Source organism: Ruegeria sp. BG6 (assembly GCF_056538465.1).
On the sequence record NZ_JBQFTB010000013.1, the window covers coordinates 1 to 55857 of the forward strand.

The following is a 55857-nucleotide window of genomic DNA, read 5'->3' on the forward strand; positions in this document are numbered from 1 at the left end:
GCTTCGGCTTCGGCTTCGGCTTCGGCTTCGGCTTCGGCTTCGGCTTCGGCTTCGGCTTCGGCTTCGGCTTCGGCTTCGGCTTCGGCTTCGGAAACTACGTCGTTCGGCTGGTCAGCCGCGTCAAGGGGCTTACTATCCGGTTGATCCGTGGCTTCAGTTTCGACGTTGTCGGCAATATCTTCCGACTTAGGGTCTTTCTCCGGCTCCTGATCGGATTTCTTTTTACCAGCCACCGTCACATTCCCCTTATCGATTCCAAAAAATCCTGAACAACAGACCTGACCAAGTTAATCCGTGCTCTCTTTTCCCTCAACCCGCATCGCGTGTTTCACAAGCTTTTTCACGGCTTTCCGCATTTTCCCGGGCGTCGGTTGTTTCGCAACCTTCAGCCGGGCATAGTCCAATGCATAAAGCGGTTCAGCCGTCGCTTCGCTGATTGCCGCTAGCCATAAAGGGGCAGAACCGGACCAGATATCGGCAAATTGTCGCGCCGAGCGGGGGGAAAACAACGGCGCAATGACCGGATCATCGTTGTGCGCAATTTCCTCGGCCTCGGACGACAGCGGCAGCAGCTTTTGCTGATAGACCGGCTGCTCATGCACGGTCAGGCCGGATTCGGTCAGCCGCTCGGCGATATTGCCCCGGCTGTGTTCGCCCCGAATGTGCAGCAATGGGGTCTGCGGCCTGATTTGCAGCAGATTTCCCATCAATTCCTCTGCCGTCTGCCCCGCCATCCGGGCAGTCCATCCTGCGGACAGGGCCGCGGACGTTGTTGCGGGACCGACGCAAAAGGCGGGAAGGTTCCGCGTTACGCCCAGCGACGCCGCTGCATTGACCCCGTTTGCGGAGGTGAAGATCAACCCGCGCATTCCCTTTGTGTCAACCTGAACGGCAAGCGGCCTGATATCCAGAATCGGGGAGTAAATCACTTGAACCCGCGATCTGACGCGGTTTGGCAACTGCGCAACAAACCTTTCGGATGCGGCATGAGGGCGGGTCATCAACAAATACAACTATCGGCGCCTTCGGCCTTGGGATTGTTTGCGTCCGCGCAGGGTGATACCCCGCTTTGCAATCATGATGCAACGGATCAGGCCAATGGTGCAAACACTTACCGTTCTGGGGCTGGAAAGCAGCTGCGACGATACGGCCGCCGCCGTGGTGCGCCAGACCGAGGGTGCGCGGGCCGAAATCCTGTCCTCTGTCGTGCATGGCCAGACAGAGCTTCACAGCGCCTTTGGCGGCGTCGTGCCGGAAATCGCCGCGCGGGCCCATGCTGAAAAGCTGGATGTTTGCGTGGCGCAGGCCCTGAACGAATCCGGCCTGAACCTTCGCGATATGGACGCGATTGCGGTGACCGCCGGCCCGGGACTGATTGGCGGGGTAATCTCAGGTGTCATGTGCGCCAAGGGGTTGAGTGCTGCAACAGGCATACCCCTGATTGGGGTCAACCACCTTGCCGGGCATGCCCTGACACCGCGCCTGACGGACAGCATTGCATTTCCTTACCTGATGCTTCTGGTGTCGGGCGGGCATTGCCAATATTTGATCTCCCATGGCACGGAGCATTTCACCCGTCTGGGCGGCACGATCGATGACGCGCCAGGGGAAGCGTTCGACAAGACCGCCCGATTGCTGGGACTGCCGCAACCCGGCGGCCCCTCGGTCGAGGCTGAAGCCCGTATGGGCAACCCGGACCGGTTCCGCTTTCCCCGGCCCTTGCTGGATCGTCCGGGCTGTGATCTGTCATTCTCGGGCCTGAAAACCGCATTGATGCGCATGCGGGACCAGATCGTAAGTGAAAAAGGAGGCCTGACCCTTCAGGACCGCGCCGACCTGTGCGCGGGCTTCCAACAGGCCGTAGTCGATACTCTGGCGGAGAAGACCCGTCGGGCGATTACCCACTATCTCGGCGAAAAGCCATCTGAACCTGTCATTGCAGTGGCAGGGGGTGTCGCGGCCAACAGGGCAATTCGGGCAGCGTTAGAGACTGTTTCCGCGGAAACCGGCGCCCGGTTCACGGCACCCCCAATGAACCTGTGCACGGACAACGCGGCCATGATCGCCTATGCCGGGCTGGAACGGTTCCGCAGTGGCGCACTTGATGGAATGGACCTGACCGCCCGCCCGCGGTGGCCATTGGACCAAACCAGCCCGGCCATGCTGGGAAGTGGCAAGAAGGGCGCCAAAGCATGAGCGTTTCGGTCCTAGGCTCCGGCGCGTTTGGTACAGCGCTGGCCGTGTCACTTGCCGGGAATGGGCCTGTGACGCTGTGGTCGCACTCGCAGGATCAGGCGCGGGCCATGCAGGACGGGCGCGAGAACGCGAAACGCCTTCCCGGCATTCAGCTCGGCCCGAATATCGCCGTGACGTCGGATATCAAAGTCGCTGCCGGCAACGATGTTCTGTTGCTGGCCGTACCCATGCAGCAGCTTCGCGCAGTCATCACGGAACATGCACCTTTGTTGCGGCACAAGACGCTTGTAGCCTGCTGCAAGGGGATTGAACTGACAACCGGGCTTGGACCGGTTTCGGTCACCCGCCAGACCGCCCGCGATGCAAGACCCGCTTTGCTGACCGGTCCCAGCTTTGCCGACGACATCGCGCGCGGCTTGCCCACTGCGCTGACACTGGCCTGCGATGAGGATGAATCGGGCCAGCACCTGCAACACGCGCTTACAACGACCAACCTGCGCCTGTATCGGACAACTGATCTGATCGGCGCCGAATTGGGTGGGGCGCTAAAGAACGTGATGGCCATCGGTTGCGGGGCCTGTATCGGCGCCGGTCTTGGCGACAGTGCTCGCGCGGCGCTGATGACACGGGGGTTCGCGGAAATGCAGCGCTTCGCGGCCATGCGCGGCGCACGGCCCGAGACCTTGATGGGCCTGTCGGGATTGGGGGATCTGGTCCTGACATGTTCATCCGAGTTGTCGCGAAACTATCGTTTTGGCCTTAGTTTGGGTCGAAACGAAAGTTTCGACCCCGGAACAACAGTGGAAGGTGTGGCCACCGCAAAAGCCATGTCCGACATTGCCCGGGCCGAGGGGCTGGACATGCCCATCAGTACAACAGTGGCGGAACTCAGCCATGGTGAATACAGTGTAACCAAGGCGATTCAATCGCTGCTCAATCGCCCTTTGAAGGAGGAATAATATGCTGATCGCTCTGATCGCCCGCGACAAGGACGGGGCGCTGCAAACGCGGCTGGACAATCGTAGTGCGCACCTGGCCTATATCGAAGAAACCGGCGTTGTGGCACAGGCCGGTCCGCTTCTGAACGGCGACGCGATGATTGGTTCGCTGATCATTCTGGAAGTTGAAGATCTGGCGGCCGCGCAAAGCTGGGCCGACAACGACCCCTATGCCAAAGCCGGGTTGTTCAAATCGGTCGAACTGGTTCCCTGGAAGAAGGTCATTGGCTGATGGCGTATTGGCTGTTCAAATCCGAACCTTCCACCTGGAGCTGGGATCAACAGGTCGCCAAGGGCGAGACGGGCGAGGAATGGGACGGCGTGCGCAACTACCAGGCCCGCAATTTCATGCGTCAGATGGCCTTAGGCGATCGCGGCTTTTTCTATCATTCACAGAAGGACAAGGCCATTGTTGGCATCGTCGAAGTCTGTGCCGAGGCGCACCCCGATAGCACAACAGATGACGACCGGTGGGAATGTGTAGATATCAAAGCCGTTCGCCCTTTCGAGACTGCAGTCACACTGGATCAGATCAAGTCGGATGAGCGTCTGGCCGAAATGGTTTTGGTCAAAAACTCCCGACTTTCCGTGCAACCGGTCACGGAATCGGAATGGGACGCCATTTGCGCGTTGGGGCAAACCCGCCCTGATTGAAACGCTTCTTGGGCCTAAACCTTCTCAAGCGACCTCCAAAATGCTATAACCCAATGGAATTCGCCTGTTGGGGGCATCTCGGTTGTGGTTTTGGCGATACCTTAATTTCTGGTGTTGTTTGTTCATAGTTTGATCTTGTTCGAAAGTCTGAGCCCATGTCTGACGCCAGAGGCAGTACTGGGAAGTCCAAGCCGCGAAACCCAAAAAATTGGGAGGCGCGACTTGAAGAGGCGCGAAAGCAGCGGCGGAAGGCGCTGGCGCGTACGAATGGGTCAGCCCCCAGGAATGGCGTAGCCAAAATTCCAACTGTCGCACGATCAAAGGATATTGCGCAGGCAATCCCGGAACCTGCGCCCGATCCAGCGGTTTCGGAACCTGTCCATCCGGAAGTTCGACCAAATAAGAAACGCAATCGCGGCACGACAAGGCTCCTGCTTGTTGTGCTTATCGCAATGACATGCGGCGCGGCCCTGCAATGGGGCGGCGCCAAGGTCACCACCAAATGGTCTCAGGCTGCTGAAGATGAAGCCATTCTGGACGCGGCGCTGGGCGATCCCGATTTGCCCGCTGAGGTTGCTGCCCCCGAGAATGAGCCTCCGGTCAGGATTGCCGCACCGGACACTATTGCAACTGAACCGCCGGCCTCCCGAAAAAAGGTGTACCCGCGAAGCCAAGTGGCCAGCATCAACCTTCCCGGAGCGGAACTGATGCCCCTTCAACGAGGGAGCCCTGCCTTTTCCAACAATGTGGCGCGGCCGGACCCCAAGCTGACTGCCCTGTCTGAAGAAGCGCAAAGCGTGCCTGCGCCTCAGGAAGACCTGAGTCCCCCGGCCGATCAAGTCGAAGCAGTCGCGGTCGAAGCCCCGGTCGTCGAAGACGCCATTGTAGAAGCTGCTGTTATCCAAGACGCAGTTGTTGAAGACCCAGTGGTTCAAGACGCAGTTGCCGAAGATGCAGTAACCCCAGACGCAGTTATCGATGATGCTGAAATTGCAAAAGCAGAGGTTGAAAGCCTGCCCGATGAACCGCAGGTCAGCTTGGTGGCGTTAAACCCTGATCCGCCAGTCAGCACGATTGTCGAGCCTGCATTGCCCGATGAAGTACTGCCTGACTTAAAACCGGAACTGGATATCGAGGTCGCGCTGATTGTGCCGACCCGAGTGTCAGAGGATGCGCGAAACGTGGCGCTGAAAGTTCTGGCCGACGGTGAAGCCAATGTGGTGGCGTCAGCCCGGGTGGGATATTCGGTCAAGGAAACCCAGGTTCGGTTCTATCACCCGAACGATGCGGAAATGGCGGCACTGACTGCGAAAGCCCTGGGAGCAATTTCCCGAGACTTTACGGATTCCAACGTGAAAACCAGGCCCGGACGCATTGAGGTGTATCTGGCTGGACGTGGCGGCGGCAGCAGCAAAAGCGACGGCGACGAAAAACAAACCAGATTTGACCAGTTCATCGCCCGCCTGTTGGGCGGCGCAAACTAAAATATGCGGGAAGGTTCCGACGATGCAGAACCTTCCCTACCCCACGTGCTCCCAACTCACCACACGTGTATAGAATTCTTGGCTCTGACCGTCCTGGTCCTGAACTGAACCTACCCGGTTTCTTGCAGGTCGTTCAACAATCAAGTGTTTAGAATATAAGTAAAACTAAGCACACCCGCCGTAAGATCAGCGGGTGTCGATTCCCGTTCAGGCGCAATCAGATTCGGAATCCGGGATCAGCCGTAGACCGACTCTTTGCCGAAATGCTTGGTCAGCATGTAATAGACGACAGCACGGTATTTGTTGCGCTCGGACATGCCATAGGTTTCCATGGCCTTGTTGATCGCTTCCATCAGTTCCGGACCATCGGGCAGGCCAAGTTTCTTGATCAGGAAATTGTTTTTGACTGTTTCCAGCTCGCTTTCCTGGCTGGCAGCCACGGTCGCGGCGTCTGCGTCATAAATGGCGGGACCACATCCAATCGTAACCTTGGTCAGCAGGTCCATGTCCGGGTCCATGCCGCATTTGGATTTCAGGTCATCGGCATACTTGGCGATCAGGTCGTCGCGTTTTCCCATTTTCGTCTCCTGTTAGATGTTCATGTCCTGTCCATTCAGCACAGCACATACGGTAGCGGGCGCGGAGATTTGCACAAAGGGGAAAAAACCGCGCTTTCCCCCCTAAGGTAAACGCCATTGGATGAGCAGGGGTTGATCGAAACGCTGCTTTAATTTAACTTATCTGTTAAATAATGAAAGCGGAGGTAGCAATGACCGTATCCCTGCCAAACGAAAGTTCCGAATATCGCAATGCCAGGAATGCTTTGTTGACGGCTGAAACCGAGCTAAGAGCGCAGATCGAATCCGTCGCCGCCATGCGACGCGGCCTGCCAAAAGGCGGGCAAGTTCCAGACGACTATGCGTTCAGGTCGCTGGACGGTGAAACCGCGAAGATGTCTTCATTGTTTGGGGAACATGACACACTTGCCATCTATTCTCTGATGTACGGGCCGAATGCCACCAGCCCTTGCCCGATGTGTTCGGCATTTCTGGATGGGCTGAACGGGCAAGTCACCCATATCCGAAGGAAAATATCGATTCTGGTCGTAGCCGAGAATACGCCTCAGAAGCTGGCAGCGTTAAAGACGCAGATGGGCTGGAATGACCTGCCCTTGTTTTCAGCGCTTGGTACGGGATACCAGCGTGACTATCTGGCTGAAACGGAAGACGGTAATCAACTGCCGATCCTGAACGTGTTTCAACGGGATCAGGACGGTATTCATCATTTTTGGGGATCCGAGCTGTTCTTTGAGCCCAGCGACTGGCATCCGCGTCACATAGATGCGGCATGGCCGCTTTGGAACATCCTTGATTTCACACCGCAGGGTCGTGGAGATTTCATGCCGCCACTGCGCTGAAACAAAAAACGGCGGCCGGATCGACCGCCGTTTTCCTGAGTTTCACTGCAATCAGTAGCGGTAATGTTCGGGCTTGTAGGGGCCTTCCGGCTTTACGCCGATATACGCCGCCTGCTCGCTGTCCATCTGGGTCAGCTTCACACCGATCCGGTCCAGATGCAGGCGGGCAACCTTCTCATCCAGATGCTTGGGCAGGATGTAGACCTCGTTATTGTACTTATCACCCTTGGTGAACAGTTCGATCTGCGCCAGAACCTGGTTGGTGAACGACGCCGACATCACGAAGGAGGGGTGCCCGGTCGCGTTGCCGAGGTTCAGCAGACGGCCTTCGGACAGCAGGATGATGCGGTTGCCCGAAGGCATCTCGATCATGTCCACCTGTTCCTTGATGTTGGTCCATTTGTGGTTCTTCAGGCTGGCCACCTGAATTTCGTTGTCAAAGTGACCGATGTTACCAACGATGGCCATGTCTTTCATCTCGCGCATATGCTCGATGCGGATCACGTCCTTGTTGCCAGTGGTAGTGATGAAGATATCGGCGCTGGTGACTTCGTCTTCCAGGAGGGTGACTTCAAAGCCGTCCATAGCAGCCTGTAGGGCGCAGATCGGATCAACTTCGGTCACTTTCACACGAGCACCGGCACCACGCAGCGAGGCCGCCGAGCCTTTGCCCACGTCGCCATAACCGCAGACAACGGCAACCTTACCGGCCATCATGGTGTCAGTGGCGCGACGAATACCGTCGACCAGCGATTCCTTGCAGCCATATTTGTTGTCGAACTTCGACTTGGTGACCGAGTCGTTCACGTTGATCGCCGGGAACGGCAGATGGCCGTCTTTCACCAGCTGATACAGGCGGTTCACGCCAGTAGTGGTTTCTTCCGACACGCCCTGGATCTGGTCGCGCATCTTGGTGAACCAGCCCGGGCTTGCTGCCATGCGCTTGGCGATCTGCTTCTTGATCACCTCTTCCTCTTCGGAAGACGGCACAGGGATGATGTCCTCACCCGCTTCGGCACGGGCACCCAGCAGGATGTACAGCGTCGCATCGCCGCCATCGTCCAGGATCATGTTAGGGCCATCTTCGAACAGGAAGGATTTGTCCAGATAATCCCAGTGCTCTTCCAGTGTCTGCCCCTTGATGGCGAAGACGGGGATACCCGCCTCGGCAATCGCGGCGGCTGCGTGATCCTGGGTCGAGAAGATGTTGCACGATGCCCAGCGCACATCGGCGCCCAGCGCAACCAGCGTTTCGATAAGAACGCCGGTCTGAATGGTCATGTGCAGCGAACCGACAATGCGCGCACCGTTCAGCGGCTTGGCTTCGCCATATTCCGCACGCAGGGCCATCAGGCCCGGCATCTCGGTTTCGGCAATATCCAGCTCCTTGCGGCCAAACCCGGCCAATGAAATGTCTTTGACGATATAGTCCCCGGCCATAAGGTGCTCCACTCCGGTAAATCATGATCCGGAGTGCCCTAGCATTCCTTTATGCAGGTGGCAACTTGGATAGCCGGAAACAGGGAGTTATGCCGTCAAATTCAGCTTGGCGTACCCTCAGGCTTGATAATCGGGATCGCCTCGAAGAAATCTGTGCCAACGGCGACAATACAGGTAATGCCATTGGCCTGTGTCACCAGAACGGTATAGCTGCCTGTTTCCTTTGAGGTCCAGACCTCCATGACCGATTGCGCACCGCGCGATTTCTGCAGACCACCAAAGGCGAGTTCCTCGGCATATTTGTCCTGCAGATTGGAAATCACGTGTTCGCGCACTGCGCAGCTTTGGGCCAACACCGGCGGCGCTGTCGCGGCCATGCCGAATGTCAGGGCTATTGAGAACAATCGCTTGAACATGACAAGCTCCTTTCGTTACGGGTTTCGCTACGAGAGGGGCACACCGGGAGGAGCGCGTGCCCCCCTCAGTTCATTATGTCGGGATTGACCGTCATTCCTTCAAAGCACGAATGCTCAAGAAAACGTTGGCAGCCAGTGATCCAGACAGGTACATCATACCCTAAAAATGAGGCGCAATCGCGGCGGGTCGCGAGAGGTATGGTATAATGGCAACACAACCCCGGGCATGGCAGAGGATGCTGTCAGGTCGGCGTCTGGATCTGCTGGATCCGACGCCCGTGGACATCGAAATCGAAGATATTGCCCACGGACTTGCGTTTGTGGCCCGCTGGAACGGGCAGACGGACGGGGATTTCGCCTATTCCGTGGCCGAACATTCGCTTTTGGTCGAAGAGTTATTCGGCCGGATTGTCCCCAAGGCGCCGGCAAAATGGCGGCTGGCTGCTTTGTTACATGATGCGCCCGAATACGTGATCGGAGATATGATTTCCCCGGTAAAATCTGCCGTGGGTCCGGATTACGGCGCGCTGGATGATCGACTGGCTGCGGCCATCCACATCCGGTTCGGCCTGCCTGCCGAGGTGCCGAAAACAGTGAAGCGGCAGATCAAAAAGGCCGACAAGATCAGCGCCTGGATGGAGGCAACCCAGATCGCGGGGTTTTCCGAGGCTGAGGCGACGAAGTTCTTTGGGCGACCGGATAGGGCGGTCATAGAAGGTTTGGAAATCCGGTTGCGCCCGCCGGTTGAGGTTCGGCGGGCGTATTCTGCGCGTCACGAGGAACTTTTAAAGAAACTGTAGCCCAAATCCCCGTATTCCACCTGGAACTTCAAGGGAAAGTGTCAGGTTCTCCAAACTGGTTTAAACCACTCTCGCTTGGCTGAATGTAGAAGTAGATCAAAACCAAGGTTCCGATCAGCGGAATGAAGGCAATCAATAACCACCAAGCGGTTCGCCCGATGTCGTGCAAACGTCTGGCCCCGATCGCCACATTGGGAAGCAACAGCCCAAGTGACACCAAAACTGAAAGCGGCTGGCCCGCGCTCGGTTCAAACGCGCCAAATCCAAGCATCGGCGCGATCAATGCACCATCGACAATTCGCGTCACCAAAAGAACAAGAAATACGGCCAGGACCCACCACCAAAAGGTCGCGCGCGAAGCGCGACCGTGGAAGTTGGCGTAATTTGACAGTGCCCGCCGAAATGCCGTCGAAAGATTATTCATGCCGCCCTCCGCAATTGGGCGGTATTCACATATCACTTTTTCTTGTTATTTGATATGCAGCCGTCTGTGCGGCCGCCGACAAACCTATACGTACGCGCCCGCCGAATAAGTCAGTTCGTACGAGTGGCTATAAAGTTCAAATACGTTCCCAAACGGGTCTTCCATGTAGACCATTCGATAAGGCTTTTCGCCAGGATAGTATTTTCGGATCTGGCTCATGCGTTGTTTTCCGCCTAACTCTTCTATGATCTTAACCCGCTCTTCCAGATTGGCGTCTTGCACGCAGAAATGAAAAAGACCGCGACGCCAATACTCAAACGGCCGTTCCTCTTCGATCGTGTTCGGAAACTCAAAGAGTTCAATGCCGGTTCCATCCCCCATCGACAGGTGGGCAATGCGGAATGAACCCCAGCCTTCACCAAAAACATCGTCACACATCTGGCCTATGGCGCTGTCGTCATGCAGCACTTCGGTGGGTTCCATGAGGACATAAAGCCCAAAGGCCTTGGAGTAGAACTCGACCGCTTTTTCAAGGTCCGGAACGGTTATTCCGATGTGGGAAAATGTTAGTGCAGACATCTTTGGAAACTCCTCGTTCAACAGCAAACAAGAGGAAGGGTATCAGCAGCCCTTGCCAATACCTTCCTAAATAGTGCGCTTGTTTGAGTTTCCACATCCAGAGAAGGGAGAATGCCAGCTTAGGTTCGATCTTAACGCGGGCTGCGCTTCGCCAAAATCCGCTGCAATGTCCGGCGGTGCATGTTCAGCCGCCGTGCAGTCTCGGATACGTTCCGGTCGCACAGTTCATACACCCGCTGGATATGCTCCCAGCGGACGCGGTCCGCGCTCATGGGGTTTTCCGGCGGCGGGGGCAGTTCGTCGCCCTTGGCCAGCAATGCGTTGGTGATGTCGGTTGCATCGGCAGGTTTCGACAAATAGTCGGTCGCGCCGATCTTGACGGCTGCAACAGCCGTCGCAATCGCACCGTACCCAGTCAGAACAACAACCCGGCTGTCCGGGCGTTTTTCTCGCAGCACTTCGACCACATCCAACCCATTGCCATCTTCGAGCCGCAGATCGACAACCGCATAGGCGGGGGGCCGAGCGGTGGAAATGGCGCGGCCTGCGGCGACGGAACCTGCGGTTTCAACCTCGAATCCGCGTTTTTCCATGGCTTTGGCCAGACGTCTCAGGAACGGCTCGTCATCATCGACCAGAAGCAGTGATTTATCGGGCCCGATATCATACTGAGGACTGTCCGCCATATTCCGCTCTTTCCGCTGTTTCCTGCCTTCGGCCTAGCACTAAGTCATAGCAGCGCCATGACAAAGGTCAAACCGATCACGTCTGATCCAGAAAGCAGCCGACCTTGTCAGCAATCTGCTCCGCAGTGTCGTCACGTTTGAAAAACTCAAGGAACCCGTCCTCGGGCGTGACCAGATAGGTGAAGGTCGAGTGGTCGACTAGGTAATACTCGTCACTTTTGTCCTGCGCCTTGTAATAGGTCTTGTAGGCCTTGCTGGCGGCCTTGACCTGTTCGGGCGAGCCGGTCAGCGCGATCATCCGTTCATGCAGGTTAAAGGCATAATCCCCGACCACTTCGGGCGTGTCGCGGTCCGGGTCGATCGAGATGAACAGGGGTGTCACGGACTGCCCGCGCTCGGCCAGGATGTCGATCGCTTCGGCATTGCGTGACATGTCAAAGGGGCAGACATCGGGGCAGAACGTATAACCGAAATAGACCAGTGTCGGTTCGGTGATCACGTCCTTGTCGGTGACAGTAGCGCCATGCGCGTTCACCAGTTCAAACGGTCCGCCAATGGCTGCTGCGCCGCCGGCGATCTGGCTGGACCGGCATTGGGCAAACTTGTCGCCCGACCCTGAACCCTGCACCAGCAGCCAGACGGTGCCCAATCCAACGGCAAGAATGACGGTAGCGAGAATGGCGTAAAGGCGGATCATGACGTTATCCTGATACCAGAGGGGTTATTGATCGTTTCGGTCGGGACACCTATCAACATGAGGAACCGGTGCAATAGGACATAATTGACCCATGGCAGATTCCAACATCACATTTTGGCATGGTCAGGAACGCAGCAGCTGGATCCGGTTGCGCACCCTGATACTGTTGCGCTGGGTCGCCATCGTCGGACAGATCACGGCGATCACCGTGGCGCAGCAAACCTATCATGTGCAGCTCGAGGCCGGTTTGTGCTACCTGGCCATAGGCGTTTCGGTCATGGGCAACCTGACCGCCATTCTTCTGTTTCCCCGCAGCAAACGCCTGTCGGAGTTTGAGAACTTTCTGATGGTGCTGTTCGATCTGCTGCAGCTGGCCTTCCTGTTGTACCTGACCGGCGGGCTGAACAATCCGTTCGCCTTGCTGCTGGTCGGCCCGGTGACGATCTCGGCCAGTGTCATGAGCACCCGTTCCACCCTGATTGTCGGGGCCGTGGCAATCGTCCTGACCACACTGCTGGCCGAGTTTCATCTACCCTTGCGCACCAATCTGGGGCTCGAATTGCGAATCCCCGATATCCTGCTGTTCGGCAACTGGGCGGCGATCGTGATCGCAATCGTTTTTCTTGGCGCGTATTCGCACCGGGTCAGTTCCGAAGTGCAGTCCATGTCCGAGGCGCTTTCGGCCACGCATATGGCCCTGGCGCGTGAACAAAAACTAACGGATCTGGGGGGTGTCGTGGCTGCCGCGGCGCATGAGCTGGGTACGCCGCTTGCCACGATCAAACTGACCAGTTCCGAGCTTTTTGAAGAGCTCGACGACAGGCCGGATCTCAAAGAAGACGCCGCCCTGATCCGCGAACAGGCCAACCGGTGCCGCGATATTCTGCGCAATATGGGTCGGGCAGGCAAAGACGACCTGCATCTGCGCCAAGCGCCGCTTTCGACCGTCACTTTTGAAGCGGCCGAGCCACATATCAACCGGGGCAAACAAGTGCATTTTGCCGAAGGTCCGGCGCAGGGTGGCGATGTCCAGCAGCCCTCGATCCTGCGAAAACCCGAGATCATCCACGGATTGCGCAACCTGATTCAGAACGCCGTGGATTTCGCCCGCGCCAATGTCTGGGTCGAGGCCGAGTGGACCGAAGACAGGATTTCCGTCAACATCATGGATGACGGGCGCGGATACCCCTCGCAGATGATCGGACGCATCGGTGATCCGTTCATGCGGCGGCGCAGGACCGAAACCGATCAGCGGGCCCGACCGGAATACGAAGGGATGGGCCTGGGTCTGTTCATCGCGAAAACCCTGCTGGAACGGAGCGGGGCGGAGCTGGAATTTGCCAACGGTTCCGACCCCTACCAGTCGCTGACCGACAATCCCGAACGGCGGGGTGCCATCGTCAAAGTATCGTGGCCGCGCAACCTGATTGACGCGCAGACCGGGGATACGCCGGTACCGTCCGGGCTCAACCAGCCGATCGAGGTGTGAGTTAAGAAACCGTTAACCAATCAAGACCATAGTACGGCCCAACTTTACTGGTGTCGGAGATCAAATGGCCGACTGGATCATTCTTGTCGCAATCAGCCTGGTTTCATCCTGTTTCGCGGTGCAGTGGCTGTTGCCCCGCAAAGCGCAATACGATGCCAGTTTCGGGCTGGCTTCGCCTTCGTCTTTGTTCGACACCGTCTTCCTGTTTGACGAAAGTCGCCTGATCAGCCACTCGGACATCGCTTTGACAGGGTTCGACAAAGTCGCCGAGTGGGGCGATCTGCGCCGGTTGCTGCATCGGGATTTCCCAAGCTTTCCCGAAACGCCGGATTGCGTCCGAAGCGCCGGGACGCTGGTGGTCCCGGCGATCGATTGCACGGTCGGGCGCGAGGTGGTGTGTGAATGGATCGACGGCGTTGTGCGGGTTCAGTTGCGGGAACAGTGCAATGCCGCCACCCATGTAAGACGCGACGCCAATGACCCGATCCGACTTGCCATGGACCAGGCCCCCTATCCGGTTTGGCTGCTGGATCATCAGGCCAGCGTCCGGTGGTGCAACGCAGCCTATGTTTCACTGGTTCGAAAAGTACGCGGACAGGATGCCGATTTGACAGACCCTCTGTTTCAAGCGCTGGCCGACGATACGCGCCTGAATACCAGGATCCGGGTTTCTGCAGACGTCAAAGAAAGTGACAGCAAACTTTGGTTCGATTTGACGCTGGTCGATCACGCCGAAGGGCGGCTGTGCTATGCCGTTGACATAAACGCCATTGTCGCCGCCGAAAACACGCAGCGCAAATTCGTTCAGACGATGACCAAGACCTTTGCCCAGCTGTCCATCGGTCTGGTCATCTTCGACCGCAACCGGCAACTGGCCCTGTTCAATCCGGCCCTGATCGACCTGACCACCCTGCCCCCGGATTTCCTGAGTTGCCGCCCCAGCCTGTCAAGTTTCTTTGACCGCCTGCGCGATCAACACATGATGCCCGAACCCAAGAATTACCGCAGCTGGCGCCGCCAGATGAATGATCTTCTGGAAGCCGCCGAGGACGGGAATTATCAGGAAACATGGTCTTTGCCCTCCGGGTCCGTCTATTCGGTCAGCGGGCGACCTCATCCTGACGGGGCAGTTGCGTTTCTGTTCGAGGATATCACCGCGGAAATCACGTTGACCCGAAGGTTCCGTTCGGAAATGGACCTGATGCAATCGATCCTGGACAAGCTTGCAGATGCAATTGCGGTGTTTGCCGATGACGGGACGCTGGCCTGCACGAATGATGCCTATCGCGTGTTGTGGCAGGACACAGGGCAGACCGGGTTCGAACAGGAATCCGTTCTTGAGGTCACACGGAGATGGCAACAACGCTGTGCTGCAACGCCCTTGCTGGGCGAGATCCGTGATTTTGTTGAAATGCGAGACAATCGGGCCGAATGGTCCGGCGAGCTGTTCATGCGCGACGGAACGCACATCCTTTGCACCGTCAGTCCGATGCAAAATGGCGCAACCATCGTGCGCTTTGCGGACGGGAAAACCGTCAGCAAGCCTATGGTGCGACAACAGATCAGCGCCTGAACCGGGTTGCAGCCGAACGGGCGCAGGTTCATTGTGGCGCCATGACACGAACCCTACTCTCGATCACCTTGAATTCGCCGGAAGAAACTGCGGATTTCGCAACCCGGGTCGCAACCGGCTTGGCGCCGGGCGACACCCTGTTGCTGGAAGGTGAGATTGGCGGCGGCAAGACTCATTTTGCCCGCAGTCTGATCCAGTCCTTGATGGATGTACCCGAAGACGTACCCTCGCCGACTTTCACGCTGGTTCAGGCCTATGACACCCCGGCCGGAGAAATCTGGCATTGCGATCTGTATCGGATAAGTGCCGTTGAAGAGATTGAGGAGCTAGGCCTGACCGAGGCATTCGACACTGCAATCTGCCTGATCGAATGGCCCGAGAAACTGGGTCCGCTTATGCCTGACGCGGCCCTTGCGTTGAAATTTCGCACCGACCCTGATTTACCCGACACAAGACACCTGACCCTGTCCTGGTCCGACCCGAAATGGGCACCCAAACTGGAGACCGCCGCATGACCAACCGCGCAGTGCTGGCCAAAGCACTGATTGAGCAAACACCCTGGGCCAACGCCTCACGCGCAGCATTGGCAGGTGATGCGTCCAATCGCCTTTATGAACGCCTGACAGACCCGGATACCGGGCGCACGGCCGTGTTCATGGACGCCCCGCCGGACAAGGCCGAAGATGTCGCACAATTCGTGCGCGTCGCGGAATATCTGCGGTCAAACGGTCTGAACGCACCCGAAATCTATGCCGAAGACATGGAATTCGGGTTTCTGCTGCTCGAGGATCTGGGCGACGATCTGTTTGCCCGTGTTCTGGAAAAGAATCCCAAACAGGAACTTGCCTTGTACGAGGCCGCAACCGACGTTCTGATCCATCTTCACAACGCGCCGACACTGTCTTTGCCGTCTTACGGGCCTTCGCTGATGACCGAGCTGGCCGCGTTGTCCTTTACCAAATATGCACAAGGCATTCTGGGGGCGCATGACGAAGACGCGCGCGACCTGTTTGAACGCCGGTTCCAGGATATTCTGCACCGCGAAACTTCGGGCGCGAAAGTGGTTGTGTTGCGGGACTATCATGCAGAAAACCTGATCTGGATGCCAGATCGGGACGGTTTGCACAAAGTGGGTTTGCTGGACTTCCAGACCGCAATGCTGGGCCATCCCGCCTACGATCTGATGTCGCTGTTGCAGGATGTGCGCCGTACAGTCTCGCCGGGCACTGAAATGCGCATGGTCAACCGGTACATCGCCGCAACCGGAATGGATGATCACGATTTCCGCACCGCGTACAGCGTTCTGGGGGCACAGCGGAACCTGCGCATTCTGGGCGGGTTCGCGCGTCTGGCGACCGAATATGGCAAACCGCACTATGTCGATCTGATCCCGGCCACGTGGTCGCATCTGATGCGGGACCTCGAGCACCCGGCGCTGGTATCAGTGGCTGATCTGCTACGCGAATCCCTGCCTGCGCCGACACCCGAAAACCTGGCCAGGCTAAGACCGCAATGACCCGACCGCCCGAAGCTGTCATGCTGTTCGCCGCCGGGTTTGGCACCCGTATGGGGGCATTGACCAAAGACCGGCCAAAACCGCTGATCGAAGTTGCCGGCAAACCGCTGATCGATCACGCATTGGGTCTGGTTAACGATCTTGGCCCCCAGCGTGTCGTTGCGAATCTGCACTATCATGCGGATCAACTCACGGCGCACCTGGCTCCTCGGGGGGTTTTATTGTCACGGGAATCGCCCGAAATATTGGAAACCGGTGGCGGATTGCGGGCGGCTTTGCCTTTGTTAGGGCCTGATCCGGTCTTTACTCTGAACACCGATGCAATCTGGTCGGGGCCGAACCCGCTGACATTGCTGCGCGCGGCATGGAACCCTGACCTGATGGACGCGCTATTGATGTGTATCCCGATCGTGCAGACAATCGGACATTCAGGATCGGGCGATTTTGCGGCAGACGAAGCAGGGCGCATCACGCGCGGCGGAGGGCTGGTATATGGGGGTGCTCAGATCCTTCGAACGGACGGTTTGCACGGGTTTCAGCAACCGGCTTTTTCGCTGAACCTGTTGTGGGATCAGATGCAACAGCGGGATCGCCTGTTCGCTCTGACCTATCCCGGTCGCTGGTGCGACGTTGGCCGCCCCGAAGGCATCGCAATGGCCGAAGGGTTGCTGGACAATGTTTGAACCCGGCATCCTGCCCCGTGTTTTTGCGGTTCCGCCCGGGGCAGACTTTCCAAAAGTGCTGGTGCAGGGATTAAGGGCGCGCGGCGCGGAACACGCGCCTGAAGCGCTGGCGCGGGTGCAGATGGTGGTGAATACCCGCCGCATGGCCCGCCGCGTGCGAGACTTGTTTGATCAGGGACCGCCCTGCCTGTTGCCAAGAATCTCGCTGGTGACAGATCTGGGGGAATCGGTTGATCTGGCGCAGGTGCCTCCGGCCATTCCGGCGCTGCGTCGGCGACTGGAACTGACCCAGCTGGTGGCGAAACTGCTGGACCAACAACCCGATCTGGCGGCAAGGTCTTCGGTCTTCGATCTGGCGGACAGTCTGGCCAGCCTGATCGACGAAATGCAGGGCGAAGGCGTTTCGCCCGACGCCATCCGGCAACTGGATGTCAGTGACATGTCCGGCCATTGGGCGCGCGCGCAGCAATTCTTTGGCATCGCCGATCGATTCATCAACACAGGCGAAGACGTCCTAGCCGCGCAGGCACGGCAACGGCGCGTCGTCAATAACCTGATTGACCGCTGGCGGAACGACCCACCCGAACACCCCATCATTCTTGCCGGTTCAACCGGATCGCGTGGCACGACCCTGATGCTGATGGAAGCCGTCGCAAGGTTGCCACAAGGCGCGCTGATCCTTCCGGGCTTCGATTTTGATCAACCGAATGAAGTCTGGGAAGGACTTGATGAGGCGCTGACCTCGGAAGATCACCCCCAGTTTCGGTTTCGAAAGCTGATGACTCTGCTGGGTCTGACACCCGGCCAAATCACCAGTTGGACCGCCGACCAGCCACCCTCACCCGCGCGCAACAAGCTGATTTCACTGGCATTACGCCCGGCACCGATCACCGACGCGTGGATGACAGAAGGTCCGCGACTGACCGATCTGGCCGGTGCAACACGGGGTTTGACCCTTGTCGAGGCCGCATCCCCCCGGGCCGAAGCATTGGCCATCGCGCTGCGGTTGCGCGAGGCAGCGGAAACCGGCCAGACCGCCGCCCTGATCACACCTGACCGAATGCTGACCCGTCAGGTCAGTGCTGCGCTGGACCGCTGGAACATCCTGCCGGATGACAGCGCCGGCCTGCCCCTGCAACTGTCGCCGCCCGGCCGGTTTCTACGCCACGTTGCCGGCTTGTTCGTCAGACGGCTTGAGGGTGAGGCCCTCCTCACCCTGCTGAAACACCCACTGTGTCATGACGGCGCCGAGCGAGGGGTGCATTTGCTCCATACCCGCGATCTGGAACTGGATCTGCGGCGGTACGGCCCGCCGTTCCCCGACAGTACCAGCCTGAGCGCATTTGCGATCCGCAAGGATGTTTCGGACGACTGGGTGCGCTGGGTCACCACTCATTTCTGCGATCAGGTGGTTGCAGGTGAGCGTCCGTTGGCGGAATGGGTGGAAAACCTGCGCGCACTTGCCGAAGCGATTTCTGCGGGCAGTACGGGCGACCCAGGCACACTATGGGACAAGAACGCTGGCCAAAAGGCCTTGTCTGTTTTGACCGCGCTGGAGAACGAGGCCCCATATGGCGGCCAGATGAACGCCCATGATTTTGCCGATCTTCTGGGCGCGTTGCTGGCAACGGAAGAGGTGCGCGACCGGGACGCGCCGCACCCTCATATCATGATCTGGGGCACGCTGGAGGCGCGCGTGCAAGGCGCTGACCTGCTGATCCTTGGCGGGTTGAACGAAGGCAGCTGGCCCGAGGCCGCCGCCCCTGATCCGTGGTTGAACCGGCAGATGCGCAGTCAGGCTGGTATGCTGCTGCCCGAGCGTCGCATTGGACTGTCAGCCCATGATTTCCAGCAGGCTGTTGGCGCGCCCGAAGTGTGGCTGACCCGGGCAACAAGGTCAGATGACGCGGAAACCGTCCCGTCGCGCTGGCTGAACCGCCTGACCAACCTGTTGCAGGGCCTGCCGGATCAGGGTGGGCCCGATGCCCTGTCCGAAATGCGGGCGCGCGGAAAGGGGTATCTGCGTTGGAGCGAAACGCTGGAACGCGCGCCCGATATCGCTTCGGCGCATCGCCCCTCACCACGCCCCCCGGTTTCCGCACGTCCGCGCCGTTTGAGCGTCACCGAAATCAAGCGGCTGATCCGCGATCCTTATGCCATATACGCCAAACACGTGCTGCGGCTGAGGCCGCTGGACCCACTGGTACAGGCTCCGGACGCGTTGTTGCGCGGCATTGTCATTCACGAAATCCTGGAGCATTTCATCGAAGACAGTGTTCTGGATTCCGCCTTGCTGACGCGCGAGAATTTCCTCAAACGCGCAGCGACGTTGCTGGACCGGCACGTCGCGTGGCCGACTGCGCGGAAACTTTGGCTGGCGCGTCTGGAAAGGATCGCCGACGCATTCCTGCTTGCCGAAACCGGGCGGCGAAGCGATGGCGGACCAGTGGCCTTCGAAACGGCAATGAAGCTGGTTCTTGCACCGCTGGACTTCACGATCGCCGGGCGCGCCGACAGGATTGATCGCAACAGCCGCGGCGCCCTGCGCATCATCGACTACAAAACCGGTGTGCCGCCGACCGAAAGCCAACAGGCCAAATTCGACAAACAGCTTCTCATCGAGGCCGCAATGGCCGAGCAGGGCGGCATCGAAGGATTCGACCCCTTGCCAGTGGCCGAGGCGGCGTTCATCGGTATGGGCGGCACCTACAAAGAGGTGCCCGCGCCGCTGGCCAAGGAACCTGCCGACAAGGTTCTGGCCGAGCTGAAAGAGCTCATTTCAGCTTATTTAGAGCCTGATCAGGGCTTCTCGTCGCGCCGGATGCTGCACAAGGACACTGATATTGGCGACTATGATCATCTGGCGCGGTTCGGGGAATGGGATCGCACTGACGAAACGGTGCCCGAGGACCTGACATGAAAGCCCGCAACGATGCAACCGAACGGCAGGTGCAGGCCGCGCGACCCGATGCCTCGACCTGGCTTGCGGCCAACGCGGGGTCCGGCAAGACGCGGGTTTTGACCGACCGGGTGGCGCGGTTGCTGCTAGGCGGCGTGCAGCCGCAGCATATCCTGTGCCTGACCTACACCAAGGCCGCCGCCAGCGAGATGCAGAACCGGTTGTTCAAACGCCTTGGCGAATGGGCGATGTTGGGCGATTCGCAGTTGTTGGCGCAACTGACCGAACTGGGGGTTCCGGGCATCATTGACCCCGGGCGGCTGGCGCAGGCCAGAACCCTGTTCGCGCGTGCCATCGAAACACCTGGCGGGTTGAAGATACAGACGATCCACTCATTCTGCGCATCGCTTCTGCGGCGCTTCCCGCTTGAGGCTGGCGTCAGCCCCCAGTTTGCCGAAATGGAAGACCGCGCAGCCGCCCTTTTGCGGGAAGAAATCATCGAGGACTTCGCAGAAGGTCCACAATCCGGGTTGGTCGAAGACATTGCCCGGTTTGTCACGGATACTGGTTTCGACAAGTTGACGGCCGCCATCACGCAAAAGAGGAACCTGTTTTCTCATCCTCTGAATTGGGACGCGCTGCTGAAACGCTTTGACCTGCCGCCTGGTTTCGACGACGACGCCCTGTCGCGCAGCGTCTTTCTGGGCGGTGAGGTCGAGCTGATCCAGTCACTACTGCCTGCGTTGATCGAAAGTGGCGGCAACAATGCCAAGGCGGCGGCCAAGCTTACAGGATTCACCGAGGCGCGGATTGGGCATCTGCCGCTACTGGAATCCGTTTTGCTGACGGGAAAAGGCGCAAAAGAGCCCTTTACCGCCAAAACCAACAGCTTCCCGACCAAGGCCCTGCGCGAGGGCGCCCTTGCGGACCGGACGCCACAGCTTGAGGCGCTGATGCTGCGTGTCGAAGCCGCGCGGGAAAAGCGGCTGGCATTGACGGCGGCGCAGAAATCGCGGGTTCTGCATCGTTTCGCAGCCGCGTTTCTGCCGGAGTACGAAAGACGCAAGCAATTGCGCGGCTGGCTGGACTTTGATGACCTGATCCTGCGCGCGCGCCAAGTGCTGAACGATCCTGCCGTGGCGGAATGGGTGTTGTATCGATTGGATGGCGGCATCGACCATATCCTTGTGGACGAGGCACAGGACACAAGCCCGGATCAATGGGATGTGGTTGAAAAACTGGCACAGGAATTCACCAGCGGGGAAGGGGCCCGGTCCGGGGTCGAACGTACGATTTTTGTAGTCGGTGACAAGAAACAGTCGATCTATTCATTTCAGGGCGCCGACCCGCAGGCCTTTGACCGGATGCAGGCAGAATTTGGGCGAAAACTCCAGGAATCAGGCTCTAAACTGTGGGATTCCACACTTGAATTCTCGTTCCGGTCCTCCAGCGCCATTCTGACGCTGGTCGATATCCTGTTTAAAAACAAGACAGATGCAGGGTTTCACAAGGACTCGCTGCACCGCGCCTTCAAGACAGATCTTCCCGGTCGCGTCGATCTGTGGCCGGTCGTGGAAAAGGTCGAGGATGAAGAGGACGGCGACTGGACCGATCCGGTCGACCGGCCCGGCGCACGCCATCACACAGTCATTCTGGCGGAACAGGTGGCACATTCGATCAAGGGCATGATCGAAAGTGGTGAAACCATTCCGGAAGATGGCGAAGACCCAGGCAGCTTTGTACGTCGACGGATTGAACCGGGCGATTTCCTGATCCTGGTGCAGCGCCGCTCGGACCTGTTTGCCGAAATTATCCGCGCCTGCAAGGCACAGGGCTTGCCCATCGCCGGAGCAGATCGGCTGAAGGTCGGGGCGGAACTGGCGGTCAGGGACCTTGCCGCGTTGCTGAGTTTTTTGGCCACGCCCGAAGACAGCCTGTCACTGGCCACGGTTCTGAAATCCCCGTTGTTTGGATGGTCGGAACAGCAGCTTTTTGATCTGGCGCACCGCCGGTCCGAGGAGTTTCTGTGGGCAGCGCTTCGCAGGCGGGCAGATGAGTTTCCCGAAACCTGTGCCGTTTTGAACGATCTTCGGGCTCAGATCGACTTTCTGCGCCCCTTTGACCTGATCGAGCGTATCCTTACGCGCCATGACGGACGGCGCAAACTGCTGGGCCGTCTGGGGGCCGAAGCCGAGGACGGTATCAACGCGCTGTTGTCGCAGGCGCTGGCCTATGAGCGGACGGATATTCCCAGCCTGACCGGATTTCTGGTCTGGATGCAGACCGACGATCTGGAAATCAAGCGCCAGATGAGCGGTGTGGGCAACATGATCCGCGTTATGACCGTTCATGGCTCAAAAGGGCTGGAAGCCCCAATCGTGATCCTGCCGGACACCGGCAAGCGACAGCCGCCACGAGATGCCGAGATCATGGTCTCGGATGATTTGCCCTTGTGGAAAGTCCCCTCGGACGCCTCGCCTGTGCTGATCTCGCAGGCGCGAAACACGGCTCGGGAACGGGAAGAAAACGAACGGCTGAGATTGCTCTATGTGGCTCTGACTCGGGCTGAAAAGTGGCTGATAGTGGCTGCGGCCGGCGATGTGGGGCCGACGGATGGCAGTTGGTATCAGATGGTCAAGGGCGCAATGGAACAGGCGGGCGCCACCCGGCTGCCGGGAACAGACACACTCAGGTTGGCGCATGGCGACTGGGACGGACTGGCTCTGACGGAACAGGAGCAGTACGCGGCAAGCACAACGGACTTGCCGCAGATGTTTCTGCAGCCCGCCGGGGAAGCACCCAAAACAGCGGAGACAATAAGCCCTTCTGATCTGGGCGGTGCCAAGGCTTTACCCGGTGATGCTGGTCTGGACGAAGACGCCGCCAAGCTGCGCGGAACGCAATTGCATATGCTGTTCGAACACCTTCCATCCGTTTCTCAGGAACGCTGGGCTCAGCTTTGCGCCCGCCTTTTGCCTGATATGCACGAAGCGGAGAGGCTGGAGCTGATGGCAGAGGCAACGCGCGTGCTGACCTGCGACCGGCTATCCTTGGTGTTTGCGCCAGATACATTGGCCGAAGTTCCGATCTCGGGCGAATTGAACGGCCAACGGATGCACGGTGTCATTGACCGTCTTATCGTGACGGAAGCCGAAGTTCAGGCGATTGATTTCAAATCGAATTTCACTGTCCCTGACACTGCAGAGCAATGCCCCGAAGGCCTGTTGCGCCAAATGGGCGCCTATGCCTGCGCGCTGTCGCAGATTTATCCCGGGCGCACCATCCGTACCGCGATCCTTTGGACCCGGACCGCCCGGCTCATGTGGCTGCCACACGATCTTGTGACAGATGCTCTGACCCGCTCCCGCGTATCTTGACGTTGCCTGCATCGGCCCCTACGTTCTCAGCCCGAGTTTACCCCATTCAGGAGACAGAATATGTCGACCGTTGCCGTTACTGACGAGACCTTTGACGCCGAAGTCAAGAATTCGGATATCCCCGTTGTAGTAGATTTCTGGGCAGAATGGTGCGGACCCTGCAAGCAGATCGGTCCGGCCCTGGAAGAACTGGCTGCAGAATATGGCGGCAAGGTAAAAATTGCCAAAGTTGACGTGGACAGCAACCCGAACGCTGCCGCCGCCATGGGCGTACGAGGTATTCCGGCCCTGTTCATTTTCAAGGACGGTCAGGTGGTATCCAACCGCGCTGGTGCGGCACCGAAGGCGGCGCTGCAAAGCTGGATCGACGAATCCATCTGACCCTGTGAATTTCGGCAGAAGACGCCCCGTTTCCGCGGGGCGTTTTTTTTGGCCATCTGGTTAGAAGGGGCTGCGAATTTACCAGTATTCCCTGGACTGCCCGACATCGCACGACTGGATATTTGACCCAAGCCCCGCAACTGTCACCAAAGGGCCATTGCACAACACCTGCATCACTTGTCCTTACCTGAAAGGGCGTATTTCAATGCGTTAGCGCATCCGGTTTTCAGGGTGCCCTGGCCAAAAGTCTGACAGGAGGGTCGTCAAATATGGCAAAAACTCGGGTTCTGGTTGAATTCGGCATGGGGACGTCTTTGCGGCGCAAGGACTATACCGAGGCTGCGTTGCGGGCCATCAAGGATGCATTGTGGCACAACTCCGTCAATATGGCCGAGCTATTTGATTTCCCAAAGCAAGCAATGATCATCGATGCGCAAATCGGTGTGCAGCAGCCAGACAAGGTCGACACCCAGGTTCTTAAAGACGTGTTCCCTTACGGGCAGCCCAATATCACGGTGACGCATGGCGGTCTGGACATCGACAAACCGCATTCCGATGGCTGCGCGGTCATCGCCAATGCGGCCGTCATCGTTTCCTTCGATATGGAGCCCGCGCAATGACCGAAAAACGCATCATTCTGGAAATGGGAACCGGAAATGACCTGTACGGTCAGGATTACACAAAGGCTGCGCGCCGGGCGGTTCAGGACGCGTTGCATCATTCTTCGATCACGCTGTTTTCTAAGTTGGGTATCGATCACTCGGAAATGCGGGTCCAGGTGACAATCGGCGTTCAGAACCCAGATCTGGTGGATTGCGATCTGGTCGCCGCCGATCTGCCCCGGGGGCGGGCGCAGGTGCGCGCCGTCAAGGGCGGACTGGATATCGAAGACAGCGGCGCCGGCACCCGGCACGTTGTTGCAACCGCCGCCATCGAGGCCTTTTTACCGGATCAGTCGGGAAAGTTCGTGCAGTCCTGAAAAAGAAAAAAGCCGCTCGGTCGAGCGGCTCATCTCATGGTCTGACTTGCTTTGAAATCAGAGGTTTTTGATGTCGGCGCGGGTCAGGCCGATATCATCCAGCTGGGCGTCGGACAGAACTGACAGCGCCTTGCGGGTCTTGCGGGATTCGTTCCACTGTGCGGCAGCTTCGAAAGCTCCGGTGAATGCGTCCACTACGTGCAGGATGGTAGCTGCTCCGAGCGGCGCATGGATGTTTGCGGTGGTTGCCATTTGCGCATTCCTTCTAACAGAAACAGCCGACCCGTTGTCGGTTGTGATCCTCATCTAGTATGCCTGGCACGGACTCACAAATGCTGGTCTGGTAAACCCGCAATGCATTTTGTGCATATCAATTAGGCACTTCGGGAAGCGGTTGCGCAAAACATCAGCGCAGCCCATATATGAGCCCGAACAACAAACGGAGGCTTTCATGGCGGACAGCGACTTTCCCGGATGGCACGGCACAACGATCATCGGCGTCAAAAAGGGTGGAAAGGTTGTCATTGCCGGTGACGGGCAGGTCAGTCTGGGGCAGACCGTGATCAAGGGAACGGCCCGCAAGGTACGCCGTCTGTCACCGGGCGGGTTCGAGATTGTGGCAGGCTTTGCCGGTTCCACCGCAGATGCATTTACCCTGCTCGAGCGGCTGGAAACCAAGCTTGAGGCGACGCCGGGCCAGCTGGCGCGCGCCTCGGTCGAGCTTGCCAAGGACTGGCGGACAGACAAATACCTGCAGAAGCTCGAGGCGATGCTGATTGTCACCGACGGCAAGGATCTGTTCGTGATTACCGGGGCAGGGGATGTGCTTGAGCCTGAACACAACGTGGCAGCCATTGGATCAGGCGGAAATTTCGCTCTGGCCGCTGCGCGCGCGATGATGGACAGCGACAAGTCGGCGGAAGACGTCGCCCGGCAATCCATGGCGATTGCGGCGGACATTTGTGTGTACACCAACGGCAAGCTGACAGTTGAAACGATCTCAGGCTAACAGGGCCGAGATCTCTTTCCCCTTCCAGCGGCGGTGCATTCCGATCAGGCCCAATATCGCGGCAATGACCACGATGTAGTAGGGCACGCGGATGTCGATGCTCATCAAGCCACCGCCGACCAGAGACATGATCCCTCCGGCCAGGCAGAATACTGCGGTGGTCACGCCCATGACCCAGCCCTGATCCGTTTCGCTGACCGATGACGAGAACAGGCCCAGCATGGTCGGATAGGCCACGCCGAACAGGAAGTAGAAGAAGAACACCGGCACATAGCTGAATACACCGCTGGGGCTGAACGCAAAGGCAATGCCACAGATGATCATGACCACAAGTGATGTGTAGATAATGCTGTGTTTGCTGAATCTCTCCTGTGCAGGTTTCACAAGGAACGTGCTAGAGAACGCCAGCGCAAAGCCGATAACCACCATCGCCATACTGCCTCCAATCACGCCATAGCCGAAAGCGCTGGTCAGGAAATTGTCCACGAACACATAAAACGTGACGTTGGCGATCATGAAGAACGAATAGACCGGAAGGATCTTCAACACCATGGGATGCCCGCGGACCGCGATCAGGCTGTCGGTGACGTCACGGGGACGGAAGACAAAGGCCGTGCGTTCGGTTCTTGTGTCCTTGAAATAGAACAGCACCAGGAAAATCGCGATCAACACCAGAACGAAGGCTCCATAGAACGGCGTTTTGAGTGTAGCCGCAACACCCAACAGAGCAGCATCCGAAAGAACCGCACCAATGATCGGGCCGCCCACCAGACCAAAGCTGACGCCGGTCACGATATAGCCCATGTTTCGGTCCCGGTCCGCCGCATCCGTACTGCCGTCAATCATTGCCGCCTGTGCAATGGGCTGGTTTCCGGCGGTAAAGCCGGTGATCGACCGGCCGGCAATCAGCAGCAGCAAACTGTTGAGGTAAAGCGCCGCGATGGTGATGGCGTACCCCGCAAGCGCTCCGCTCAGACAAACCAGCAACGCGTTCTTGCGCCCGATCGAATCCGAGACTTTGGACACGTAGACAACGCCCAGAAACCAGGACAGGAAAAAGCAGCCAATCACCAGGCCATAGTAGAAATGCCGCCGACCGGCCGGCGTACTTTCCGGCAGAAACCCGGACTTCGTCTCCATGATCAGTGAGTTGATGATGGGAAAGACCAGTCCCTGTCCGATCAGATCTACAAATACAACAAACAACAATGTAATTTTGGCAATCTTCGTCATGCAACCCGCCTCGTTTCTTCAAATGGGGTGAGTGTAGCAGACAGGTGTCCTGACACCTAACACCATGCAAAAGGCCGGGTTTTACCCGGCCCCCGGCATTCCTGATCGCGTGCGGATCAGTTCAGCGATGCCACGCCCAACGGCACGCCCGCGACCTCGCACCAGATGTAAACTTCGTTGTAGCCGGAAACGTCCATGGTCGGCGGAACGGCATAGGATTGTTTGCCGGTCAGGTTCAGCAGCGCGCCCAGCTTGCTGTCAGGATCATATGATCCGTCCTTGCCGAAAGCGACACGCGGGTCGGGCCCGCCATCCAGCGAGAAATCGTCGCCCAATTCGACAATGTAGCGGTCTCCATTCTTGACCAGCTTCACCGAACCCGAGGTGATGTGCTTCGAACGGCCCTCGAACTTGCCTTTCTTTTTGGCACCGCCAGCAACGGCGACATTGGCACTGGTCAATGTCAGTGCCGCGCCGGCTGCAGCGGCTTTCACAAAGAGCGAGCGACGAGTCATCATGATGGGTTTTCTCCATTGGTAGACACGGGCTGGTTTGCCCGATGTTGTCCGTTATGCCGCAGGCATCGCCGCATACTCCAATCACTTCGGGACGAATTTCTGTGTGCGCACCGTGTGTTGGCGTGATGTTTTCGTGATCGGCTTGTGTTTTCGCGCCTTATGATTAGGTTCCGCTTCGAAACAAACGGATTGAGTGCATATGACCGACCTGACCCCGCGCGAGATTGTCTCGGAACTGGACCGCTTCATCATTGGCCAGAAGGATGCCAAACGCGCGGTTGCCGTCGCGTTGCGAAACCGCTGGCGGCGCAAGCAGTTGCCTGACGACATCCGGGACGAGGTCTATCCAAAGAACATCCTGATGATCGGCCCCACCGGCGTCGGCAAGACCGAGATCAGCCGTCGTCTGGCCAAACTGGCCCGTGCGCCCTTCATCAAGGTCGAGGCCACCAAGTTTACCGAGGTCGGCTATGTCGGGCGCGACGTGGAACAGATCGTGCGGGATCTGGCGGACGCCGCCATCCTGCAAACCCGCGAATTCATGCGCGAGGACGTCAAGGCGCGCGCCCATCAGGCGGCCGAAGACCGGGTCATCGCCGCCATAGCCGGGGAAGACGCCCGCGAAGGTACGCGCGAGATGTTTCGCAAAAAACTGAAATCCGGTGAGCTGGACGATACGGTGATCGAGCTGGAACTCTCGGACACCTCGAGCCCGATGCCGATGTTCGACATTCCCGGCCAACCCGGCAGCCAGATGGGGATGATGAACCTGGGGGATATCTTCGGCAAAGCCTTTGGCGGGCGCACGGTCAAACGCAAGATGACTGTCGCCGAAAGCTATGACGCCCTGATCGGGGAAGAGGCCGACAAGCTGCTGGATGATGAAACCGTCAACCGCGTGGCGCTGGAATCCGTCGAACAGAACGGCATCGTATTTCTGGATGAGATCGACAAGGTTTGCGCGCGCTCTGACGCACGCGGCGCTGATGTCAGCCGGGAAGGGGTTCAGCGGGACCTGTTGCCTTTGATCGAAGGCACAACCGTATCCACCAAGCATGGCCCCGTCAAAACAGACCACATCCTGTTTATCGCCTCGGGGGCGTTCCACATCGCCAAGCCCTCGGACCTGTTGCCGGAACTTCAGGGGCGTCTGCCGATCAGGGTCGAACTGCGCGCACTGACGGAAGAAGACTTTGTGCGCATCCTGACCGAAACCGACAACGCCCTGACTCTTCAGTATACCGCGCTGATGGGGACCGAGGATGTTACGGTCCGGTTCAGCGAAGATGGCATCGCGGCACTTGCCCGCATTGCGGCGGATGTGAACCAGAGCGTCGAAAACATCGGCGCGCGGCGGCTGTACACCGTGATGGAACGCGTGTTTGAAGAATTGTCTTTCGCCGCCCCCGACAAGGCCGGAACGGAAATCACGGTAGATGCGGAATTTGTCAGCAGCAATCTGGGTGAACTGACCAAATCCACCGATCTCAGCCGTTACGTTTTGTAACAAGCTCAGCCGGATTTTGCCTTTCTTCCGCCCCGCGCCGCTGGACGTGGGGCGAGAATTCGATAGCTTGGCGCAAACCTGATCCGGGGATTGTCCGTGTTGCGCCATCTGATCCTGCTGCTTGCCTGTCTTTCACTCAGCGCCTGTGTCGACAGGACGGTGTCTGAAATCGTGCCTTCGGCTGCAGTTGTCGGCACACCCAAAACGATTCTGGCAACCACGACCCGCGCCAAAGAGGCGAATGGGTCATACGGGTTCCGTCGCGGTGAATCCTTGCGCTATCTGGAAACCACGGTGTCGATTCCGCCAAATCACACCCCGGGAACCCTGAAGTTCTCCTACGCCAACCCAAATCCGAAGAAAGAGTTCGTGTTGGCGAACGTCACCGAACTGGATGGGCCGCAGGACCTGAAAACCCATTTGCGCGGCAAAGAAGACGTCACAATTTTTGTGCATGGATACAACTCGACCCAGACCGAGACCTTGTTTCGGGCCGCACAGCTGTCCCACGATATCGGCCTGCCCGGAAACACTCTGGTCTATTCATGGCCCAGCCGCGCGACAGGCTTTGGCTATGCCTATGATTTGGACAGCATGCTGTTCGCCCGTGACGGGCTGGAACAGACCATTCGCTCTTTGAAATCAATGGGGGTCAAGCGGGTCATACTGGTCGCGCATTCCATGGGCAGCGCCCTGACAATGGAGATGATGCGTCAGGCCGAGTTGCAGGAACCGGGTTGGGCCAAGAGGAACCTGGAAGGCGTGGTTCTGATTTCACCGGATCTGGACGTGGATCTGTTCCGCTCGCAGATGGAGCGAATCAAGTCCCCGCCGGATCCGTTTCTCGTCATGGTTTCGCAAAAGGACAGGATTCTGAACATCTCGGCCCGTTTGCGCGGAACGGACGAGGGTGAGCGGTTGGGCAACATCAGCTCGATCGACAGTCTTGAAGAATTTCCGATCAGCGTGATCGACACCACCGCATTCAACAGCGATGCAGAATCATCGCATTTCGTGGCCGCGACTTCTCCGGCGCTGCTGGCGATCCTCAGCTCGCTCAGACGCGTCAACAACACGTTCGGGCCGGAAGATAGACCGGCTATCGACATCCTTGTCCCGCCAAGCCAGCGGAACCCGGACGGTGCAACCGAAATAGTCCTGACAGAAACAGGGCAGGCCGAGGTTACGACTCCGTGAACCCGGGCGGCCTGCGTCGGTATCTTGTCCAGAACGCAAGCTGGCTGAGCGCGGGGGCGCTGCTGACCTTTCTGTCGAGTTTCGGGCAGACCTTCTTTATCTCGATCTTCTCGGGCCAGATCCGGTCCGAATTCGGCCTCAGTCACGGTGCATGGGGAAGCCTTTATTCGCTGGGTACCCTGATGTCTGCGGTAGTGATGGTCTGGGCCGGAGGGCTAACCGATATTTTTCGCGTGCGGGCGCTGGGCCCGGCGGTTCTGACGGGGCTGGCGGTTGCGACAGCGGCGATGGCGCTGAACGAGTTGGTTGTTCTGCTGCCATTGGTCGTTTTCCTTCTCCGCCTGTTTGGACAGGGGATGAGCACCCATCTGGCGCTGGTCGCCATGGCGCGATGGTTTACCGCAACGCGGGGCAGGGCGCTTGCCATCGCCTCGGTCGGGTTTTCCATCGGCGAAGCGCTTTTGCCCCTGATCTTTGTCGCCGCAATGGCCCATCTCGACTGGCGAACACTATGGCTGGTCTGCGCTGCCGTCTCTGCGTTCGGAATACCGATCCTGATCCGACTGCTACGCCAGGAACGAACACCTCAAAGTCTGGCCAGTGAATATACCGCCACCGGCATGCAGGGCCGCCACTGGACCCGCCGGGACGCGCTTTTGCACCCCCTGTTCTGGTTCATGGCGCCTGCATTTTTGGGTCCGTCCGCCTTCATCACGGCCTTCTTTTTTCATCAGGTTCATCTGGCCGAGGTCAAAGGCTGGCTTCATATCGAACTGGTGGCCCTGTTCCCGGCCTTCACCGCAGTCGGCGTGCTGTCTATGTTTGCGGCGGGCTGGGCGTTGGACAAATGGGGTACGGCGCGCATTATGTCGTTTTACCAGTTGCCTATGGCGCTGGGGTTTCTTGTTCTGTCCTTCACCGGTTCGATTGGAGGCGCCCTGACCGGTCTGGTCCTTCTGGCGCTGACCGTCGGGGCCAACAGCACGCTGCCCAGCGCATTCTGGGCCGAGTTTTACGGAACGCGCCACATCGGTGCGATCAAGGCATTGGCAACAGCGATCATGGTGCTTGGGTCGGCCATCGGCCCCGGACTGACGGGCGTTTTGATTGATACCGGCATACCGCTTGCGACCCAGTTTCTCTGGATCGGAGGGTTTTTTGTTCTGGTCTGCGGGGTAACTTGGGTCGGTATCACACAAGCCGCACGCACACTTTAACGCGTTCGGCGCAGATACACGTAGTAGGCTCCGTCACCGCCATGGCTGATATGGGCGGGTGTTATCTGAAGGACGGCCTGCGCCAGTGGCGGCAAAGACAGCCATTGCGGAACCTGATTGCGCAGGACACCCCGCGGCGTCGGGATCGGTCCGGGCTCATCCCTGTCCTTGCCTTTGCCGGTGACAACCAGAACCAGACGCTTGCCAGAAGCCTGCGCAGTCAGAACAAACCGCACCAGAGCCGGATGTGCCGTGTCCACGCGCATTCCGTGGAGGTCCAGCTTGCCTTCCGGCTTCAGCTTGCCGCGCTTCATTCGCGCAAAGGCCTTGGTGTCCATCTGTACTGGACTTGCCCGCAGACTGTCTCCAATTGCGGGTTTCAGGGCATGTTGCGCCGGCTTTGTCGTTGCTTTCTGCCCCAGTTCAAACTCGTCAAATCGCGGTTTTGGCTGCCGGTTCGGCTTGGGTTTCGGCAAAACGGTCGGGTGGACCGTCTGCGGAATCTCGGGGTGCAAACGCTCGGCCCGTTTCGCGACCTTTCGCCACAATTCCACCTCTTCTGCGGTGAGCTTTCGGCGGGACATCAGAACTCATCCGGCGACATGGCATAAGCGCGCTGAATCGGCAGCAACACAACCATGCGGCCCGGATCCTTCAGCCTCCCTGCAGCCTGACCGGCGGTGTCGCCGGTTCCGAAAAAGATATCGGCGCGCTGCGCGCCCTTGATGGCCGCACCAGTGTCTTGCGCGATCATCAGGCGCCGCAACGGGTTTGCCCCATCCTTTTCCAACCAGACTGGTGCCCCAAGCGGTGTATAGGCCGGGTCTGTCGCAATGCTGCGCATAGTCGTGACCGATCGGTTCATGGCACCCAGCGGTCCCCGGTCAGGAGCAACCCGTGTGACTTCGCGGAAGAACACATAAGACGGGTTGTGAAACAACAGTTCCGCACCAGCCTCGGGGTTCTTGCGTACCCAGGCCCGGATCATCTGGGCGCTGACCTCGTGTGCGCCAAGAACACCGCGCCTGATCAGTTCGACCCCGATCGACCGATAGGGATGGCCGTTTGCGCCGCCATATCCGACGCGCAAGGCGCTGCCATCGGGCAGGCGAATTCGCCCCGAGCCCTGAATCTGAAGAAAGAACAGTTCAACCGGATCGTCGACCCACGCAATCTCAAGCCCGCGTCCCGCCATGGCCTCGCCAGTCAGGATTTCGCGGCGGCTCAGCCATTTGTCGGCAGCGCGTGCCTCGGGCGGAATTTTATACAGCGGATATCTGAACCGATCCGATCGGGTTCTGGAACCGTCCAGTTCCGGCTCGAAATATCCGGTGAACAAAGCCTCCTTGCCGTCTTCGACAAGAACCGGGCGAAAGAACAGTTCAAAGAAGGCCCGGGCTGCGTCAGGGGAATAAGTCTGGGCCACGCCGCACAAGGCCCGCCAGTCCGGGTCATTCAGATCGTTGCAGGTGTTCAGAAAAACCGAAAGGGCCGCCCCGTGATCGTCGGCGGCCCAGCCATCCAGATCGTCGAATGACAGGATGGATCGCGTCGCCTCGGCTCCGGCGGCGCTGGCGGCGGTCATCGCGCCCACCAGTAAGAGCGACCGGAGCGTGGCAATCATGCGTCCGTGGCAACAAGCAGCCAGTTCGGATCATCCGAGCCCATGACACGGGCAAAGGTCCAGCTGTCCTTCTGGCGTTTGACCGTGTTGGGGCTACCTTCGATGATGTCCCCGCCACGATCCCGCACGACCGAGGTCAGTTCACCCACAAACTTCATGGTGATCTCGGCCTGATTGGTGTCCTTGTCGAAATGGGCATCGGCCAGCGCGGTTTCACGCACACCGATGAATTCGGCTTCGATGGTCAGGCCCCGGTCTTCGCGGTCGGCCACAACGGAAACGAAAGTGTCAAAGACCTCTTCCGACAGGAAAGGCTGGATTTCGTCCAGGTTACCCTTTTCGAACCCCATTACGATCATCTCGTAAGCGCCGCGCGCGCCCTGCACGAATTCGGTGACGGAAAATCCGGACTCGATCCGTTTCATCGCGGCCAGTGTCTGGGCCTGCTCGCTGTCTTCGGGAACGTGGTCGGTGATGTCATGATCCGGGCCGCCGTCGATCACTTCAAAATCGCGGCGTGCCTTGTTGGAACCGGGCTGCTGCAAAGGAGGTTTCTCGAAACCTTCACGCGTACCCAGAACGCTTTTCAGGCGCAGGATCAGGAAAACGGCAATTCCGGCCAGGACCAGCAGCTGGATCATGGGTTCGTTCATTTCATCCTCTTTTCAGAACCGCGACTTTGTATACGCGGCCTCATGTCACTATGTAGGTGACAGTTTAGGGCAAGTCCACTGCCCTGCACACGCGAAAGGATGACGAAAATGTATCTGTTTCTGGCATTTCTGTTGGTGCCGATCATCGAGATTGCCCTGTTCATTCAGGTTGGCGGTCTGATCGGACTTTGGCCGACACTTGCAATCGTTGTCCTGACAGCCTTTCTGGGCACCGCTTTGGTGCGGACGCAAGGCCGCATGGCGCTGGGTGAATTACAGAGAACATTCAACAATCTCGACGACCCGACCGAACCCCTGGCCCATGGCGCCATGATCATTCTGTCGGGCGCATTGTTGCTGACGCCCGGCTTTTTTACCGATGCCGTGGGCTTTGCGCTGCTTATCCCCGGCGTAAGGGTTGTCGTGTTCCGGTATCTGAAATCCAAAGTAACGGTGACGCATTTTCAGATGGGCACCGGTGCACAATTTCACCAGGGCAATGATCCCTTTGGTCAGGATGACGTGATCGATGGCGAATTTACCGAGGTTCACCCCCGCAAAGATCCAACAAAACCGTCGAAATGGGTGGATGGTCCGCACGAGCATTGAGGTGCCGCGCCCAACTTGATAAGCAGTGGCGAAATTCAATTTTGGAGTAGATCCATGGCCGAAGAAAAAGCCGCAGACAACGCTGCGGCACAAACCGCCCCGCAGGTTCAGATGCGGGTTCTGGGGCAATTCATCCGCGATATGTCCTTTGAAAACGTGATGGCGCAAAAGGGTGTATCCGGCGACGTGCAGCCCGAGATTGCCGTACAGGTCAATCTGGACGCAAAAAAGCGCCCGGCAGACCACCAGTTCGAGGTTTCGATCAAGCTGAACCTCACCTCGAAAGCCAAGGGCATGGAAGACATCCTGTTCCTGTGCGAAATCGACTATTGCGGACTGTTCCACGTGGAAGGTGTGCCCGAGGATCAATTGCACCCGTTCCTGATGATCGAATGTCCGCGGATGTTGTTCCCGTTCCTGCGCCGCGTTGTCAGCGACATCACCCGCGACGGTGGTTTCCCGCCGGTCAACCTGGACACAATCGACTTTGTCGGCCTCTACCGTAACGAGTTGATGCGCCGCCAGGCCGAAGCCCAGAAGGCCGAAGCCTGATCAATCTGACCCGCGCCGGACAGTGGTTCAGGCGCGGGTCCAAAGGGCGTTTTCGCCCAGTTTTTCCACAAATTCCTGATGTGCGGCGCGTTCATCTTGGGTGATCCGCGGCGCAAGCGGTGTTGCGCGCGGCGTCGGACGCCAATCCTCGCTACCTCCGGCGGAGTTTGCGGTGGACGCCGACAGGCCGAAATCGGGTTGCCGCCCGCCGATCAGTTCCAGATACACCTCCGCCAGAATCTCCGAGTCGAGCAGAGCGCCGTGCAGAACACGGTTCGAGTTGTCGATGCCGAACCTGCGGCACAGCGCATCCAGCGAGGCGGGCGAGCCCGGAAACCGCTTTCGTGCAATGGCCAGCGTATCCAGCGCCTGATCCATCGGAATCGGCGCCAGGCCCATCCAGCCCAGTTCGGCGTTCAGGAATTTCATATCGAAGGATGCGTTGTGGATCACCAGTCGCGCATCGCCCACAAAATCGCGGAAACCCTGACCAACCTTGGCGAATACCGGTTTGTCCTTCAGAGTCACCTGGCCTTTTTCTGGCGGGCGGGGCGGTTCCAGCAAATCCGGTCCGATCCCGTGCACACCAAATGCCTCTTCCGGCATCGAGCGCTGGGGGTTGATGTAGACATGATAGGTTTCGCCCGTCGCGACGTGATTCCACAGCTCGACCGCGCCAATTTCCACGATCCGGTCGCCGCTTTCGGGATCAAAGCCCGTGGTTTCGGTGTCGAGAACGATCTCACGCATTTGCCAGTCCTGCCCTGATCTGCCTGACCACATCCTGCACCTGCGCGCGCGCATGGTCCAGCGTATCGGTGACAATCACGAAATCCGACCGCGCACATTTTTCTTCATTCGGCATCTGCTTGGCGCGAATTTGCTCGAATTGCGCTTCGGAAATCGTTCCGCGGGCCATCACGCGGCGTTTTTGTTCCTCGGCCGGTATCGAGACACAGGCAACGGCATCCATCGCGACGTTTCCGCCCGTTTCGAACAGAAGCGGAATGTCGAACACCAGAATGTCCTCGGTCGCGGCTTCCCGGAAACTGGCTCGATCCGCAGCAACCAGCGGGTGCACTATGCTTTCTATGGTTTTCAGAGCGGAAGGATCAGAGGTGATGATCCGTTTCAACGCATCCCGGCTGACAGCGCCGTCAAGGACAGCCTCGGGAAACACAGCAGCCATCGGCGCACCTGCCGCCCCACCTGCAGAGTAAAGCTGGTGGACTGCCGCGTCCGCGTCCCACAACCCGCAGCCTTCGGCCACGAACATCTGTGCCGTCGTGCTTTTGCCCATGCCGATCGAGCCGGTCAGGCCAAGGGCAAAACTCATGCCAGGGCCGCCGCGCGGGTTTCTGCGGTGACTTCGGGGCGCACTCCGAACCAGCGCTCAAAACCCGGAACCGCCTGATGCAACAGCATGCCCAGACCGTCCACCGTTGTGCATCCGGCTTCTTCAGCCTGTTGCAGCAATCGGGTGCGCAGCGGGGCGTAGACCAAATCATTTACTACGGTGCCGGGCTGCAAGCCATCCAGCGGCACGCGCAGTTCGGGTTGACCCTGCATTCCCAGCGAGGTTGTGTTCACCACAAGCTCGGCCTCTTCAATGACATTTCCGGCCTGCACCCAGTCAATCACGGTAATGCGCTGGCCGAATTCTTCTTTCAGATGATCGGCACGAGTGCGGGTTCGGTTGGTCAGCAGGATCTCGGGGACGCCAGCATCCGCCAGGGCGGACAGAATGGCGCGTGCTGCACCACCGGCACCAAAGACAACGGCCGGCCCGTCCTGCGGGTTCCAGTCGGACGCGCCCGCGCGCAGGTTCTCCATAAAGCCATACCCGTCTGTGTTATCGGCATGGATCGAGCCATCGTCGCGAAACACAAGCGTATTCGCTGCCCCGATGACCGAAGCCCGGTCAGACACATGATCGGCCAGGCGCAGTGCGGCTTCTTTATGCGGAACCGTTACATTCGCACCCACAAACCCGGCTTTCGGCAAACTCCGCAAAACAGTTTCCAGATCCGCGGGCGTGACATCCATCGGAACATAATGCCCGGCCAGACCATAGGTCTGTAGCCAATGACCGTGCAGCTTGGGCGACCGGGAATGCGCCACCGGGTGCCCGATCACCCCGGCCAGAGGGATACGATGTTCCGTCATTGATCGATCACCCCTTTTACGGCCAGATAATTGAGCAACTCCAACAGGGGCATACCCAAGACGTTAAAATAGTCGCCGTCAATGGTGGCGAACAGCCGCGCGCCTTCTTCTTCCAGCTTATAAGCACCTACGGCGTATCGGATACTGTCCCAATTGCGCGCCACATAATCCTTCAGATAGGCATCCGAACTGGCCCGCATCCGCAGACGAACCTGCCCCACATGTCGCCAGATCGGTTCCCCGTTCTGATAAATGACAGCAGCCGAAAGCAACATGTGCCGTTTCCCCCGCATCGCCTTCAACTGGGCCAGTGCGTCTTCAGGCGTCTCCGGCTTGGACAACAAACGGCCTTCGAAGTCCAGAACCTGATCGCATCCCAGAACCATGGCCCCCGGGTTCTTGTCGCTGATTTTTCGCGCCTTCATCTCGGCCAGCGCACCGGCAATGTCACGCGGTGACGCCTCTTCCGCCAACAGCGCGCGTTTCATGCTATCTTCATCTACGCGCGCGACCTGAACGGAAAACGGGACACCTGCGTTCTCCAGAAGTTGCGCCCGGATGGCCGAGCCCGAAGCGAGTATGATGGGGACAGGCATGTGGAAAACCCCGTGGGCAAAGCGTTGAGTGATCTGGGACGTTTTGTATGGTTTTCAGGTTGACACGCAACCCCGCGATTTCGGCGCGGATCTTCCCCGAGTCGTCCGAAAACTGTCAAAGCAGGACAAGAATAACTTGGGAAATCGGGAAAACCGCGATGTCCCCAGTTGGCCATCGAGTTATCCACAGTGAAGATCGCGGAATTGTATACTAACCATATGAATTTAATTGATAAATTATTAAACTAACAAGATCATCGGCATAGCGGTCAACTCTATCCACCTGGGGAAAAGTGAAGGGTAAAAAAATAATCCACGGATTCTGTTCGCCCTACAAAACCATCATCCTTTCTCTTTTCTTATTTTTTTATTAGGGAGAGTTCCGAACAACGCCCGGAGCCAGAATGACCGATCTTCTTTTCACGATTTACCCGTGGGTGAAGTCTTTACATATCATGGCCGTGATCTCTTGGATGGCAGGTTTGTTCTATTTGCCCAGACTGTTCGTCTATCACGTGGAAAAGGCGCAATCCGTCGACGGGGCCGAGCAGATTTTCTTTGAAATGGAAGAAAAGCTTTTACGGGTCATCATGCGCCCGGCAATGATCGTGACCTGGGCCTGTGGTCTGATCATGGTGTTTACTCCGGGTATCGTCGGCTGGGACTGGTCCTGGCCCTGGGTCAAGGGCGCAGCAGTGATCGGGATGACCTGGTTCCATCACTGGCTGATGGCACGTCGCAAGGACTTTCTTGAAGGCCGAAACAAGTTCACAGGGCGCCAGTACCGCATGATGAACGAGGTACCGACCGTTTTGATGGTTGCCATCGTTCTGGCGGTCATTCTGAAGTTCTGAAGGCCTGTTTGACTCTGCCAGCCGTCGCGCTTATGAAGGGATCAACTCGCCCGTCCGGGCGGCGTATCTTCCGTACTGAAATTCCACTTCGTGCCGCGATGCCAGCGGTGAAGGTATATATCATGACAACTGAAGCCCTGAATCTGGCCGACCTGAAAGCCAAAAGCCCCAAAGATCTTCTGGCGATGGCCGAAGAGCTGGAGATTGAAAACGCCTCGACCATGCGGAAAGGCGAGATGATGTTCCAGATCCTGCGCGAACGTGCGGATGATGGCTGGACCGTTGGCGGTGATGGTGTGCTTGAAGTGCTGCAGGACGGTTTTGGCTTCCTGCGCTCGCCCGAGGCGAACTATCTGCCGGGTCCGGACGATATCTATGTCTCGCCTGACATGATCCGCCTGCACTCACTGCGGACCGGGGACACGGTTGAAGGCGAGATCAAGGCACCAGATGAGAACGAACGTTACTTTGCTCTGACTAAGGTCACCAAAATTAACTTCGAAGATCCTGAGAAGGCCAAGCACAAAATCCTGTTCGACAACCTGACGCCGCTGTATCCGGATGAGCGTCTGAAGATGGAGATCGAAGATCCCACCATCAAGGATAAGTCGGCGCGTGTCATCGACCTGGTTTCGCCAATTGGTAAAGGCCAGCGTTCGCTGATCGTGGCACCGCCGCGCACCGGTAAGACGGTGATCCTGCAGAACATTGCGCATTCGATCGAACAGAACCACCCGGAATGCTACCTGATCGTCCTGCTGATCGACGAACGCCCTGAAGAGGTGACCGACATGCAACGCTCGGTGAAGGGTGAGGTTGTGTCCTCGACCTTCGACGAACCGGCGACGCGCCACGTGGCGGTTTCGGAAATGGTGATCGAAAAAGCAAAGCGTTTGGTCGAACATAAACGAGATGTTGTTATTCTCCTCGATTCGATCACAAGACTTGGTAGAGCGTTTAACACTGTGGTGCCATCCTCGGGTAAAGTTCTGACCGGTGGTGTGGACGCAAATGCTCTGCAACGTCCCAAGCGGTTCTTTGGTGCCGCGCGGAACATCGAAGAGGGCGGCTCGCTGACCATCATCGCCACTGCGCTGATCGACACCGGCAGCCGGATGGACGAGGTGATCTTCGAAGAATTCAAAGGTACGGGTAACTCGGAAATCGTTCTGGATCGCAAAATCGCTGACAAGCGCGTGTTCCCGGCGATCGACATCCTCAAATCCGGTACCCGGAAAGAGGATCTGCTGGTCGACAAGGGCGATCTGGCCAAGACCTTTGTCCTGCGCCGCATCCTCAACCCGATGGGCACGACCGACGCGATCGAATTCCTGTTGTCGAAGTTGAAACAGACGAAGACCAATGGTGAGTTCTTCGATTCGATGAATACCTGACACAGGTCTTAAACCCACGCGAGGCCTTCGAATGGATACGATATTCGCCTTGGCCAGCGCGCAAGGCAAAGCAGGGGTGGCGGTTATCCGCCTTTCTGGTCCACAGGCGCATAAGGCCGCGGCAGAACTGGCCCGCGGTACATTGCCTTCCCGCGGCATGCACCTCCGATCCCTGTATGCGCAGGACGGTGGGCGGTTGGATGATGGCCTTGTCCTGACCTTCGAAGGACCGGCCAGCTTTACCGGCGAAGATGTGGCTGAGCTGCAGATCCATGGCAGTACGGCTTCAGTGAACGCCGTATTGCGCTGTCTGTCTGACATGGAAGATCTGCGCTTGGCTGAACCCGGAGAGTTTACGCGCAGAGCGTTGGAAAACGGCAAGATGGATTTGACGCAAGTCGAAGGTCTGGCTGATCTGATTGACGCGGAGACCGAAGCTCAGCGTAAACAGGCGCAAACGATTTTGGCCGGTGAATTGGGTGTTCTGGCCGAGCGCTGGCGTCGTGATCTTATCCGTGCCGCATCCTTGTTGGAGGCGGTGATCGATTTTGCCGATGAAGACGTGCCGACAGATGTTACGCCTGAAGTGCGGTCGCTTGTATCGGGTGTCATGGATGACCTGCGCCGGGAAGCGGAAGGCGTAAAAATTGCCGAGCGAATCCGAACAGGATTTGAGGTGGCCATCGTCGGTTTGCCGAATGCAGGTAAATCCACTCTGCTGAATGCCTTGGCCGGGCGGGAAGCTGCAATAACCTCGGAATTTGCCGGAACAACCCGTGATGTGATCGAGGTTCGCATGGATCTTGCGGGGTTGCCGGTCACATTGCTGGACACGGCCGGTTTGCGCGAAGCCGAGGACCACGTAGAAAACCTTGGGATCGAACTGGCGCGAAAACGCGCCGAAGCTGCTGATTTGCGAGTGTTTTTGGCTGATTCTCCGCAGGATCTGGGTGTTCCGATGAGCGAAGGAGATATCCAGGTCTTTCCGAAATCCGACCTGCGTTCACATTCCAAAGGTGGAATATCAGGGAAAACCGGGGAAGGGATAGATCAGCTAATATCCCAGATATCGTGTGTCTTGGCGCAGCGATCTACCAGCCATGGTATTGCTACGCGCGAACGGCACCGTGTATCGCTGAACAAAGCTCTGCAATCCTTGTCCGACGCAACAAGCGTTCTGGAATCAGGTCCGGATCTGTATGATATAGCAGCCGAGGAACTGCGTTCAGCCATACGCGCCCTTGAATCACTGGTCGGCAGAATAGATGTTGAAAACCTGTTGGACGAAATATTCTCCAGCTTCTGCCTTGGTAAGTAGGGAGTGTTTCACGTGAAACATTCAATGTTTGATGTCGTCGTAATTGGTGCCGGTCACGCTGGAACCGAAGCCGCACATGCCGCAGCCCGGTTGGGTGCCGCCACCGCATTGGTCACCTTGTCTGAAACGGATATCGGGGTAATGTCCTGCAATCCTGCAATCGGCGGGCTGGGCAAGGGGCATCTGGTTCGGGAAATTGATGCCCTGGGCGGCGTCATGGGTCAGGTCGCCGATCAGGCTGGTATTCAATTTCGCCTGCTTAATCGCCGCAAGGGTCCGGCCGTGCAGGGCCCCCGAACACAGGCTGACCGCGCGTTGTATCGGTCCGCCATGCAAGCGACGACGAAAAGACAGGAAAACCTGTCCGTGATTACCGGGGAAGTCGTCGACTTCCTGATGGATGGATCACGAGTTGCCGGAGTTCAACTGGCTGATTCATCAGAGATTCACGCGAAAACTGTTATTCTGACCTCAGGCACTTTCCTTCGGGGCGTGATACATATCGGAGATGTGTCAAAGCCCGGAGGTCGGATGGGGGACCGGCCATCGGTGAAACTGGCGGAGCGCCTGGACGGATTTGATCTTCCGATGTCACGTCTCAAAACCGGGACACCACCGCGATTGGACGGCAGAACCATCGATTGGTCGGGACTCGATGAGCAAAAGGGCGATGAGGATCCAACATTCTTTTCGTTCCTGACAAAAACAGCGGTCGCGCCACAAATTTCATGCGGGATCACCCATACCAACGAACGTACCCACGAGATAATTCAAAACAACCTGTCCCGATCGGCAATGTATGGCGGTCACATAGACGGTGTTGGGCCCAGATATTGCCCTTCGATCGAAGACAAAATCGTTAGGTTTGCGGACAAGGATTCCCATCAGATTTTCCTTGAACCAGAAGGTGTGAACGAACACACAATCTACCCGAATGGAATTTCGACATCTCTGCCTCAGGATGTTCAACTGGCCTATGTGCGGTCCATAAAGGGACTCGAGGCCGCTGAAATACTGCAACCTGGATACGCGATCGAATATGACTACGTGGACCCACGTGTTCTGACGAGCTCACTGTCTTTGCCTGATGTACCGGGTCTATATCTTGCGGGTCAGATCAACGGTACCACAGGATATGAGGAAGCGGCGGCACAAGGTATGGTCGCAGGTCTGAATGCGGCCTTGGAAGCGCAAGTGCGGGATCCGGTTCACTTTACAAGGGCCGACAGCTATATCGGTGTCATGATCGACGATCTGACAACGCGTGGTGTGGCAGAACCCTATCGAATGTTTACATCTCGGGCAGAATTCAGACTGTCCCTTCGTGCTGACAATTCAGATCAACGGTTGACGCCAATCGGAATAAAACTGGGCTGTATTGATGAACATCGAAAAAACCAGTTTGAAGAAAAGGTTAAAAAACTGGATCAGGCTAAATCTCGCCTGAAAGAACAAAGCTTCACGCCAAAGGAAGTGCGGGCAGCAGGAATCAATGTCAACCAGGACGGAAACCGCAGGGATGGAATGGCAATCCTTGCCTTCCCAGATGTCAGTTTTCAGGATTTGATCCCGCTACTTCCGGATCTTGAACAGGTCGAAGATGAAATTCGGTTGCAGGTCGAGCGAGACGCGCTTTATGCGAATTATATCGCGCGCCAGCAAAGGGATGTCGAAGCTATGAAGCGGGATGAATCCTATGAAATCCCACGAGATTTCGACTATTTCGGGATGGATGGGCTTTCTTCAGAGATGAAGCAAAAACTCTCGTCAGCAAGGCCCGAAAATATCGCACAGGCCAGCCGGGTCGAAGGCGTTACTCCTGCCGCTCTGGCACTGGTTCTTGCAAAACTAAGGCGCGGCCTTAAGGCCCGGAAAGCATGAGTTCAGAGTTTGCCTTGTTTGACGGGCTGAATGTTTCACGTGAAACATTTGCTCGGTTTGAGACCTACGTAGATTTGGTGAATCGCTGGAACCCTAAGATCAACCTTGTTTCGAAAAACAGTCTTTCGGAGATCTGGACACGCCACATCCTGGATTCCGTGCAGGTATTCCGTTGTGTCGAGAGCTTTGGGCATTGGGTGGATCTGGGCAGCGGAGGGGGCTTCCCGGGCATGGTTTGCGCACTTATGGCCATTGATGAAGCACCTGACTCCAGATTCACCTTCTTGGAAAGTGATCAGCGAAAATCGGCCTTCTTGCGAAATGTAGCCCGGGAATGCGGCGCAAACTGCACTGTAGTTTCCAAGCGGATCGAGTTGGCGGAACCTGCCGAAGCAGATGTACTATCCGCCAGAGCATTGGCCGATCTGAGCAAGTTATTGTCGTTCTGCAACAGGCATTTAGCCGATTCCGGCGTAGCGCTGTTCCCAAAAGGCGCAAACTGGAAAAAAGAACTGGAAGAAGCGCGTGAGGAATGGAATTTTGGTGTTGAGCCAATTAGAAGTTTAACCGAACCCCAAGCCGTTATCCTTAAGATCAAAGGAGTATCACGTGGTTGATCTGTCTCGCCCGGAAGGGCCTCGGATAATTGCGGTTGCCAATCAGAAGGGTGGGGTAGGAAAAACCACAACGGCGATCAACTTAGCGGCAGGCCTCGCCGAAGCGGGGTGTAAAGTTCTGGTTGTGGACCTTGATCCGCAGGGGAACGCGTCAACCGGTCTGGGCGTCGAGGACCGCGACTGGACGACCTATGACCTGATTCTTGACGATGCTCCGCTGGAGGCGGTGATTCAGGAAACGGAGATTGACGGGCTGTTTGTTGTCCCAGCCACTGTCGATCTGAGTTCAGCCGACATCGAGCTCATTTCCAATGAAAAACGCAGCTATCTGCTTCACGATGCGCTACGTCAGACCGCAATAGACAAATTTGAGTTGGATTATGTGCTGATCGATTGCCCGCCGTCCCTGAATTTGCTGACGGTCAACGCCATGGTTGCGGCCCATTCGGTGCTGGTTCCGCTGCAAAGCGAGTTCTTCGCACTTGAGGGGCTGTCTCAGTTAATGCTGACTATTCGAGAGGTTCGCCAAACCGCAAATCCGGACCTGAGAATCGAAGGTGTTGTGTTGACCATGTATGACAACCGCAACAACTTGTCCCGCCAGGTTGAGAAAGACGCGCGTGACAATCTGGGTGAGATGGTATTTAAAACCAAGATACCCAGAAATGTTCGGGTCAGCGAAGCGCCGTCTTATGCGTTGCCGGTCTTGCAGTACGACTCGGGGTCTCTGGGGGCGATGGCCTACCGTCATCTGGCCCGGGAAGTCATGCAAAAAAATAACAGAGCCGCAGCCTAAGTAGCAGTGAGGAGGCCGACGTGAACGTCAAAAAAACAAAATCCCGGGGATTGGGGCGGGGATTGTCGGCCCTTATGGCTGATGTCGCAACTGAAACAGATGGGCGCGGCTTTTCTGAATCCCGCCGCCCTGATCTCAAGGTTCCGATCGAAAAACTGCGTGCGAACCCGAACCAGCCACGCCGGACTTTCTCAACCGATCAATTGGATGAACTTGCGGCGTCGGTAAAAGAAAAGGGCATCATCCAGCCGCTGATCGTGCGTCAGATCAATGGTAGCGAGTATGAGATCGTTGCGGGTGAGCGACGGTGGCGGGCCGCACAGATGGCGCAGCTGCACGACATCCCGGTCATTGTTCGGGACTTTGACGATACCGAGGTTCTGGAAGTTGCCATCATTGAAAACATCCAGCGCGCTGATCTGAACGCGGTGGAAGAGGCCGCTGGCTACAAACAGTTGATGGACCGCTTTGGTCACACGCAGGAAAAGCTTGCAGAAGCCCTGGGCAAAAGCCGCAGTCACATAGCCAACCTACTCCGCCTTCTGTCTCTGCCAATTGATGTACAAACTCTTGTTATTGAAGGTAAATTGTCCGCAGGACATGCGAGGGCGCTGATCACGGCCGAAAACCCGTCTGCATTGGCGAAAATTGTCGTCCGAGATGGGTTGTCTGTTCGAGCAACCGAAGCTTTGGTCAAAAAGAAGCAAGACGGTCCGGCAACAACGACACCCAGGGCCAGAAATCTGGATGCAGGCAAGGATGCGGACACCCGAGCGCTGGAAAAAGATCTTTCGGCAATCCTTGCGATGAAGGTGTCCATCAATCACAAGGCCGGAACGGAATCGGGTCAGGTTGTCTTAACCTATGAAAACCTGGATCAGTTGGACGATTTGTGCGCCAAGCTCAGCCGTTAGGCCGGGTCCAGATGAAACCCATCACTCCGCCCAGAACCAGGGCCTGAATGATCAAGACATGGGCTGGCAGGGAAAGCAGAACAGACAATCCAAACACGGCGGCAACTGACAAGGTTGCCGCCTTTTTTGCTGCCGGGCGGATCGCACCGGAACTTTGCCAATCAAGGATCATCGGGCCAAAGGTTCTGTGGGTGATCAGCCAATTGTGCAACCGGGATGAGGAGCGCGCGAAGAAAAACGCTGCAAGCAGCAAGAACGGCACCGTTGGAAGCAACGGCAGGACAATCCCCACAACCGCCAGTGCCACGCATAGCAACCCCAGTCCGGCCCAAAGAAACTGCATGCGCTACTCCAACAATTCGCGGATCACGGCATTCAGCACCGCGCGACCGTCTTTGGTTGCAAAAAGTCGGTTTTGATCACGTCTGATCATCCCGTAGGACTCGAGTTCATCCAATTTTTCCGGATTCAACGGGGCTTTGGAAAGGGTTGCGAACCGGTCCATGTCCAGCCCCTCGGCAATGCGCATTCCCATCAACAGGTATTCATTTGCCTGATCTTTTGATGACAGGGCGGTTCGGGACTTTTCGCCATTGCCGCTCAAAGCGGCCGTCAGCCACCTGGTCGGAGACAAATAGGTTTCGGTCGCCATCTTTAGCCCCGACAGCGTCAGGCGCCCATGTGCACCGGGGCCAATGCCGACGTAATCTCCGTACCGCCAGTATATGAGGTTGTGTCGGGATTCCGCGTCTGTGCGGGCATGATTTGAAATCTCGTATGCCGGCAGACCATGAGCTTCGCAAATCTCCTGCGTGGCCAGATACATGTCTGCCGCACTGTCATCTTCCGGAAGCCCGCGAAGTTTGCCGACTGCATAGCGGTCACCGAAAGCCGTTCCTTCTTCGATTGTCAGTTGATAAAGCGACAGGTGGTCCACCGCCATATTCAGTGCTTCGGCCAACTCCGATTTCCACGCCTCCAGCGTTTGGTGCTGGCGGGCATAGATCAGGTCGAAGCTGACGCGGTCAAAACAATGACGGGCAATGTCGAACGCCGCTTGCGCTTCGGCTACTGTGTGAATGCGCCCCAACCGGCGCAAGTCTTCATCGTTCAGGGCCTGAATGCCCATCGAAATGCGATTGACCCCGGCGTCACGATAGGCGGCAAAGCGTCCGGCCTCGACCGAACCGGGATTGGCTTCCAGCGTAATTTCAAGGCTGTTAGACGGGCGCCACAGGCTGCGCGCCTGCTCGATCACACCAGCAACGGTTTCCGGCGCCATCAAAGATGGTGTTCCGCCGCCAAAGAAGATCGTGTTCAGAACCCGGCCTGGCGTTTTGGCGGCCGAGCGGGTCAGCTCAGCAAGAAACGCTTCAAGCCATTGTTTTTGAACGATATTTCTGGAAACATGGCTGTTGAAGTCACAATAGGGGCATTTGGCCTCGCAAAAAGGCCAATGCACATACAGGCCAAAGCCCCCGTTGCGCCAATCATCCGCCAAAGCAGCCTTTCACGAACATCTCCACCGCGCGCCCACGATGGCTGATCTTGTTCTTTTCCCAACGATCCATTTCGGCAAAGGTAATGTCGTATCCGTCGGGGACAAACATCGGGTCATACCCAAATCCGCCTTCGCCACGGATGGGCCAGACCAGGTGGCCGGGTGCGATACCTTCGAACACTTCATCATGGCCGTCGGGCCAGGCCAGAACCAGCGTGCTGCGGAATTGCGCGGTGCGGGGGTGGGGCGCGTTTTTTTCCTCCATCTCATTATGCGCGCGGGTCATCGCCATAAGGAAGTCGCGTCCGTTGCCGGTTTCGGCCCAATCGGCGGTGTAGACGCCCGGCGCGCCGCCCAGCGCGTCGATGGTAATTCCGGAATCGTCCGACAGGGCAGGCAGGCCGGTGGCCTTGGCGGCGGCATGAGCCTTGATCCGGGCGTTGCCGACGAACGTGTCCTCGGTTTCTTCCGGTTCGGGAAGATCCATTTCACCGGCGCCCACGACGGACACTCCAAAGGGTTCGAGAAGATGCGCCATCTCCTCGAGCTTGCCTTTGTTATGCGTGGCCACCAGCAGCCTGTCGCCGTCGAACTTGCGGGTCATGCGGCGGCGGCCTTTTGTTCTGCAGCCAATTCAGCCACGCCCTTTTCCGCCAAATCCATAAGCTGGTCCATCTGAGTGCGGCTAAAGACAGACCCTTCGGCGCTCATCTGTACCTCAATCAGCTTGCCCGACCCGGTCATGATAAAGTTGCCATCGACGCCGGCTTCGCTGTCCTCGGGGTAGTCCAGATCCAATACCGGCTGGCCTGCATAAATACCGCAAGAAACAGCCGCGACAGGGTCCACCAAGGGGTCCGAGATCACATCGCCAGTTTTCATCAGCTTGTTGACTGCCAAACGCAAGGCAACCCATCCACCGGTGATCGAAGCGCAGCGAGTGCCGCCATCGGCCTGGATCACATCACAGTCCACGGTGATCTGACGCTCGCCCAGTGCAACCCGATCCACACCGGCGCGCAGGGCGCGGCCGATCAGGCGCTGAATTTCCACGGTGCGACCGCCTTGCTTGCCCGAGGTCGCCTCGCGCCGCATGCGGGTGTTGGTTGCACGGGGCAGCATGCCGTATTCGGCAGTGACCCAGCCTAGGCCTGAGCCCTTGATGAACGGTGGCACGCGATCCTCGATCGTGGCGGTGCACAGAACATGGGTGTCGCCCATTTTGATCAGGCAGGAACCTTCGGCATGTTTGGTAAAGCCCGTTTCAATTGAAACCGGGCGCATTTCGTTTAGATCACGTCCAGAGGGTCGCATTGAAAATCCTTTGTTTGCTGGCTTTGGGATAACGCCCCCTTGGCTTACGATGCAACCCCGATTGACCTTTCAATTGCCTGCGATTTAATGACGACCCAGCAGGGGACCGCCGATGAGCGAAGCAAGTAAAATTCTGAACGAGATGAATGACCGGTCGCGCGAGGTGTTCCGGCTGATCGTTGAGAGTTATCTGGACAGCGGTGAGCCAGTAGGAAGCCGGACCCTGACTCGCACCCTGTCGGAAAAAGTCAGCGCCGCGACCGTGCGCAATGTGATGCAGGATCTGGAGTTTTTGGGCTTGCTCGACAGCCCGCATATCAGTGCGGGTCGGGTGCCGACGCAAATGGGCCTGCGGATGTTTGTCGATGGTCTGCTTGAGGTTGGCGATCTGAGAGCGGATGACCGGCAAAAGCTGGATGAGACACTAGGCTCTAACGCGGGTGATGTAGGGGGAATGCTGGACCGGGTCGGTTCGGCCTTGTCACACGTGACACATGGCGCATCACTGGTTTTGACCCCAAAACACGAATCCGAGATCAAGCATATCGAGTTTGTATCGCTGGCTCATGACCGGGCCCTGGTGGTTTTGGTTTTTGCGGACGGACATGTTGAGAACCGGCTGTTCACACCACCGCCCGGCCAGACACCCAGTTCGATGCGGGAGGCTGCAAATTTCCTGAATGCGCTGATCGAGGGCCGGACGCTGAGCGAAGTGCGGCGCCAGATGCAGACCCAGATCGATGCGCGGAAGCAGGAAATCGATGTGCTGGCGCGCGGGATGGTCGAAAGCGGCATGGCCGCCTGGGACGGCGATGCGGGCGACTCGGCCCGTTTGATCGTGCGGGGGCGGGCGAATCTATTGGGGGAGACCGGCGCGACCGAGGAACTGGACCGAATTCGAACGCTGTTTGATGACCTGGAACGCAAGCGGGACATCGCGGAATTTCTGGAACTGGCCGAAGAAGGCGAGGGTGTGCGCATTTTTATCGGCTCAGAGAACAAACTTTTCTCACTTTCGGGTTCCTCTTTGGTGGTGTCTCCATATATGAACGCTGATCGTAAGATAATTGGTGCGGTCGGGGTCATCGGGCCCACGCGTCTGAATTATGGACGGATCGTGCCTATCGTGGATTATACGGCGCAACTGGTCGGCAAGCTGATATCCGACCGGAGCTAGAGGGTAAGAGATGGCAGAGCCCAAGAACGAAGAATTTCTGGATGATATCGCAACCGCCGAGGCGGAAGAACTTGCTGAGGAGCTGATGGATATCAGCGAAGAGGCGCTGGAGATCGATGCGCTGCGCGCTGAGCGGGACGATTTCAAGGACAAGTTCATGCGCGCCCTGGCGGATGCGGAAAACGCGCGCAAGCGGGGCGACAAGGCGCGCCGCGATGCGGAACAGTATGGCGGATCGAAACTGGCCCGTGACATGCTGCCGGTCTACGACAACATGAAGCGCGCGCTTGAGACTGTGACGGATGAACAGAAAGAGGTTGCCGCCGGTCTGATCGAAGGCGTTGAACTGACCATGCGGGCCTTGAAGGACGTGTTCCAGAAGCATGGAATCGAAGTGATCACACCCAAGGTTGGCGACCGGTTCGATCCGAATGTGCATGAAGCGATGTTCGAAGCCCCGGTGCCGGGGACTCGTGCGGGTGATATCATTCAGGTTTCGGCCGAGGGGTTCATGCTGCATGACCGCCTGCTGCGTCCGGCGCAGGTCGGGGTATCGTCGATGCCTGCGAACTGATTGGCTTCTTTGAAGCCAAGCCTTCGGCGAGAGTATTTTTGAAAAGATGAAGGGGCGGTCATGATCTGGCCGCCTCTTTCAGTTTGTAGATTAGGTCGAGTGCGTCCCGCGGGGTCAGTTCGTCCGGCAGAACTTGATCCAGCAGGTCGGTGACGGGTGAGGCTCTTGGTGTCGGTGGCGGTGGAGGTGGCGCGGCCGAAAACAAAGGCAGGTCGTCGATCAGGGCCTTTTGTTTGCCACCTTCGCGTTCGGTTTTTTCCAGCTGGTCCAGAACAATGCGGGCCCGTTCGACCACAGATGCCGGCAGTCCGGCGAGCTGCGCGACCTGAACTCCGTAGGATCTGTCGGCTGCACCCTTGTGAACTTCGTGAAGGAAGATGACTTCACCCTCCCATTCCTTGACGGCGACAGTCGCGTTTTCGACACCTTCCAGTTGTCCGGCAAGAGCGGTCAGTTCGTGGTAGTGCGTGGCAAACAAGGCGCGGCACTGGTTGGCGGCGTGCAGATGTTCCAGCGTGGCCCATGCGATGGACAGACCGTCATAGGTGGCGGTGCCGCGACCGATTTCATCAAGAATGACCAGCGCGCGGTCATCCGCCTGATTGAGGATGGCGGCGGTCTCGACCATTTCGACCATAAAGGTCGAGCGTCCACGGGCCAGATCGTCTGATGCTCCGACACGGCTGAACAACTGGCTGACAAGACCGATATGCGCCTGTTCAGCGGGGACATAGCTGCCCATCTGGGCCAGCAAGGCGATCAGTGCATTCTGGCGCAGAAACGTTGACTTACCGGCCATGTTTGGACCGGTAAGCAGCCAGATCGCTGCGCCTCCATTGGCGCTGAGATCGCAGTCATTCGCGATGAAGGTGTCACCGCTTTGCTGGCGTAATGCGTGCTCGACAACCGGATGTCTGCCCCCCTGGACATCGAATGTACGCGAGGCGTCGACTTGCGGGCGACACCAGTTTTCACCACGCGCCAGATCCGCCAAAGCGGTGGTCAAATCCAGTTCGGCCAGACCGCGCGCGGCTTGGTTCAGGCGCGCGGCTTTGTCCAGAATTTCGTCAGAAAGCTTTTGATAGAGCCGCTTTTCGATCTCCAGCGCCAGATTTCCTGCGTTCAGGATGCGGGTTTCGATCTCAGACAGTTCAACCGTGGTGAAGCGTACTTGGTTCGCGGTCGTCTGGCGGTGGATATAGGTTTCACTGAAGGGCGGGTTCAGCATCTTCTGGGCATGGGTGGCCGTCGTTTCAATGAAGTAGCCCAGTACATTGTTGTGCTTGATCTTTAGTGACGTGATACCGGTATGTTCCGCGTATTTCTGCTGAAAGCCCGCGATGACCGAGCGGCCTTCGTCGCGTAAGGTGCGGGCCTCGTCCAGCTCGGCGTCATACTCCGGGGCGATGAAACCACCGTCGCGGGCCAGCAGCGGGGGTTCTGCGACAAGGGCATCATCAAGCAGGTTCAGGAGGTCATCGAAGCCAACCAGATTTTGCAACGCCGTTGCCAGAAGGACAGGCAAGTCCCGGTCCGCACAAAGCTCGGCAATTGCCGCTGCCTGTGTCAGGCCGTTTCGGATTGCTGCCAGGTCACGGGGGCCGCCGCGATCCAGTGACAGGCGAGACAAGGCCCGATCCAGATCAGGGGTTTTCCTCAGCGCCTCGCGCAGGTCCGATGCGATCAGGCTGTCTTCGGTCGCAAAATTCACCGCATCCAACCGCCCGTGGATGACGTCCAGATTGCGGGAGGGGCTGGAGAGGCGCTGCTCCAAAAGACGCGCGCCGCCCGGTGTGACAGTTCGGTCGACCACAGACAGTAGTGAACCGGCGCGACCTCCGGACAGGGATCGGGTGAGTTCCAGATTACGCCGAGTTGCGCTGTCGATCTGAACAACGCGGTCTTCGGATTCCTTGAGCGGGGTCTGCAGCAGCGGCAGTTTGCCCTTTTGCGTGATTTCCAGATAGGCGATCAGCGCGCCCATGGCCGAAATCTCTGCGCGTCCAAAACTGCCAAATGCGTCCAGGGCGCCCACGTGAAACAATCCGCAGATACGCTTTTCCGCCGCAGTGCTGTCAAAGCTGGCGCGCCCGATCGGGGTTAGCGAGACACCAAGATCACGGGCAGGTTCGTTCAGTTTGTCCTGAACTCCATCGGCCACGATCAACTCGGATGGTGCCAGCCGGGCCAGTTCAGGGCTAAGGCGCACGGACGTCAAAGGCATCACGTGAAACGCCCCTGTCGATATATCGGCCCAGGCCAAGGCGGCTTCATCCCGGACCTCGGCATAAGCGGCCAGAAAGTTGTGGCGGCGAGCCTCCAACAGCGCGTCTTCGGTCAGCGTGCCGGGTGTCACAAGACGCACAACATCGCGCCTTACGACCGATTTAGAGCCTCTTTTCTTCGCTTCCGCCGGGCTTTCCATCTGCTCGCAGACGGCGACTCGGAAACCTTTTCGGATCAGTGTCAGCAGATACCCTTCGGCGGAATGCACGGGCACGCCGCACATGGGGATGTCGGCTCCGTTGTGCTTGCCACGTTTGGTCAGCGCGATATCCAGCGCCACGGCGGCGTTGACGGCGTCTTCAAAGAACATCTCGTAAAAATCGCCCATGCGATAAAACAGCAGGGCGTCGGCATGGGCCTCTTTGATTTCGAGATATTGCGCCATCATCGGCGTGACTGTGGACAAAGCTGATCCCTTCTGGCGTATTCCGGACGCGACCTTACAAATCCCGCATCTTCTGTAAAAGCCGAAAACTCATTCCCGTTGAGGCGCGCGTTCTCCTGCGCTATGAGGCAATCGTCCCGCAGATGTAAAGAAACGACCCATCACATGCCCAAAGCGAAGATCACCAACGAAGAGGCGCTGGCCTTTCACCTGGAACCAACCCCCGGGAAGTGGGAGGTGCAGGCCACCGTACCCATGACCACGCAGCGGGACCTGTCGCTGGCCTATAGCCCCGGAGTGGCCGTTCCCTGTGAAGCCATCGCTGAATCTCCCGAGACGGCCTATGACTATACCAACAAGGGCAACCTGGTGGCCGTGATTTCGAACGGGACCGCTGTGCTGGGTCTGGGAAATCTGGGCGCGCTGGGCTCGAAACCGGTGATGGAGGGGAAATCGGTCCTGTTCAAACGGTTCGCCGATGTGAACTCGATCGACATCGAACTGGATACCGAGGACCCGGATGAGTTCTGCCGTGCGGTGCGACTGATGGGGCCGACCTTTGGTGGCATCAATCTGGAAGACATCAAGGCGCCCGAATGTTTCATCATCGAACAGCGTCTGAAGGAAGAGATGGATATCCCTGTCTTCCACGATGACCAACACGGTACGGCGGTGATCTGTGCAGCGGGTCTGCTGAACGCGCTGCATATCTCGGGCAAGAAGATCGAGGACGTAAAGATCGTCCTGAACGGCGCGGGTGCTGCAGGGATTGCCTGTATCGAACTGCTCAAGGCGATGGGCGCGCGGCATGACAACTGTATCGTCTGCGACACCAAAGGTGTGATCTATCAGGGTCGGACCGAGGGTATGAACCAGTGGAAGTCGGCCCATGCGATCTCGACCGAGCTGCGTACCCTGGACGAGGCCCTGAAGGGTGCCGACGTCTTCCTGGGCGTGTCGGTCAAGGGTGCGGTCACGCAGGACATGGTGGCCAGCATGGCCGACAATCCGGTGATCTTTGCGATGGCGAACCCCGACCCCGAGATCACTCCGGAAGAAGCGCACGAGGTTCGTGTCGATGCCATCGTTGCCACCGGTCGCAGCGACTATCCGAACCAGGTGAACAACGTTCTGGGTTTTCCCTACTTGTTCCGTGGGGCGCTAGACATCCATGCCCGTGCCATCAATGACGAGATGAAAATCGCCTGTGCCCATGCTTTGGCCAATCTGGCACGCGAGGACGTGCCGGATGAGGTTGCGATGGCCTATGGCAAATCTCTGACATTCGGACGGGATTACATCATTCCGACGCCGTTTGACCCGCGCCTGATCCATCGTATCCCGCCTGCCGTGGCCAAGGCTGGGATGGATACCGGTGCGGCCCGCCGTCCGATCATCGACATGGACGCCTATGAGCTGAGCCTGAAATCCCGCATGGACCCGACGGCCAGCATCCTGCGCGGTCTGAACGCTCGCGCCCGCGCCGCGCAAAGCCGGATGATCTTTGCCGAGGGTGACGATCCCCGTGTGTTGCGCGCAGCCGTGATGTATCAGCGTTCGGGCTTCGGCAAGGCCCTGGTCGTTGGCCGACCCGATGACGTCAAGAAAAAGCTCGAGGACGCCGGCCTCGGGGACGCAGTGCGTGAGTTGGAGGTCGTGAATGCGGCAAACACCACTCATCTCGAGACTTACAAATCTTTCCTGTACAACCGGCTTCAGCGTAAAGGCTTTGATTCCAAGGATATTCACCGCCTTGCCGCGCGGGACAGGCATGTGTTTTCATCCCTGATGCTGGCCCACGGCCACGCAGACGGGCTTGTGACCGGTGCGACGCGAAAATCCGCGCATGTTCTGGATCGTATCAATCACGTTTTCGATGCCGACGCCACCCATGGCGCGGCCGGCGTTACGGCGCTGCTGCATAAGGGGCGCATCGTTTTGATCGGCGACACGCTTGTCCATGAATGGCCGGACGAGAACGACCTGGCCACAATCGCCGAACGCTCGGCCGCCGTGGCGCGCCATATGGGGATCGAGCCGCGGGTCGCCTTTGTCAGCTTCTCGACCTTCGGGTATCCGGTCTCGGAACGTGCGGAAAAGATGCACCGCGCGCCAGCGGTTCTGGACCAGCGCGGCGTCAACTTCGAATACGAAGGCGAGATGACCGTGGATGTTGCGCTGAACGTGGATCAGCAGGCGGCCTATCCGTTCTCGCGTCTGACCGGCCCGGCCAATATCCTGATCGTGCCTGCGCGTCACTCAGCGTCGATTTCAACCAAACTGATGCAGGAAATGGGCGGTGCGACGGTGATTGGCCCGATCCTGTCCGGGGTCGACAAGCCGATCCAGATCTGCTCGACCGTATCGACGGCGAATGACATTCTGAATATGGCCATCCTGGCCTCTTGCGATATCGGGTAAGTCATGACGATCTGGAACCTCGGTTCAATAAACGCGGATATGGTTTACGCCCTGCCGCACCTGCCTGCGCCGGGGGAAACTCTGGCCGCAAATGGGCTGGAGCGTTTTTTGGGCGGCAAAGGGGCCAACATGTCCGTCGCCGCTGCGCGGGCCGGGTCGCATGTCTGCCATATCGGGGCGGTTGGTCCAGATGGGCGCTGGGCAAAGGACCGGCTGACAGAATACGGCGTGGACACCCGCCACATTGCCGAAGTTGACACACCTACAGGCCATGCGATCATCGCGGTGGATGCGCAGGGCGAGAACCTGATCGTCCTGTACCCTGGCGCCAATCATGCATTGCAGGCGGATCAGTTGGGCCAAGCACTGTCCGCGACCGATACCGGCGATCTGCTGGTGATGCAGAACGAAACCAACGCGCAGGTCGAAGCGGCCCGGCTGGGGCACGAACTGGGTCTGACCGTCTGTTACGCCGCAGCCCCGTTTCAGGCCGATGCGGTCAAGGCGGTTTTACCTTACCTCGATTTCCTGATCCTGAACGAGGTGGAGGCCGAGCAGCTACAGCAGGAAACCGGTCTGAACGCCAATGATCTGCCCGTCCGGCATGTCATCGTAACCCTCGGATCAAAAGGCGCGCGCTACTATCAACGGGGTGCCGAACCACAGGACTTTCCAGCCCATGCGGTCAAGGCTGTCGATACAACAGGCGCGGGGGATACATTCACCGGCTACGTACTGGCTGGAATGGACCGGGGGCTGCCGATGGAGCAGGCCATCGCACAGGCGACCCGCGCCGGCGCCCTGATGGTCATGCGGCACGGGACGGCTGACGTTATTCCCGATCTGAAGGAAGTGC

Annotated in this window: 57 protein-coding genes and 1 pseudogene (1 of these 58 only partly in view); 34 read left to right on the forward strand and 24 right to left on the reverse strand. The window is 58.0% G+C overall.

What is annotated here, in order from left to right; translation table 11 throughout:
- Positions 1–233: pseudogene (locus ACR0JW_RS18860) on the reverse strand (hypothetical protein); the annotation flags it as partial.
- Positions 234–287: 54 nt separating this feature from the next.
- Positions 288–929 (reverse strand): uroporphyrinogen-III synthase, encoded by a 642-nt coding sequence (locus ACR0JW_RS18865; protein WP_480714303.1) that lies wholly within the window; start codon positions 927–929, stop codon positions 288–290.
- 169 nt (positions 930–1098) lie between these two features.
- Here ACR0JW_RS18865 and tsaD point away from each other — a divergent pair, with 169 nt between their 5' ends.
- From tsaD to ACR0JW_RS18890, 5 genes are all read left to right on the forward strand, one after another.
- Positions 1099–2196, forward strand: coding sequence for a tRNA (adenosine(37)-N6)-threonylcarbamoyltransferase complex transferase subunit TsaD (gene tsaD / locus ACR0JW_RS18870; protein ID WP_170680057.1), 1098 nt, complete (start codon positions 1099–1101; stop codon positions 2194–2196).
- Entirely contained in the window at positions 2193–3155 is a 963-nt protein-coding gene (locus ACR0JW_RS18875; RefSeq protein ID WP_170612839.1) for an NAD(P)H-dependent glycerol-3-phosphate dehydrogenase, read from the forward strand. Before tsaD ends, ACR0JW_RS18875 begins: the two co-directional genes overlap by 4 nt.
- A gap of 1 nt (position 3156) precedes the next feature.
- On the forward strand, positions 3157–3426 hold the full coding sequence (locus ACR0JW_RS18880; protein ID WP_170680059.1) for a YciI family protein: 270 nt from the start codon (positions 3157–3159) through the stop codon (positions 3424–3426).
- On the forward strand, positions 3426–3848 hold the full coding sequence (locus ACR0JW_RS18885) for an EVE domain-containing protein (RefSeq protein WP_170680070.1): 423 nt from the start codon (positions 3426–3428) through the stop codon (positions 3846–3848). Before ACR0JW_RS18880 ends, ACR0JW_RS18885 begins: the two co-directional genes overlap by 1 nt.
- A gap of 440 nt (positions 3849–4288) precedes the next feature.
- A complete protein-coding gene (locus ACR0JW_RS18890) occupies positions 4289–5332 on the forward strand; it encodes a ribonuclease E domain-containing protein (RefSeq protein ID WP_170680072.1) in 1044 nt (347 codons plus the stop codon).
- 236 nt (positions 5333–5568) lie between these two features.
- On the opposite strand, the gene ACR0JW_RS18895 is transcribed toward ACR0JW_RS18890, so the two are convergent.
- Positions 5569–5910 carry a DUF2853 family protein gene (locus ACR0JW_RS18895; RefSeq protein WP_170612831.1) on the reverse strand — a complete coding sequence of 114 codons (342 nt, stop codon included), beginning with the start codon at positions 5908–5910 and terminating at the stop codon, positions 5569–5571.
- A 191-nt stretch (positions 5911–6101) separates the two neighbouring features.
- On the opposite strand from ACR0JW_RS18895, the gene ACR0JW_RS18900 reads away from it, so the two are divergent.
- Entirely contained in the window at positions 6102–6749 is a 648-nt protein-coding gene (locus ACR0JW_RS18900; RefSeq protein WP_170680074.1) for a DUF899 family protein, read from the forward strand.
- 51 nt (positions 6750–6800) lie between these two features.
- On the opposite strand, the gene ahcY is transcribed toward ACR0JW_RS18900, so the two are convergent.
- Together ahcY and ACR0JW_RS18910 are read right to left on the reverse strand one after the other, a co-directional pair.
- Positions 6801–8189, reverse strand: a complete 1389-nt coding sequence (ahcY, locus tag ACR0JW_RS18905) for an adenosylhomocysteinase (RefSeq protein ID WP_170680076.1) — start codon at positions 8187–8189, stop codon at positions 6801–6803.
- Positions 8190–8290: 101 nt separating this feature from the next.
- Entirely contained in the window at positions 8291–8605 is a 315-nt protein-coding gene (locus ACR0JW_RS18910) for a hypothetical protein (protein ID WP_170612824.1), read from the reverse strand.
- A gap of 206 nt (positions 8606–8811) precedes the next feature.
- On the opposite strand from ACR0JW_RS18910, the gene ACR0JW_RS18915 reads away from it, so the two are divergent.
- Positions 8812–9405: an HD domain-containing protein gene (locus ACR0JW_RS18915; RefSeq protein ID WP_170680079.1), complete on the forward strand. Its 594-nt coding sequence runs from the start codon at positions 8812–8814 to the stop codon at positions 9403–9405.
- 28 nt (positions 9406–9433) lie between these two features.
- Here ACR0JW_RS18915 and ACR0JW_RS18920 read toward each other — a convergent pair whose 3' ends face one another.
- From ACR0JW_RS18920 to ACR0JW_RS18935, 4 genes are all read right to left on the reverse strand, one after another.
- Positions 9434–9829: a DUF805 domain-containing protein gene (locus ACR0JW_RS18920; protein WP_170612820.1), complete on the reverse strand. Its 396-nt coding sequence runs from the start codon at positions 9827–9829 to the stop codon at positions 9434–9436.
- An 84-nt stretch (positions 9830–9913) separates the two neighbouring features.
- Positions 9914–10408 carry a lactoylglutathione lyase family protein gene (locus ACR0JW_RS18925; protein ID WP_170612818.1) on the reverse strand — a complete coding sequence of 165 codons (495 nt, stop codon included), beginning with the start codon at positions 10406–10408 and terminating at the stop codon, positions 9914–9916.
- Between the two features lie 131 nt (positions 10409–10539).
- Positions 10540–11094 carry an ActR/PrrA/RegA family redox response regulator transcription factor gene (locus ACR0JW_RS18930; RefSeq protein ID WP_170612816.1) on the reverse strand — a complete coding sequence of 185 codons (555 nt, stop codon included), beginning with the start codon at positions 11092–11094 and terminating at the stop codon, positions 10540–10542.
- A gap of 76 nt (positions 11095–11170) precedes the next feature.
- On the reverse strand, positions 11171–11791 hold the full coding sequence (locus tag ACR0JW_RS18935; protein ID WP_170612815.1) for an SCO family protein: 621 nt from the start codon (positions 11789–11791) through the stop codon (positions 11171–11173).
- A 91-nt stretch (positions 11792–11882) separates the two neighbouring features.
- Between ACR0JW_RS18935 and regB the strand changes: the two genes are divergently transcribed.
- The 10 genes from regB (at position 11883) to ACR0JW_RS18985 (ending at position 24688) form a co-directional block, all read left to right on the forward strand.
- Positions 11883–13280: a sensor histidine kinase RegB gene (gene regB, locus ACR0JW_RS18940; RefSeq protein ID WP_170680083.1), complete on the forward strand. Its 1398-nt coding sequence runs from the start codon at positions 11883–11885 to the stop codon at positions 13278–13280.
- Between the two features lie 64 nt (positions 13281–13344).
- Entirely contained in the window at positions 13345–14853 is a 1509-nt protein-coding gene (locus tag ACR0JW_RS18945) for a PAS-domain containing protein (protein ID WP_480714304.1), read from the forward strand.
- Positions 14854–14894: 41 nt separating this feature from the next.
- On the forward strand, positions 14895–15368 hold the full coding sequence (gene tsaE / locus ACR0JW_RS18950) for a tRNA (adenosine(37)-N6)-threonylcarbamoyltransferase complex ATPase subunit type 1 TsaE (protein ID WP_170824972.1): 474 nt from the start codon (positions 14895–14897) through the stop codon (positions 15366–15368).
- Positions 15365–16369: a phosphotransferase gene (locus ACR0JW_RS18955; RefSeq protein WP_170680097.1), complete on the forward strand. Its 1005-nt coding sequence runs from the start codon at positions 15365–15367 to the stop codon at positions 16367–16369. Before tsaE ends, ACR0JW_RS18955 begins: the two co-directional genes overlap by 4 nt.
- The gene (locus ACR0JW_RS18960) at positions 16366–17052 is read left to right on the forward strand and encodes a nucleotidyltransferase family protein (RefSeq protein ID WP_480714305.1); all 687 of its coding nucleotides are present in this window, start codon (positions 16366–16368) and stop codon (positions 17050–17052) included. The genes ACR0JW_RS18955 and ACR0JW_RS18960 overlap by 4 nt, the downstream gene beginning before the upstream one ends.
- Positions 17045–19972 (forward strand): double-strand break repair protein AddB, encoded by a 2928-nt coding sequence (gene addB, locus ACR0JW_RS18965; protein WP_170680101.1) that lies wholly within the window; start codon positions 17045–17047, stop codon positions 19970–19972. Before ACR0JW_RS18960 ends, addB begins: the two co-directional genes overlap by 8 nt.
- Positions 19969–23328 carry a double-strand break repair helicase AddA gene (gene addA, locus ACR0JW_RS18970; RefSeq protein ID WP_480714306.1) on the forward strand — a complete coding sequence of 1120 codons (3360 nt, stop codon included), beginning with the start codon at positions 19969–19971 and terminating at the stop codon, positions 23326–23328. Before addB ends, addA begins: the two co-directional genes overlap by 4 nt.
- 60 nt (positions 23329–23388) lie before the next feature.
- Positions 23389–23709, forward strand: coding sequence for a thioredoxin (gene trxA, locus ACR0JW_RS18975; RefSeq protein WP_170612799.1), 321 nt, complete (start codon positions 23389–23391; stop codon positions 23707–23709).
- 269 nt (positions 23710–23978) lie between these two features.
- Positions 23979–24329 carry a Lin0512 family protein gene (locus ACR0JW_RS18980; RefSeq protein WP_170680106.1) on the forward strand — a complete coding sequence of 117 codons (351 nt, stop codon included), beginning with the start codon at positions 23979–23981 and terminating at the stop codon, positions 24327–24329.
- Positions 24326–24688, forward strand: coding sequence for a Lin0512 family protein (locus ACR0JW_RS18985; protein ID WP_170680108.1), 363 nt, complete (start codon positions 24326–24328; stop codon positions 24686–24688). The genes ACR0JW_RS18980 and ACR0JW_RS18985 overlap by 4 nt, the downstream gene beginning before the upstream one ends.
- A 57-nt stretch (positions 24689–24745) precedes the next feature.
- Here the strand turns inward: ACR0JW_RS18985 and ACR0JW_RS18990 are convergent, their stop codons facing one another.
- Positions 24746–24940: a DUF1127 domain-containing protein gene (locus ACR0JW_RS18990; protein ID WP_170612793.1), complete on the reverse strand. Its 195-nt coding sequence runs from the start codon at positions 24938–24940 to the stop codon at positions 24746–24748.
- A 199-nt stretch (positions 24941–25139) separates the two neighbouring features.
- Between ACR0JW_RS18990 and hslV the strand changes: the two genes are divergently transcribed.
- Positions 25140–25697 carry an ATP-dependent protease subunit HslV gene (gene hslV / locus ACR0JW_RS18995; protein WP_170680110.1) on the forward strand — a complete coding sequence of 186 codons (558 nt, stop codon included), beginning with the start codon at positions 25140–25142 and terminating at the stop codon, positions 25695–25697.
- Here hslV and ACR0JW_RS19000 read toward each other — a convergent pair.
- A complete protein-coding gene (locus tag ACR0JW_RS19000) occupies positions 25689–26930 on the reverse strand; it encodes an MFS transporter (protein WP_480714307.1) in 1242 nt (413 codons plus the stop codon). The genes hslV and ACR0JW_RS19000 overlap by 9 nt on opposite strands.
- Positions 26931–27046: 116 nt before the next feature.
- Positions 27047–27448 (reverse strand): DM13 domain-containing protein, encoded by a 402-nt coding sequence (locus tag ACR0JW_RS19005; protein ID WP_170680114.1) that lies wholly within the window; start codon positions 27446–27448, stop codon positions 27047–27049.
- A 199-nt stretch (positions 27449–27647) separates the two neighbouring features.
- Here ACR0JW_RS19005 and hslU point away from each other — a divergent pair, with 199 nt between their 5' ends.
- The 3 genes from hslU to ACR0JW_RS19020 all read left to right on the forward strand — a co-directional run bounded on the left by hslU (position 27648) and on the right by ACR0JW_RS19020 (position 31369).
- Entirely contained in the window at positions 27648–28955 is a 1308-nt protein-coding gene (gene hslU / locus ACR0JW_RS19010; RefSeq protein ID WP_170612785.1) for an ATP-dependent protease ATPase subunit HslU, read from the forward strand.
- Between the two features lie 96 nt (positions 28956–29051).
- Positions 29052–30152, forward strand: a complete 1101-nt coding sequence (locus ACR0JW_RS19015) for an alpha/beta hydrolase (protein ID WP_170680116.1) — start codon at positions 29052–29054, stop codon at positions 30150–30152.
- Entirely contained in the window at positions 30149–31369 is a 1221-nt protein-coding gene (locus tag ACR0JW_RS19020) for an MFS transporter (RefSeq protein ID WP_480714308.1), read from the forward strand. The genes ACR0JW_RS19015 and ACR0JW_RS19020 overlap by 4 nt, the downstream gene beginning before the upstream one ends.
- On the opposite strand, the gene ACR0JW_RS19025 is transcribed toward ACR0JW_RS19020, so the two are convergent.
- The 3 genes from ACR0JW_RS19025 to ACR0JW_RS19035 are packed head-to-tail and all read right to left on the reverse strand — an operon-like array spanning position 31366 to position 33646.
- A complete protein-coding gene (locus ACR0JW_RS19025) occupies positions 31366–31953 on the reverse strand; it encodes a Smr/MutS family protein (protein ID WP_170680118.1) in 588 nt (195 codons plus the stop codon). The two genes, ACR0JW_RS19020 and ACR0JW_RS19025, sit on opposite strands and share 4 nt — an antisense overlap.
- Entirely contained in the window at positions 31953–32993 is a 1041-nt protein-coding gene (gene mltA / locus ACR0JW_RS19030; RefSeq protein ID WP_170612779.1) for a murein transglycosylase A, read from the reverse strand. The genes ACR0JW_RS19025 and mltA overlap by 1 nt, the downstream gene beginning before the upstream one ends.
- A complete protein-coding gene (locus tag ACR0JW_RS19035; protein WP_480714309.1) occupies positions 32990–33646 on the reverse strand; it encodes a Tim44/TimA family putative adaptor protein in 657 nt (218 codons plus the stop codon). The genes mltA and ACR0JW_RS19035 overlap by 4 nt, the downstream gene beginning before the upstream one ends.
- Positions 33647–33754: 108 nt before the next feature.
- Here ACR0JW_RS19035 and ACR0JW_RS19040 point away from each other — a divergent pair, with 108 nt between their 5' ends.
- Together ACR0JW_RS19040 and secB are read left to right on the forward strand one after the other, a co-directional pair.
- A complete protein-coding gene (locus tag ACR0JW_RS19040) occupies positions 33755–34255 on the forward strand; it encodes an FxsA family protein (RefSeq protein WP_170680120.1) in 501 nt (166 codons plus the stop codon).
- A 54-nt stretch (positions 34256–34309) separates the two neighbouring features.
- A complete protein-coding gene (gene secB / locus ACR0JW_RS19045; protein ID WP_170680123.1) occupies positions 34310–34807 on the forward strand; it encodes a protein-export chaperone SecB in 498 nt (165 codons plus the stop codon).
- A gap of 27 nt (positions 34808–34834) precedes the next feature.
- Here the strand turns inward: secB and dnaQ are convergent, their stop codons facing one another.
- The 4 genes from dnaQ to ACR0JW_RS19065 are packed head-to-tail and all read right to left on the reverse strand — an operon-like array spanning position 34835 to position 37569.
- Positions 34835–35557, reverse strand: coding sequence for a DNA polymerase III subunit epsilon (gene dnaQ, locus ACR0JW_RS19050; RefSeq protein ID WP_170680125.1), 723 nt, complete (start codon positions 35555–35557; stop codon positions 34835–34837).
- Positions 35550–36143, reverse strand: a complete 594-nt coding sequence (coaE, locus tag ACR0JW_RS19055) for a dephospho-CoA kinase (protein WP_170680127.1) — start codon at positions 36141–36143, stop codon at positions 35550–35552. The genes dnaQ and coaE overlap by 8 nt, the downstream gene beginning before the upstream one ends.
- Complete coding sequence (locus ACR0JW_RS19060) at positions 36140–36973, reverse strand: shikimate dehydrogenase (protein WP_170612767.1); 834 nt, start codon at positions 36971–36973, stop codon at positions 36140–36142. Before ACR0JW_RS19060 ends, coaE begins: the two co-directional genes overlap by 4 nt.
- On the reverse strand, positions 36970–37569 hold the full coding sequence (locus ACR0JW_RS19065; RefSeq protein WP_480714310.1) for a Maf family protein: 600 nt from the start codon (positions 37567–37569) through the stop codon (positions 36970–36972). Before ACR0JW_RS19065 ends, ACR0JW_RS19060 begins: the two co-directional genes overlap by 4 nt.
- A 404-nt stretch (positions 37570–37973) precedes the next feature.
- On the opposite strand from ACR0JW_RS19065, the gene ACR0JW_RS19070 reads away from it, so the two are divergent.
- From ACR0JW_RS19070 to ACR0JW_RS19100, 7 genes are all read left to right on the forward strand, one after another.
- Entirely contained in the window at positions 37974–38423 is a 450-nt protein-coding gene (locus ACR0JW_RS19070; protein WP_480714311.1) for a CopD family protein, read from the forward strand.
- A 122-nt stretch (positions 38424–38545) separates the two neighbouring features.
- Complete coding sequence (gene rho / locus ACR0JW_RS19075) at positions 38546–39817, forward strand: transcription termination factor Rho (protein ID WP_170619061.1); 1272 nt, start codon at positions 38546–38548, stop codon at positions 39815–39817.
- Positions 39818–39848: 31 nt separating this feature from the next.
- The gene (gene mnmE / locus ACR0JW_RS19080) at positions 39849–41135 is read left to right on the forward strand and encodes a tRNA uridine-5-carboxymethylaminomethyl(34) synthesis GTPase MnmE (RefSeq protein ID WP_170680134.1); all 1287 of its coding nucleotides are present in this window, start codon (positions 39849–39851) and stop codon (positions 41133–41135) included.
- A 12-nt stretch (positions 41136–41147) separates the two neighbouring features.
- On the forward strand, positions 41148–43016 hold the full coding sequence (gene mnmG, locus ACR0JW_RS19085; protein WP_480714312.1) for a tRNA uridine-5-carboxymethylaminomethyl(34) synthesis enzyme MnmG: 1869 nt from the start codon (positions 41148–41150) through the stop codon (positions 43014–43016).
- Positions 43013–43633 carry a 16S rRNA (guanine(527)-N(7))-methyltransferase RsmG gene (gene rsmG, locus ACR0JW_RS19090; RefSeq protein ID WP_170680138.1) on the forward strand — a complete coding sequence of 207 codons (621 nt, stop codon included), beginning with the start codon at positions 43013–43015 and terminating at the stop codon, positions 43631–43633. Before mnmG ends, rsmG begins: the two co-directional genes overlap by 4 nt.
- Positions 43626–44429, forward strand: coding sequence for an AAA family ATPase (locus tag ACR0JW_RS19095; protein ID WP_170680140.1), 804 nt, complete (start codon positions 43626–43628; stop codon positions 44427–44429). Before rsmG ends, ACR0JW_RS19095 begins: the two co-directional genes overlap by 8 nt.
- Before the next feature lie 20 nt (positions 44430–44449).
- A complete protein-coding gene (locus ACR0JW_RS19100; RefSeq protein ID WP_170680142.1) occupies positions 44450–45343 on the forward strand; it encodes a ParB/RepB/Spo0J family partition protein in 894 nt (297 codons plus the stop codon).
- Here ACR0JW_RS19100 and ACR0JW_RS19105 read toward each other — a convergent pair.
- From ACR0JW_RS19105 to rph, 4 genes are read right to left on the reverse strand one after another with little or no spacing between them, the layout of a single operon-like run.
- The gene (locus tag ACR0JW_RS19105; protein WP_170612749.1) at positions 45333–45686 is read right to left on the reverse strand and encodes a YbaN family protein; all 354 of its coding nucleotides are present in this window, start codon (positions 45684–45686) and stop codon (positions 45333–45335) included. The two genes, ACR0JW_RS19100 and ACR0JW_RS19105, sit on opposite strands and share 11 nt — an antisense overlap.
- A gap of 3 nt (positions 45687–45689) precedes the next feature.
- A complete protein-coding gene (hemW, locus tag ACR0JW_RS19110; RefSeq protein ID WP_170680144.1) occupies positions 45690–46844 on the reverse strand; it encodes a radical SAM family heme chaperone HemW in 1155 nt (384 codons plus the stop codon).
- Positions 46834–47448: an RdgB/HAM1 family non-canonical purine NTP pyrophosphatase gene (rdgB, locus tag ACR0JW_RS19115; protein ID WP_170824976.1), complete on the reverse strand. Its 615-nt coding sequence runs from the start codon at positions 47446–47448 to the stop codon at positions 46834–46836. The genes hemW and rdgB overlap by 11 nt, the downstream gene beginning before the upstream one ends.
- The gene (gene rph, locus ACR0JW_RS19120) at positions 47445–48158 is read right to left on the reverse strand and encodes a ribonuclease PH (protein ID WP_170680148.1); all 714 of its coding nucleotides are present in this window, start codon (positions 48156–48158) and stop codon (positions 47445–47447) included. Before rph ends, rdgB begins: the two co-directional genes overlap by 4 nt.
- Before the next feature lie 112 nt (positions 48159–48270).
- On the opposite strand from rph, the gene hrcA reads away from it, so the two are divergent.
- Together hrcA and ACR0JW_RS19130 are read left to right on the forward strand one after the other, a co-directional pair.
- Positions 48271–49335 (forward strand): heat-inducible transcriptional repressor HrcA, encoded by a 1065-nt coding sequence (gene hrcA, locus ACR0JW_RS19125; RefSeq protein WP_170680150.1) that lies wholly within the window; start codon positions 48271–48273, stop codon positions 49333–49335.
- Between the two features lie 10 nt (positions 49336–49345).
- Positions 49346–49909, forward strand: a complete 564-nt coding sequence (locus ACR0JW_RS19130) for a nucleotide exchange factor GrpE (RefSeq protein ID WP_480714313.1) — start codon at positions 49346–49348, stop codon at positions 49907–49909.
- Between the two features lie 58 nt (positions 49910–49967).
- On the opposite strand, the gene mutS is transcribed toward ACR0JW_RS19130, so the two are convergent.
- Positions 49968–52583, reverse strand: coding sequence for a DNA mismatch repair protein MutS (mutS, locus tag ACR0JW_RS19135; protein WP_480714338.1), 2616 nt, complete (start codon positions 52581–52583; stop codon positions 49968–49970).
- 162 nt (positions 52584–52745) lie between these two features.
- On the opposite strand from mutS, the gene ACR0JW_RS19140 reads away from it, so the two are divergent.
- Positions 52746–55001 carry an NADP-dependent malic enzyme gene (locus ACR0JW_RS19140; RefSeq protein ID WP_480714314.1) on the forward strand — a complete coding sequence of 752 codons (2256 nt, stop codon included), beginning with the start codon at positions 52746–52748 and terminating at the stop codon, positions 54999–55001.
- Between the two features lie 3 nt (positions 55002–55004).
- A protein-coding gene (locus tag ACR0JW_RS19145) for a ribokinase (protein WP_170619055.1) crosses the window boundary here: on the forward strand, positions 55005–55857 show its 5' portion. It continues 20 nt past the right edge of the window; 853 of the gene's 873 nt are visible here — the first part of the coding sequence; its start codon is at positions 55005–55007; its stop codon lies off the right edge, out of view.

Excerpts from the sequence above, each read along its gene's own strand:
- tsaD (WP_170680057.1), top strand. The coding sequence starts at position 1,099 with ATGGTGCAAACACTTACCGTTCTGGGGCTGGAAAGCAGCTGCGACGAT.
- ACR0JW_RS18875 (WP_170612839.1), top strand. The coding sequence starts at position 2,193 with ATGAGCGTTTCGGTCCTAGGCTCCGGCGCGTTTGGTACAGCGCTGGCC.
- ACR0JW_RS18880 (WP_170680059.1), top strand. The coding sequence starts at position 3,157 with ATGCTGATCGCTCTGATCGCCCGCGACAAGGACGGGGCGCTGCAAACG.
- ACR0JW_RS18885 (WP_170680070.1), top strand. The coding sequence starts at position 3,426 with ATGGCGTATTGGCTGTTCAAATCCGAACCTTCCACCTGGAGCTGGGAT.
- ACR0JW_RS18895 (WP_170612831.1), bottom strand. The coding sequence starts at position 5,910 with ATGGGAAAACGCGACGACCTGATCGCCAAGTATGCCGATGACCTGAAA.
- ACR0JW_RS18900 (WP_170680074.1), top strand. The coding sequence starts at position 6,102 with ATGACCGTATCCCTGCCAAACGAAAGTTCCGAATATCGCAATGCCAGG.
- ahcY (WP_170680076.1), bottom strand. The coding sequence starts at position 8,189 with ATGGCCGGGGACTATATCGTCAAAGACATTTCATTGGCCGGGTTTGGC.
- ACR0JW_RS18910 (WP_170612824.1), bottom strand. The coding sequence starts at position 8,605 with ATGTTCAAGCGATTGTTCTCAATAGCCCTGACATTCGGCATGGCCGCG.
- ACR0JW_RS18915 (WP_170680079.1), top strand. The coding sequence starts at position 8,812 with ATGGCAACACAACCCCGGGCATGGCAGAGGATGCTGTCAGGTCGGCGT.
- ACR0JW_RS18920 (WP_170612820.1), bottom strand. The coding sequence starts at position 9,829 with ATGAATAATCTTTCGACGGCATTTCGGCGGGCACTGTCAAATTACGCC.
- ACR0JW_RS18925 (WP_170612818.1), bottom strand. The coding sequence starts at position 10,408 with ATGTCTGCACTAACATTTTCCCACATCGGAATAACCGTTCCGGACCTT.
- ACR0JW_RS18930 (WP_170612816.1), bottom strand. The coding sequence starts at position 11,094 with ATGGCGGACAGTCCTCAGTATGATATCGGGCCCGATAAATCACTGCTT.
- ACR0JW_RS18935 (WP_170612815.1), bottom strand. The coding sequence starts at position 11,791 with ATGATCCGCCTTTACGCCATTCTCGCTACCGTCATTCTTGCCGTTGGA.
- regB (WP_170680083.1), top strand. The coding sequence starts at position 11,883 with ATGGCAGATTCCAACATCACATTTTGGCATGGTCAGGAACGCAGCAGC.
- ACR0JW_RS18945 (WP_480714304.1), top strand. The coding sequence starts at position 13,345 with ATGGCCGACTGGATCATTCTTGTCGCAATCAGCCTGGTTTCATCCTGT.
- tsaE (WP_170824972.1), top strand. The coding sequence starts at position 14,895 with ATGACACGAACCCTACTCTCGATCACCTTGAATTCGCCGGAAGAAACT.
- ACR0JW_RS18955 (WP_170680097.1), top strand. The coding sequence starts at position 15,365 with ATGACCAACCGCGCAGTGCTGGCCAAAGCACTGATTGAGCAAACACCC.
- ACR0JW_RS18960 (WP_480714305.1), top strand. The coding sequence starts at position 16,366 with ATGACCCGACCGCCCGAAGCTGTCATGCTGTTCGCCGCCGGGTTTGGC.
- addB (WP_170680101.1), top strand. The coding sequence starts at position 17,045 with ATGTTTGAACCCGGCATCCTGCCCCGTGTTTTTGCGGTTCCGCCCGGG.
- addA (WP_480714306.1), top strand. The coding sequence starts at position 19,969 with ATGAAAGCCCGCAACGATGCAACCGAACGGCAGGTGCAGGCCGCGCGA.
- trxA (WP_170612799.1), top strand. The coding sequence starts at position 23,389 with ATGTCGACCGTTGCCGTTACTGACGAGACCTTTGACGCCGAAGTCAAG.
- ACR0JW_RS18980 (WP_170680106.1), top strand. The coding sequence starts at position 23,979 with ATGGCAAAAACTCGGGTTCTGGTTGAATTCGGCATGGGGACGTCTTTG.
- ACR0JW_RS18985 (WP_170680108.1), top strand. The coding sequence starts at position 24,326 with ATGACCGAAAAACGCATCATTCTGGAAATGGGAACCGGAAATGACCTG.
- ACR0JW_RS18990 (WP_170612793.1), bottom strand. The coding sequence starts at position 24,940 with ATGGCAACCACCGCAAACATCCATGCGCCGCTCGGAGCAGCTACCATC.
- hslV (WP_170680110.1), top strand. The coding sequence starts at position 25,140 with ATGGCGGACAGCGACTTTCCCGGATGGCACGGCACAACGATCATCGGC.
- ACR0JW_RS19000 (WP_480714307.1), bottom strand. The coding sequence starts at position 26,930 with ATGACGAAGATTGCCAAAATTACATTGTTGTTTGTTGTATTTGTAGAT.
- ACR0JW_RS19005 (WP_170680114.1), bottom strand. The coding sequence starts at position 27,448 with ATGATGACTCGTCGCTCGCTCTTTGTGAAAGCCGCTGCAGCCGGCGCG.
- hslU (WP_170612785.1), top strand. The coding sequence starts at position 27,648 with ATGACCGACCTGACCCCGCGCGAGATTGTCTCGGAACTGGACCGCTTC.
- ACR0JW_RS19025 (WP_170680118.1), bottom strand. The coding sequence starts at position 31,953 with ATGTCCCGCCGAAAGCTCACCGCAGAAGAGGTGGAATTGTGGCGAAAG.
- mltA (WP_170612779.1), bottom strand. The coding sequence starts at position 32,993 with ATGATTGCCACGCTCCGGTCGCTCTTACTGGTGGGCGCGATGACCGCC.
- ACR0JW_RS19035 (WP_480714309.1), bottom strand. The coding sequence starts at position 33,646 with ATGAACGAACCCATGATCCAGCTGCTGGTCCTGGCCGGAATTGCCGTT.
- ACR0JW_RS19040 (WP_170680120.1), top strand. The coding sequence starts at position 33,755 with ATGTATCTGTTTCTGGCATTTCTGTTGGTGCCGATCATCGAGATTGCC.
- secB (WP_170680123.1), top strand. The coding sequence starts at position 34,310 with ATGGCCGAAGAAAAAGCCGCAGACAACGCTGCGGCACAAACCGCCCCG.
- dnaQ (WP_170680125.1), bottom strand. The coding sequence starts at position 35,557 with ATGCGTGAGATCGTTCTCGACACCGAAACCACGGGCTTTGATCCCGAA.
- coaE (WP_170680127.1), bottom strand. The coding sequence starts at position 36,143 with ATGAGTTTTGCCCTTGGCCTGACCGGCTCGATCGGCATGGGCAAAAGC.
- ACR0JW_RS19060 (WP_170612767.1), bottom strand. The coding sequence starts at position 36,973 with ATGACGGAACATCGTATCCCTCTGGCCGGGGTGATCGGGCACCCGGTG.
- ACR0JW_RS19065 (WP_480714310.1), bottom strand. The coding sequence starts at position 37,569 with ATGCCTGTCCCCATCATACTCGCTTCGGGCTCGGCCATCCGGGCGCAA.
- ACR0JW_RS19070 (WP_480714311.1), top strand. The coding sequence starts at position 37,974 with ATGACCGATCTTCTTTTCACGATTTACCCGTGGGTGAAGTCTTTACAT.
- rho (WP_170619061.1), top strand. The coding sequence starts at position 38,546 with ATGACAACTGAAGCCCTGAATCTGGCCGACCTGAAAGCCAAAAGCCCC.
- mnmE (WP_170680134.1), top strand. The coding sequence starts at position 39,849 with ATGGATACGATATTCGCCTTGGCCAGCGCGCAAGGCAAAGCAGGGGTG.
- rsmG (WP_170680138.1), top strand. The coding sequence starts at position 43,013 with ATGAGTTCAGAGTTTGCCTTGTTTGACGGGCTGAATGTTTCACGTGAA.
- ACR0JW_RS19105 (WP_170612749.1), bottom strand. The coding sequence starts at position 45,686 with ATGCAGTTTCTTTGGGCCGGACTGGGGTTGCTATGCGTGGCACTGGCG.
- rdgB (WP_170824976.1), bottom strand. The coding sequence starts at position 47,448 with ATGACCCGCAAGTTCGACGGCGACAGGCTGCTGGTGGCCACGCATAAC.
- rph (WP_170680148.1), bottom strand. The coding sequence starts at position 48,158 with ATGCGACCCTCTGGACGTGATCTAAACGAAATGCGCCCGGTTTCAATT.
- hrcA (WP_170680150.1), top strand. The coding sequence starts at position 48,271 with ATGAGCGAAGCAAGTAAAATTCTGAACGAGATGAATGACCGGTCGCGC.
- ACR0JW_RS19130 (WP_480714313.1), top strand. The coding sequence starts at position 49,346 with ATGGCAGAGCCCAAGAACGAAGAATTTCTGGATGATATCGCAACCGCC.
- mutS (WP_480714338.1), bottom strand. The coding sequence starts at position 52,583 with ATGATGGCGCAATATCTCGAAATCAAAGAGGCCCATGCCGACGCCCTG.
- ACR0JW_RS19140 (WP_480714314.1), top strand. The coding sequence starts at position 52,746 with ATGCCCAAAGCGAAGATCACCAACGAAGAGGCGCTGGCCTTTCACCTG.